This is a genomic window from Salipiger bermudensis HTCC2601 (genome assembly GCF_000153725.1).
Lineage (GTDB): Bacteria > Pseudomonadota > Alphaproteobacteria > Rhodobacterales > Rhodobacteraceae > Salipiger > Salipiger bermudensis.
Genome location: NZ_DS022276.1, coordinates 1,584,412 through 1,639,250 on the forward strand (window position 1 = coordinate 1,584,412; position 54,839 = coordinate 1,639,250).

Annotated in this window: 56 protein-coding genes (1 of these 56 running past the window's edge); 32 read left to right on the plus strand and 24 right to left on the minus strand. The window is 67.1% G+C overall.

Features of this window, described 5'->3' with window-relative positions; all coding sequences use genetic code 11:
* The 3 genes from R2601_RS07485 to R2601_RS07495 all read right to left on the minus strand — a co-directional run.
* Nucleotides 1-829, minus strand: an 829-nt coding sequence (locus tag R2601_RS07485) for an inositol monophosphatase family protein (protein WP_007795974.1), incomplete at its 3' end; no start/stop codon positions are given.
* Nucleotides 830-899: 70 nt separating this feature from the next.
* Nucleotides 900-3,425: an ABC transporter permease gene (locus R2601_RS07490; RefSeq protein WP_007795977.1), complete on the minus strand. Its 2,526-nt coding sequence runs from the start codon at nt 3,423-3,425 to the stop codon at nt 900-902.
* Nucleotides 3,422-4,114, minus strand: a complete 693-nt coding sequence (locus R2601_RS07495; RefSeq protein ID WP_040544480.1) for an ABC transporter ATP-binding protein — start codon at nt 4,112-4,114, stop codon at nt 3,422-3,424. The genes R2601_RS07490 and R2601_RS07495 overlap by 4 nt, the downstream gene beginning before the upstream one ends.
* A gap of 18 nt (nt 4,115-4,132) precedes the next feature.
* On the opposite strand from R2601_RS07495, the gene R2601_RS07500 reads away from it, so the two are divergent.
* Entirely contained in the window at nt 4,133-4,819 is a 687-nt protein-coding gene (locus R2601_RS07500) for an arylesterase (protein ID WP_007795984.1), read from the plus strand.
* 31 nt (nt 4,820-4,850) lie between these two features.
* Here R2601_RS07500 and R2601_RS07505 read toward each other — a convergent pair whose 3' ends face one another.
* On the minus strand, nt 4,851-5,054 hold the full coding sequence (locus R2601_RS07505) for a hypothetical protein (protein ID WP_110740003.1): 204 nt from the start codon (nt 5,052-5,054) through the stop codon (nt 4,851-4,853).
* Nucleotides 5,055-5,251: 197 nt separating this feature from the next.
* Complete coding sequence (locus tag R2601_RS07510; RefSeq protein WP_007795989.1) at nt 5,252-5,812, minus strand: L,D-transpeptidase; 561 nt, start codon at nt 5,810-5,812, stop codon at nt 5,252-5,254.
* Nucleotides 5,813-5,955: 143 nt separating this feature from the next.
* Between R2601_RS07510 and trxC the strand changes: the two genes are divergently transcribed.
* Entirely contained in the window at nt 5,956-6,381 is a 426-nt protein-coding gene (trxC, locus tag R2601_RS07515) for a thioredoxin TrxC (RefSeq protein WP_040545210.1), read from the plus strand.
* Between the two features lie 8 nt (nt 6,382-6,389).
* On the opposite strand, the gene R2601_RS07520 is transcribed toward trxC, so the two are convergent.
* The 3 genes from R2601_RS07520 to R2601_RS07530 are packed head-to-tail and all read right to left on the minus strand — an operon-like array spanning nt 6,390 to nt 7,966.
* Nucleotides 6,390-7,055 carry a MotE family protein gene (locus R2601_RS07520; protein ID WP_007795993.1) on the minus strand — a complete coding sequence of 222 codons (666 nt, stop codon included), beginning with the start codon at nt 7,053-7,055 and terminating at the stop codon, nt 6,390-6,392.
* Nucleotides 7,052-7,405, minus strand: a complete 354-nt coding sequence (locus tag R2601_RS07525) for a hypothetical protein (RefSeq protein WP_007795997.1) — start codon at nt 7,403-7,405, stop codon at nt 7,052-7,054. Before R2601_RS07525 ends, R2601_RS07520 begins: the two co-directional genes overlap by 4 nt.
* Before the next feature lie 12 nt (nt 7,406-7,417).
* Complete coding sequence (locus R2601_RS07530; protein ID WP_007796001.1) at nt 7,418-7,966, minus strand: flagellar basal body-associated FliL family protein; 549 nt, start codon at nt 7,964-7,966, stop codon at nt 7,418-7,420.
* 110 nt (nt 7,967-8,076) lie between these two features.
* Between R2601_RS07530 and fliF the strand changes: the two genes are divergently transcribed.
* The 4 genes from fliF to fliP are packed head-to-tail and all read left to right on the plus strand — an operon-like array spanning nt 8,077 to nt 11,328.
* On the plus strand, nt 8,077-9,717 hold the full coding sequence (fliF, locus tag R2601_RS07535; RefSeq protein ID WP_007796003.1) for a flagellar basal-body MS-ring/collar protein FliF: 1,641 nt from the start codon (nt 8,077-8,079) through the stop codon (nt 9,715-9,717).
* Nucleotides 9,714-10,319, plus strand: a complete 606-nt coding sequence (locus tag R2601_RS07540) for a FliH/SctL family protein (protein WP_007796005.1) — start codon at nt 9,714-9,716, stop codon at nt 10,317-10,319. Before fliF ends, R2601_RS07540 begins: the two co-directional genes overlap by 4 nt.
* Complete coding sequence (locus R2601_RS07545) at nt 10,312-10,599, plus strand: FliM/FliN family flagellar motor switch protein (RefSeq protein ID WP_007796007.1); 288 nt, start codon at nt 10,312-10,314, stop codon at nt 10,597-10,599. Before R2601_RS07540 ends, R2601_RS07545 begins: the two co-directional genes overlap by 8 nt.
* A 3-nt stretch (nt 10,600-10,602) precedes the next feature.
* Entirely contained in the window at nt 10,603-11,328 is a 726-nt protein-coding gene (fliP, locus tag R2601_RS07550; RefSeq protein WP_007796010.1) for a flagellar type III secretion system pore protein FliP, read from the plus strand.
* 10 nt (nt 11,329-11,338) lie between these two features.
* On the opposite strand, the gene trhO is transcribed toward fliP, so the two are convergent.
* Complete coding sequence (trhO, locus tag R2601_RS07555; RefSeq protein WP_007796014.1) at nt 11,339-12,268, minus strand: oxygen-dependent tRNA uridine(34) hydroxylase TrhO; 930 nt, start codon at nt 12,266-12,268, stop codon at nt 11,339-11,341.
* Between the two features lie 334 nt (nt 12,269-12,602).
* Between trhO and pncA the strand changes: the two genes are divergently transcribed.
* The 6 genes from pncA (at nt 12,603) to R2601_RS07585 (ending at nt 18,494) form a co-directional block, all read left to right on the plus strand.
* Nucleotides 12,603-13,196 carry a bifunctional nicotinamidase/pyrazinamidase gene (pncA, locus tag R2601_RS07560; protein ID WP_007796017.1) on the plus strand — a complete coding sequence of 198 codons (594 nt, stop codon included), beginning with the start codon at nt 12,603-12,605 and terminating at the stop codon, nt 13,194-13,196.
* Nucleotides 13,197-13,297: 101 nt separating this feature from the next.
* A complete protein-coding gene (gene pncB, locus R2601_RS07565) occupies nt 13,298-14,587 on the plus strand; it encodes a nicotinate phosphoribosyltransferase (protein ID WP_007796020.1) in 1,290 nt (429 codons plus the stop codon).
* A gap of 163 nt (nt 14,588-14,750) precedes the next feature.
* Nucleotides 14,751-15,836 (plus strand): histidinol-phosphate transaminase, encoded by a 1,086-nt coding sequence (gene hisC / locus R2601_RS07570; RefSeq protein ID WP_007796023.1) that lies wholly within the window; start codon nt 14,751-14,753, stop codon nt 15,834-15,836.
* Nucleotides 15,833-16,741: a prephenate/arogenate dehydrogenase family protein gene (locus tag R2601_RS07575; protein ID WP_007796026.1), complete on the plus strand. Its 909-nt coding sequence runs from the start codon at nt 15,833-15,835 to the stop codon at nt 16,739-16,741. The genes hisC and R2601_RS07575 overlap by 4 nt, the downstream gene beginning before the upstream one ends.
* A gap of 2 nt (nt 16,742-16,743) precedes the next feature.
* A complete protein-coding gene (locus R2601_RS07580) occupies nt 16,744-17,673 on the plus strand; it encodes an extensin-like domain-containing protein (RefSeq protein ID WP_007796029.1) in 930 nt (309 codons plus the stop codon).
* Between the two features lie 278 nt (nt 17,674-17,951).
* Nucleotides 17,952-18,494 carry a hypothetical protein gene (locus tag R2601_RS07585; protein WP_007796032.1) on the plus strand — a complete coding sequence of 181 codons (543 nt, stop codon included), beginning with the start codon at nt 17,952-17,954 and terminating at the stop codon, nt 18,492-18,494.
* A gap of 103 nt (nt 18,495-18,597) precedes the next feature.
* Here R2601_RS07585 and R2601_RS07590 read toward each other — a convergent pair whose 3' ends face one another.
* Nucleotides 18,598-19,158, minus strand: a complete 561-nt coding sequence (locus R2601_RS07590) for a TlpA family protein disulfide reductase (protein WP_007796036.1) — start codon at nt 19,156-19,158, stop codon at nt 18,598-18,600.
* 21 nt (nt 19,159-19,179) lie between these two features.
* Between R2601_RS07590 and argH the strand changes: the two genes are divergently transcribed.
* From argH to R2601_RS07630, 8 genes are all read left to right on the plus strand, one after another.
* Nucleotides 19,180-20,571, plus strand: a complete 1,392-nt coding sequence (gene argH, locus R2601_RS07595; protein WP_007796040.1) for an argininosuccinate lyase — start codon at nt 19,180-19,182, stop codon at nt 20,569-20,571.
* Complete coding sequence (locus R2601_RS07600) at nt 20,568-20,720, plus strand: hypothetical protein (RefSeq protein WP_007796044.1); 153 nt, start codon at nt 20,568-20,570, stop codon at nt 20,718-20,720. The genes argH and R2601_RS07600 overlap by 4 nt, the downstream gene beginning before the upstream one ends.
* Complete coding sequence (locus R2601_RS07605) at nt 20,717-21,034, plus strand: DUF2834 domain-containing protein (RefSeq protein ID WP_007796047.1); 318 nt, start codon at nt 20,717-20,719, stop codon at nt 21,032-21,034. Before R2601_RS07600 ends, R2601_RS07605 begins: the two co-directional genes overlap by 4 nt.
* A 255-nt stretch (nt 21,035-21,289) precedes the next feature.
* Complete coding sequence (gene lysA, locus R2601_RS07610; RefSeq protein ID WP_007796048.1) at nt 21,290-22,555, plus strand: diaminopimelate decarboxylase; 1,266 nt, start codon at nt 21,290-21,292, stop codon at nt 22,553-22,555.
* A 37-nt stretch (nt 22,556-22,592) separates the two neighbouring features.
* Nucleotides 22,593-25,196 carry a TIGR02302 family protein gene (locus R2601_RS07615; RefSeq protein WP_007796051.1) on the plus strand — a complete coding sequence of 868 codons (2,604 nt, stop codon included), beginning with the start codon at nt 22,593-22,595 and terminating at the stop codon, nt 25,194-25,196.
* A gap of 120 nt (nt 25,197-25,316) precedes the next feature.
* Complete coding sequence (locus R2601_RS07620) at nt 25,317-26,090, plus strand: potassium channel family protein (RefSeq protein ID WP_007796054.1); 774 nt, start codon at nt 25,317-25,319, stop codon at nt 26,088-26,090.
* Entirely contained in the window at nt 26,090-26,590 is a 501-nt protein-coding gene (locus tag R2601_RS07625) for a GNAT family N-acetyltransferase (RefSeq protein ID WP_007796057.1), read from the plus strand. Before R2601_RS07620 ends, R2601_RS07625 begins: the two co-directional genes overlap by 1 nt.
* Before the next feature lie 17 nt (nt 26,591-26,607).
* On the plus strand, nt 26,608-27,318 hold the full coding sequence (locus tag R2601_RS07630) for an NYN domain-containing protein (protein ID WP_007796061.1): 711 nt from the start codon (nt 26,608-26,610) through the stop codon (nt 27,316-27,318).
* Between the two features lie 67 nt (nt 27,319-27,385).
* Here R2601_RS07630 and R2601_RS07635 read toward each other — a convergent pair whose 3' ends face one another.
* Nucleotides 27,386-28,015 carry a TetR/AcrR family transcriptional regulator gene (locus tag R2601_RS07635; RefSeq protein ID WP_007796065.1) on the minus strand — a complete coding sequence of 210 codons (630 nt, stop codon included), beginning with the start codon at nt 28,013-28,015 and terminating at the stop codon, nt 27,386-27,388.
* A gap of 186 nt (nt 28,016-28,201) precedes the next feature.
* Here R2601_RS07635 and mbfA point away from each other — a divergent pair, with 186 nt between their 5' ends.
* Complete coding sequence (mbfA, locus tag R2601_RS07640; RefSeq protein WP_007796068.1) at nt 28,202-29,176, plus strand: iron exporter MbfA; 975 nt, start codon at nt 28,202-28,204, stop codon at nt 29,174-29,176.
* Nucleotides 29,177-29,497: 321 nt separating this feature from the next.
* Entirely contained in the window at nt 29,498-32,305 is a 2,808-nt protein-coding gene (gene polA, locus R2601_RS07645; protein ID WP_007796074.1) for a DNA polymerase I, read from the plus strand.
* A 19-nt stretch (nt 32,306-32,324) separates the two neighbouring features.
* Here the strand turns inward: polA and R2601_RS07650 are convergent, their stop codons facing one another.
* From R2601_RS07650 to nth, 3 genes are all read right to left on the minus strand, one after another.
* Nucleotides 32,325-33,551 (minus strand): S8 family peptidase, encoded by a 1,227-nt coding sequence (locus R2601_RS07650; protein WP_007796077.1) that lies wholly within the window; start codon nt 33,549-33,551, stop codon nt 32,325-32,327.
* A gap of 100 nt (nt 33,552-33,651) precedes the next feature.
* Nucleotides 33,652-34,665 (minus strand): adenosine kinase, encoded by a 1,014-nt coding sequence (locus R2601_RS07655; protein WP_007796080.1) that lies wholly within the window; start codon nt 34,663-34,665, stop codon nt 33,652-33,654.
* Nucleotides 34,662-35,306, minus strand: coding sequence for an endonuclease III (gene nth, locus R2601_RS07660; RefSeq protein ID WP_007796083.1), 645 nt, complete (start codon nt 35,304-35,306; stop codon nt 34,662-34,664). Before nth ends, R2601_RS07655 begins: the two co-directional genes overlap by 4 nt.
* A 240-nt stretch (nt 35,307-35,546) precedes the next feature.
* Here nth and R2601_RS07665 point away from each other — a divergent pair, with 240 nt between their 5' ends.
* From R2601_RS07665 to R2601_RS07675, 3 genes are all read left to right on the plus strand, one after another.
* Nucleotides 35,547-36,662: a heme-binding protein gene (locus R2601_RS07665; protein WP_007796087.1), complete on the plus strand. Its 1,116-nt coding sequence runs from the start codon at nt 35,547-35,549 to the stop codon at nt 36,660-36,662.
* Nucleotides 36,663-36,782: 120 nt separating this feature from the next.
* Complete coding sequence (locus tag R2601_RS07670) at nt 36,783-37,619, plus strand: methylated-DNA--[protein]-cysteine S-methyltransferase (protein WP_007796090.1); 837 nt, start codon at nt 36,783-36,785, stop codon at nt 37,617-37,619.
* Between the two features lie 152 nt (nt 37,620-37,771).
* Nucleotides 37,772-38,437, plus strand: a complete 666-nt coding sequence (locus R2601_RS07675; RefSeq protein ID WP_007796093.1) for a YiaD family glycine zipper/OmpA-like lipoprotein — start codon at nt 37,772-37,774, stop codon at nt 38,435-38,437.
* A gap of 60 nt (nt 38,438-38,497) precedes the next feature.
* Here the strand turns inward: R2601_RS07675 and R2601_RS07680 are convergent, their stop codons facing one another.
* On the minus strand, nt 38,498-38,896 hold the full coding sequence (locus R2601_RS07680) for a VOC family protein (RefSeq protein ID WP_007796095.1): 399 nt from the start codon (nt 38,894-38,896) through the stop codon (nt 38,498-38,500).
* Nucleotides 38,897-38,930: 34 nt separating this feature from the next.
* On the opposite strand from R2601_RS07680, the gene R2601_RS07685 reads away from it, so the two are divergent.
* Nucleotides 38,931-39,728 carry an HTD2 family dehydratase gene (locus tag R2601_RS07685; protein ID WP_007796098.1) on the plus strand — a complete coding sequence of 266 codons (798 nt, stop codon included), beginning with the start codon at nt 38,931-38,933 and terminating at the stop codon, nt 39,726-39,728.
* A gap of 63 nt (nt 39,729-39,791) precedes the next feature.
* On the opposite strand, the gene R2601_RS07690 is transcribed toward R2601_RS07685, so the two are convergent.
* Entirely contained in the window at nt 39,792-40,481 is a 690-nt protein-coding gene (locus R2601_RS07690) for a sugar transferase (protein WP_007796101.1), read from the minus strand.
* Between the two features lie 974 nt (nt 40,482-41,455).
* Between R2601_RS07690 and R2601_RS07695 the strand changes: the two genes are divergently transcribed.
* The 6 genes from R2601_RS07695 (at nt 41,456) to R2601_RS07720 (ending at nt 45,311) form a co-directional block, all read left to right on the plus strand.
* Nucleotides 41,456-42,070, plus strand: a complete 615-nt coding sequence (locus R2601_RS07695) for a ribonuclease D (RefSeq protein WP_007796105.1) — start codon at nt 41,456-41,458, stop codon at nt 42,068-42,070.
* 4 nt (nt 42,071-42,074) lie between these two features.
* Nucleotides 42,075-42,683 carry an LPS export ABC transporter periplasmic protein LptC gene (gene lptC / locus R2601_RS07700; RefSeq protein WP_007796108.1) on the plus strand — a complete coding sequence of 203 codons (609 nt, stop codon included), beginning with the start codon at nt 42,075-42,077 and terminating at the stop codon, nt 42,681-42,683.
* Between the two features lie 10 nt (nt 42,684-42,693).
* Nucleotides 42,694-43,191 (plus strand): LptA/OstA family protein, encoded by a 498-nt coding sequence (locus tag R2601_RS07705; protein WP_007796111.1) that lies wholly within the window; start codon nt 42,694-42,696, stop codon nt 43,189-43,191.
* 25 nt (nt 43,192-43,216) lie between these two features.
* On the plus strand, nt 43,217-43,975 hold the full coding sequence (lptB, locus tag R2601_RS07710; RefSeq protein WP_007796114.1) for an LPS export ABC transporter ATP-binding protein: 759 nt from the start codon (nt 43,217-43,219) through the stop codon (nt 43,973-43,975).
* Between the two features lie 251 nt (nt 43,976-44,226).
* The gene (gene hpf, locus R2601_RS07715) at nt 44,227-44,790 is read left to right on the plus strand and encodes a ribosome hibernation-promoting factor, HPF/YfiA family (RefSeq protein WP_007796116.1); all 564 of its coding nucleotides are present in this window, start codon (nt 44,227-44,229) and stop codon (nt 44,788-44,790) included.
* 56 nt (nt 44,791-44,846) lie between these two features.
* A complete protein-coding gene (locus R2601_RS07720; protein ID WP_007796119.1) occupies nt 44,847-45,311 on the plus strand; it encodes a PTS sugar transporter subunit IIA in 465 nt (154 codons plus the stop codon).
* A gap of 118 nt (nt 45,312-45,429) precedes the next feature.
* On the opposite strand, the gene R2601_RS07725 is transcribed toward R2601_RS07720, so the two are convergent.
* From R2601_RS07725 to cysQ, 8 genes are all read right to left on the minus strand, one after another.
* Nucleotides 45,430-46,857: a sulfotransferase family 2 domain-containing protein gene (locus R2601_RS07725; protein WP_007796121.1), complete on the minus strand. Its 1,428-nt coding sequence runs from the start codon at nt 46,855-46,857 to the stop codon at nt 45,430-45,432.
* A 7-nt stretch (nt 46,858-46,864) separates the two neighbouring features.
* On the minus strand, nt 46,865-48,565 hold the full coding sequence (locus tag R2601_RS07730) for a DUF5927 domain-containing protein (RefSeq protein ID WP_007796123.1): 1,701 nt from the start codon (nt 48,563-48,565) through the stop codon (nt 46,865-46,867).
* On the minus strand, nt 48,562-49,572 hold the full coding sequence (locus tag R2601_RS07735; RefSeq protein ID WP_040544483.1) for a glycosyltransferase family 2 protein: 1,011 nt from the start codon (nt 49,570-49,572) through the stop codon (nt 48,562-48,564). The genes R2601_RS07730 and R2601_RS07735 overlap by 4 nt, the downstream gene beginning before the upstream one ends.
* A gap of 49 nt (nt 49,573-49,621) precedes the next feature.
* On the minus strand, nt 49,622-50,824 hold the full coding sequence (locus R2601_RS07740) for a glycosyltransferase family 4 protein (RefSeq protein ID WP_007796133.1): 1,203 nt from the start codon (nt 50,822-50,824) through the stop codon (nt 49,622-49,624).
* Nucleotides 50,805-51,788: a UDP-glucose 4-epimerase GalE gene (gene galE, locus R2601_RS07745; RefSeq protein ID WP_007796136.1), complete on the minus strand. Its 984-nt coding sequence runs from the start codon at nt 51,786-51,788 to the stop codon at nt 50,805-50,807. Before galE ends, R2601_RS07740 begins: the two co-directional genes overlap by 20 nt.
* Nucleotides 51,789-51,806: 18 nt before the next feature.
* Nucleotides 51,807-52,700 carry a UTP--glucose-1-phosphate uridylyltransferase GalU gene (gene galU, locus R2601_RS07750; protein ID WP_007796139.1) on the minus strand — a complete coding sequence of 298 codons (894 nt, stop codon included), beginning with the start codon at nt 52,698-52,700 and terminating at the stop codon, nt 51,807-51,809.
* 139 nt (nt 52,701-52,839) lie between these two features.
* Nucleotides 52,840-54,081: a glycosyltransferase family 2 protein gene (locus tag R2601_RS07755; protein ID WP_007796142.1), complete on the minus strand. Its 1,242-nt coding sequence runs from the start codon at nt 54,079-54,081 to the stop codon at nt 52,840-52,842.
* Nucleotides 54,082-54,088: 7 nt separating this feature from the next.
* Nucleotides 54,089-54,839 carry the 3' portion of a 3'(2'),5'-bisphosphate nucleotidase CysQ gene (gene cysQ / locus R2601_RS07760; RefSeq protein WP_040544485.1) on the minus strand. Its footprint extends 47 nt past the window's final position, so only the last 751 of its 798 coding nucleotides appear in the window; the start codon falls outside the window, past its right edge; the stop codon is at nt 54,089-54,091.

Sequence of the window (54,839 nt, forward strand, 5' to 3'; positions counted from 1 at the left end):
CGCGATGCGCCCCAGTGGCGGGTCGAGCGCAGAGCAGTAGCCTCGCGCTTGGCGGCGTTGTACTCGGAGCCGTCGAGCATGGCGACATGACCGCCGGCGCATGGCAGAGCAGGGCGCCAGCGGCGTGATCCCAGGGCGTGAGCCCGGCGGAGAGCACGAAATCCACGTGGCCCTGTGCCAGCATGCGCATCTCGTGCGCCGAGCAGCGCAGCGACAGCACGCGCTCGAACCGGGGCAGCAGCGCGGCCATCTCGGCCTGCTTGTCGGCGGGCAGCATGTAGAGCGGCAGGTAGCCCTGCAGGTTCTCGACCGGGCCGCCGGCGGAGACCGAGAGCGTGCGGCGCTTGCGGCGTTTCGGCATGACCAGCTCGGCCGGGCCACCGGTCTCGCCCAGCACCACGTCGTCCATGACGGGATCGTAGATCAGGCCGAAGACCGGGGTGCCGAAGCGCAGCGCCGAGACGATGACGCCGAAGGTGGTGAGCCCGTGGGCGTAGTTCCACGTGCCGTCGACCGGGTCGATGGTGAAGGCAAGCTCGGCATCGGCGACCTTGTCGAGCACCTCGGGGTGGTCGGCCACGTTCTCTTCGCCGATGATCAGCGCGTTGGGGAACAATGCCAGCAGGCCGCGGGCGATCATCCGCTCGGCGGCGCGGTCGGCCTCGGTCACCAGGTCCTGGTGGCTTTTCTTCTGATCGATCTCGCCGCTCTCGAGATTGCGGAAGCGGGGCAGGATCTCGGCGCGGGCGGCGCGGCGCACGAGGTTTAGGATCGAGCTGCGCTGCGCCTTGCTCAGGGTCGAGACCGGCATCGGGAGGGTGTCGCTCATCGGTCGGGTCCTTTGTCAGCCAGAAGTTGCGCAAGGCTGTGCCAGCCGCGGCGCGGGGGTGCAAGGCGGCCTATTCGCGCGCCCGCAGAACCCGCGCCGGACGGGCGGAAAGTGACCGCCAGGCGAAGCCGAGCCCGGCCAGCAGCGTGGCGATGACGCCGCCGGCGATGATGCCGAGCGCCGAGGGCCACATCACGGTGAACTCGGTCTCCATGATGAAGCGGCTGATCGCCCAGCCGCCAAGGATGCCCGCGCCGAGCGCCACCACCCCGGCGCCCGCGCCGAGCAGCGCCGAGCGCAGGGCAAAGCTCTGAAGGATGCGGGCACGGCTGGCGCCCAGCGTCTTGAGCACCGCCGCCTCGTAGGTGCGCGCCCCCTCGCCCGCCGCCGCCGCGCCGATCAGCACCAGGAAGCCGGTGAGCAGGGTGGCCGCGGCGCCCCAGCGGATGGCGCTGCCGACGCCTTCGAGCAGCTCGGCCACCCGGTCGATGGCGTCCTTGACGCGGATCGCGGTGATGTTGGGATAGCTGGACGCAAGATCGCGCAGGATCTGGGCCTCGGCCTCGGGCTCGGCGTAGACGGTGGAGATGAAGGTGTGCGGCGCGCCCTGCAGGGCGGCAGGGTTGAGCGTCATCACGAAGCCGATGCCGGCGGTGGAGAAATCCACGTCGCGGAAGCTGGTGATGGTGGCGGTGATGTCACGGCCGAGCACGTTGAAGGTGATCTCGTCGCCCAGGGCGAGGCCGATCTCCTCGGCCTCCTCGCGGGCGAAGCTGATCTGCGGCGGACCGTCATAGTCCTCGGGCCACCATTCGCCTTCGGTGATGATGGTGCGCGCGTCCGGTTGCGCGGCATAGGTGATGCCACGATCGCCGCGCACCACCCAGTGATCGCCCGCCACCTGTTGCGCGTCGACGCCGTTGATCTCGGTGATCACGCCGCGCAGCATCGGGGCGGTGTCGACCCGGCTCACCGCCTCGTCGCCCTCGAGCCGTGCGAGATAGCCGTCGATCTGGCCGGGCTGGATGTCGACGAAGAAGTAGGACGGCGCGATCTCGGGCAGGTCGCGGTTGATCGCGGCGCGCAGGTTGCCGTCGATCTGGCCGATGGCGGCGAGCACCGACAGCCCCAGCCCCAGCGACAGCACCACCGAGGCCGCGGTCTCGCGCGGGCCGCCGATGGCGCCGAGCGCCCAGCGCCAGACCGGGCGGCCGCGGGCGGCACCGGTGGCACGGCGGGCAAGCGCGCGGATGCCGGTGGCGGCGACCGCGAGGATCAGCAGCGCGCCGAGGATGCCGCCGGCGGTCCAGAGCGTGATGCGGGGATCGCCGGAGAACAGCATCGCCACGCCGACGAGCAGCGCGATCAGCAGCGCGGTGGCGATCAGGTAGCGCGTGGCGGGCAGGGCGCGGGCGCTGTCGAGCGCGTCTCGAAAGAGGGCGGCGGCGCGCACCTCCTCGGTACGGGCGAGGGGCCAGAGCGTGAAGAGCAACGCTGTCAGCACGCCGTAGATCGCCGCCTCGGCCAAGGGGCCCGGGTAGAGCGTGAAGAGCACCGGGATCGGCAGCGACTGGGTGATGAGCGGGGCGAAGATCAGCGGCACCCCGGCGCCGAGGATCAGACCGAGCGCGATGCCAAGCAGGCTCAGCGCGCCGATCTGCAGGAAATAGGTCTGGAAGATCACGCTGCGGCTGGCACCGAGCGTGCGCAGGGTGGCGATCACCGGCGTCTTGCGCGCGAGGTAGGAGCGTACCGCCGCCGAGACGCCAATGCCACCCACCGCGAGGCCCGAGAGCCCGACCAGCACGAGAAAGCTGCCCAGCCGGTCGACGAACCGCGCCACGCCCGGCGCGCCATTGCGGGCGTCGCGCCAGCGGATGCCGGTGTCGCGGAAGCGCTCCTCGGCCTGCGCCTTGAGCGCGTCGAGATCGGCACCTTCGGGCAGCAGCATGCGGTACTCGGTCTCGTAGAGCGAGCCGGGAGCCAGCAGGCCGGAGCCGTCGAGGGCGGAGGTGCGCACCAGCGTGCGCGGACCGAGGCCGAAGCCGTCGCCGGCATCGTCGGGTTCGGTGACGATGGTGGCGCTGAGGGTGAAGTCCTGCGTGCCGAGGCGGAAGCTGTCACCGGGGGCGAGGCCCAGCCGATCGGCCAGCACCGGCGCCATCACTGCGCCCGGATGCTCGGCCCCGTCGAGCGCCTGCGCCAGCGGCATCGGCGGATCGAGCACCATCTCGCCCAGCAGGGGATAGGCGTCGTCGACGGATTTGATCTGCGTTAGCCCGCGTTCCGAGCCGGCCTCGGTGTCGACCACCGCCATGGAGCGGAAATCGGTGATCTCCGACAGCGCCGTCGAGATGCCCTCGAGCCAGGCCAGCTCTTCTTCCGAGGCGAAGCGGTAGGTGAATTCCGCCTGCGCGTCGCCGCCCAGCAGGATGGCACCCTGATCGGCCAGCCCGGCCTGGATCGCCGAGCGCACCGAGCCGACGCCGGCGATGGCGGCCACGCCAAGGGTCAGGCAGGCTAGGAAGATGCGGAAGCCGCGCAAGCCGCCGCGCAGCTCGCGGCGGGCGAAGCGGGCCGAGATGGCAAGGCTCATTCGGCGGCCCTCGCCACCTCGCCGGCGACAGTGCCGTCGGTCAGCCGCACCACCCGGTCGCAGCGCTGCGCGAGGGTGTTGGAGTGGGTGACGAGCACCAGCGTGGCGCCGTGGCGGTCGCGCAGACCAAAGAGCAGGTCCATGATCGCATCGCCGTTCTTGCCGTCGAGATTGCCGGTCGGCTCGTCGGCCAGCAGGATGTCGGGGCGCGGCGCAGAGGCGCGGGCCAGCGCCACGCGCTGCTGCTCGCCGCCCGACATCTGCGCCGGGTAATGGTCGGCGCGGTGGCCCAGCCCCACCGCCTCGAGCTCGGCCTCGGCCTTGGCAAAGGCCTCGCGGTCGCCGGCAAGCTCCAGAGGGGTTGCGACGTTTTCCAGCGCGGTCATGGTGGGGATCAGGTTGAAGCTCTGGAACACCACGCCCATGTGATCGCGGCGGAAGCGCGCCAAGCGGTCCTCGTCCATCGCGGTCAGGTCGCTGCCCAGAACCGAGACCGTGCCCGAGGTTGCGCTCTCGAGCCCGCCCATCACCATCAGCAGTGAGGACTTGCCGCTGCCCGACGGCCCGATCAGCGCCAGCGTCTCGCCCTTTTCCACCTCGAGCGTGATGCCATGGAGGATTTCCACCATTCCGGCATTGCCGCGCAGGCTGAGTGTGACATCTTTCAGGGCAATGACTCGATCAGGCATGAAGGGGCGTCCGGGAAAATGATGCGTTCGCTTACATATGGGCTGCGTGCATGGCGCAGCAAGACGCTGGCCGTCACGTTGATGCTATGCGCAATCGTGGCGCTGCCTGCGCGGGCTGAAACGGTGCATCTCCTGGCGCTCGGCGATAGCCTGACCCAGGGCTACGGTCTGATCGAGGATGAAGGCTTCGTGCCTCAGATGCGGGCGTGGCTGGCCGAGCGCGGCCATGATGTGCGGCTGGTCAACGGCGGCGTGTCGGGAGACACGACGGCGGGTGGTCTGTCTCGGGTGGAGTGGTCTCTGACCCCGGAGATTGAGGGCATGATCGTGGCGCTTGGCGGCAACGACCTGCTGCGCGGGCTGCCGCCCGAGACGTCGCGCGCCAATCTCGAGGGGATTCTCGAGGTTGCCGAGGCACAGGAGATCGAGGTCTTGCTGGTGGGGATGACGGCGCCGGGCAATTACGGCCCCGACTACAAGGCGGGGTTCGACGCGATCTATCCCGAGCTCGCCGAGGAATACGACACGCTGTATTTTCCGAATTTCTTCCGGGGCATTCTGCCCGAAGGCGGCACGCCGCAGAACGCGGCGGGGATGATGCAGGGGGACGGCATTCATCCGAATGCCGACGGGGTGGCTCTGATCGTCGAGGCGATGGGGCCCTCGGTCGAAGAGCTTATCTCGCGCATCCAGAGCGGCGACTGAGCGCCGCTGGCTGCGCGTGTCGGGCTGGGGCTTACTGCGCCGGCGTCGGAGCGAGTGCGCGGCTGTCATCATTGCCGCGCAGGGCGGCCGAGATCACCGGCAGCAGGCCGAAGCTGAGGGCGGTCGCAAAGTAGAGCAGGACGGCAGAGCCGAAGGAGACATCGAAGGCGAGCCAGCTGGTGAGAGCTCCGATCAGGCCAAGAACGCTGCCCATGAGAATTGCAATTACCGCCATCTGACACTCCTTAAAAGTCGGTCCTGATTACCTTGTCGTGGGGGTATGTAGCGCTCCGAATCCGGCGGGAATGTGGCCGGGCCACGGCCATAACAGACCAATTCCCGATGACTGCACAACCTTAAGGTGTTCCAACGTAAAGCGGCGCGCCAGATGGCGCGCCGCTTGAGGCAGGATCGTGACAGGATCTCAGGGCGTTAAAGAACCGTCACCGGTGTTCCGACGGGCACGCGGTTGTAGAGGTCGATCACGTGCTCGTTCAGCATGCGAATGCACCCGTTCGATACCGAGCGGCCGATCGATTCCGGCGCAGTCGTGCCGTGGATCCGGAAATACGTGTCACGCCCGTTCTGGAACAGGTAGAGCGCGCGGGCGCCCAGAGGGTTGCTCGGACCGCCGGGCTGGACATAGTCGTTGTCGATGAACTTGCTGTAGCTCTGCGGCTCGCGTTCGATCATCTCGTTGGTCGGGCGCCAGGTGGGCCATTCCTTCTTGACCTGGATGATCGCATCGCCAGTGAATTCGAGCCCGGCACGACCGACACCGACCCCGTAGCGGATCGCTTGGCCGGGCGCGGTGACGTAGTACAGGAAGTGCGCGCGCGGAAGGATCAGGATCTGTCCCGCGGACAGGGTGTTCTTGATGCCGACCTGCTGGGGCCGGAATTTCGGATCGACCTCGAAAGCGAGGGCGGGCGCTGCGGCGGCGAGAGCGGTGCCGGCCGCGGCGCTGGCGACGAATTTGCGACGGGTGATCATTGGCAATACTCGGATCTCATTTGGACAGCGGTCTCATTCTCATCACCTCCAACGTGAAAGCAATGATGTGTTTCCACGGGGGATTGTCACAATGGCGTGGGGATCACATATAGCACATGATGAATGTAATGTGGGAGCGAGCCATGGTCAAACTTGTGTGTTTCGAGTGCGGTCAGACAAACCGCGTTCCCGAAGACCGCCTTTCGGCTGGCCCGAAATGCGGCACTTGCGGTGCGGCGCTTGTCGAAGGCAAGGCCCGCGAGATCGATGCAGAGACGCTCTCCAAGGCGATTCGCAATGACGGCATGACCCTGGTGGTGGACTTCTGGGCGCCCTGGTGCGGCCCATGCCGGATGATGGCGCCCGAGTTTTCCAAGGCGGCGAAGGCGATGACAGGGCGCGCGCGGCTGGTGAAGGTCAACACCGAGGCCCATCCCGCGGCGGCAAGTGCCTTTGGCATAAGGGGAATTCCAACGCTGATCGCGTTCCGCTCGGGCCGCGAGGCAGCGCGCCAGTCCGGCGCTTTGCCGGCAGCGCAGATCGAGGCCTTTGCGATTGGCGCCGGCTGACGACCGGCTCATTCGCGTGGCGCCCCGGCGTTGCGGCCGGCGAGCATGACGCTGATCGTGTAGGCCTTCTGCGGGCTGAGCCCGGCCATGATCGCCGCCGCCGCATCGGGGCGCATCCGTCCGAGGAAGCCGGCGGCGAAATCCGGCTCCATTTCCTCGAACAGGGCCGCGGCCTGCTTGGGCTTCATCGTGGCATAGACCTGCGTCAGTTGCGCAACGTCATCCTCGGCGGCGGTCTTGGCAACGGCCAGCGTCTCGCGCAGGCGACGCTCGGCTTCTTCCATGGCGGTCATCCGGCGATCGATCTCGGCCTCTGCGACCGACAGGGCCTGCATGCGGGCCCGAAGATCCGATTCGCGCTTGCTGACCCGCTCTTCCCGGGTCTTCAGCGCGTCGAGGATGGGTCCGATATCCGAGGCAACCGGGCAGCCGGCAGACGCGGCCTCTGCGCTCTGCGCCGGAGCAGCTTGTCCGCCGGGCTCCTGCATCGCGGACTCGTTGGACGGGGCTTCGGTACGGGGCTCCGAATCGCTTGTTTCAAGCGCCAGCGCAGCGCCCGCCTGCATCCCGATGCGCGCCAGCGCCGAGGCGATCAGCAGCCCGCCGATCACCGCGAGCACGCCGATGCTGCGGCGGGTTCTGGGGGGGGTGGTTCTTTTCCGGGCGAACTTCATCGCGACCCTCCGGGATGGCGGACAAACCTCGGCTCGGCCTCCTCCCGCGAGGGCGGAGGCGGCTGTTCCGGCAGGTCATGCAACGAGGCGAGCATGAGTTCGAGCCGCTTGGCGGCATCCTCTGCGCGCGCGGTGAGCGTTTCGAGCCGGACGGTCGATTCGCCCGCCGTGCTCTGCGCCGCCCCGAGCGTGCGGGTGAGATCGTCGACCTGCGCAGACAGCACCGCGACGGCACCGCCGACGCCGTTCTCGAGATCGGTGAAGCGCGACAGGCGGCGCGACAAGACGAAGCAGTAGAAGCCGGCGCCGAGCGCCCCGGCGGCAAGCAGGATATCGGCGATCAAGTTCATTCCGGTCCCCCTTCAGTTCAGCACGAATTCCATCACCAGCAGGTCGCGAATGCGATCCTCGCCGGCGACCATCTGGATTCGCCGCAGCATCTGCGAGCGTAGGCGGATCAGTGCGCCCGGCGCCTCGATATCCGAGGGGCGCAAGGCCCGCAGATAGCTGTTGAGCACGTCGATCACCCGCGGTGTCAGGGTCTCGACCTCGGCCACGTATTGCGGCGGCACCTCGAGGCTGGCGCGGAACCGCAGGTGGTGAAGCTCGGCGATCGTTCCCATCGAGATGACCAGCGGCTCCAGCTCGACGAAGGCGACATTGGTGTCGGGCAGCGGCAGGGCGGGGTCGCCGCCATGACCGCCGGCTGCACCTTGACCGCCCTCGCCATGGGCCTCCTCTGCCGGGGCGTGGCCGCCACCGAACGGCAACAGCCCGGACCAGGCCGCGTAGAAGCCGCCGCCGCCGCCGGCGAGCGCCAGCACCAGCCCGATCAGCATCGGCAGCTTCGATCCCTTCTTTTTCGGCGTGCCCTCGTCCTCGGCGGGGGCGTCGGCCGTGGCATCGGTCATGGCGGACCTCTCGTTCAATCCGCCGTGGTTATAGCCGCACAGGAACTAACCGATTGTTAAGTCTGATGCCCCAAAGATGGGCGCACCGGGCAGAACGGTCGGAACGGAGGATGGTCTTGCAGCAGCTGGCGACAATCTGGGGGTCTCTTGGGGGGCGCCGGCGGGTGCTGGTGATCGCCGCGACGCTGGCGACGATCGCCGCGGTTCTGGCCATGGGACGCATGGCGTCTCAGCCGTCTATGGCATTGCTTTATGCTGGCCTCGAACAGGGCGCCGCCGGCGAGGTCGTCGCGGCGCTGGAGGCGCGCGGTATCCCCTATGAGGTGCGCGGCGGTGCGATCCTTGTGCCCGATATGCAGCGCGATTCGCTGCGCATGACCCTGGCGAGCGAGGGGCTGCCGGCCAATTCCAACCAAGGCTACGAACTGCTCGACGGGCTTTCGGGCTTCGGCACGACGTCGCAAATGTTCGATGCCGCCTACTGGCGCGCCAAGGAAGGGGAGCTTGCGCGCACCATCGTCGCCAGCCCCTACATTGCCACCGCGCGGGTCCATATCGCCAATTCTACCGCGAATCCCTTCCAGCGGGATGTCTCGCCCTCGGCCTCGATCTCGGTCACGACGAATGGTGACGTCCTGTCGCCGGTGCAGGCGCGGGCGCTGAAATACCTCGTGGCGTCCGCGGTACCGGGGCTGATGCCCGAGGATGTGGCAGTGATCGACGGCAAGGGCGGCCTCATCGGCGCCGAGGATGACAGCGGCGCCGGGCCGACGGCAGAGGATCGCGCCGCGCTGCTGCGCGACCGGGTGCAGCGCCTGGTCGAGGCACGGGTCGGGCTCGGCAACGCGGTGGTCGAGGTCAGCGTCGACACCGTCACCGAAAGCGAGACCATCCGCCAAAGACAGTTCGATCCCGAGGGCCGGGTGGTGATCTCGACCGATACCGAGGAAGAGAGCAGCAGTTCCCAGGACAGCGGTGGCGGCGACGTGAGTGTCGCCTCCAACCTGCCGGATGGCGAGGCCGGGGGCGGAGACAGCTCGCAAAGCCAGAGCAGCGAAACCCGCGAGCGGGTGAATTACGAGGTCTCCGAGACCATGCGCGAGGTCACCCGCATGCCCGGCGCCATCAAGCGGCTGACCGTGGCGGTGCTGGTGAACGGCACACTGGCCGCCGGCGCCGACGGGGCGGAGCAGTTCGTGCCGTTGCCCGAGGGAGAGCTTGCGGCGCTGCGCGATCTGGTTGCCTCGGCCGTGGGTTTCGAAGAGGCGCGCGGTGACGCGATCACCATTCGCTCGATGCCGTTCGAACGCCCCGAGGGGCTGGGCACCGGCCCGGTCGAGCCGGGGTGGTTCAGCATGCCGCTCGACCCGATGACGCTGATCCAGATCGGGGTGCTCGCGGTGGTGGCGCTGATCCTCGGGCTGTTCGTGGTGCGCCCGATCCTCACCGCTCCGGCACAGGCGGCGCTGCCCGGCGCAACCGACGGCGCGCTGGCGTTGCCCGGAGGTGGGGTCGAGCCGGGCGGGGCTGCACTCGACGGCGAGATCGACGATGGAGATTTCGGCGGCTTGCCAGCGCTGGGCGGTGGCGGCGATTTCGGCGGCATGGGCATGGTCGATTTCGACAGCCCGGCCGAGGAAGACCCGGTCGATCGCCTGCGCGGCCTGATCGAAGAGCGCAAGAGCGAGACGGTCGAGATCCTGCGCAGCTGGCTCGATGACGGCGAGGACCGGACGGAGGAGGTGCAATGACCGGCCTGGCGGCGTTTCTCGAAGATTTCGGGGCCGCGCGGGCCGGCGGCCGCCCGTCCGTCGCGGTGCCGGACGAAGGCGCGCTGGAGGCTGCCAAGCTCGAAGGCTTCGACGGCGGGTATCGTGCCGGCTGGGACGATGCGATCAAGGCGCAGAGCGACGACCAGTCGCGCATCTCGAGCGATTTCGCGCAGAACCTGCAGGATCTCTCCTTCACCTACCACGAGGCCTGCAACCAGGTTCTAAACGCCATCTCGCCGCTGCTGGAAGAGGTCGTCGTCAAGCTGCTGCCCGCCGCGCTGCACCAGACGCTCGGGCTGCATCTCGCAGAGCAGCTTCGCGCCATGGCGGCCGACATCGGCCGGCTCGACGTGGTCATCGCGGTGGCTCCGGGCGGGGGAGAGGCGGTGGCGCCGCTGATCGAAGCGGATTTCGGGTTCCCGCTGAGCCTCGTCGAGGATCCGACCCTCGCCGAGGGTCAGGCCGACATCCGCTTCGGCGAGAGCGAGACGCAGGTCGATCTCGGTGGCCTCGCCCGCGAAGTCGCCGAAGCCGTACAGGGATTCGTGCAGGACAATCGGAGGAAGGCCGCGCATGGCTGAGCAGAGCGAAACCGCACGCCCGGAGGGCGCAACGCCCTTCACCGCCGTGCCGATCGAAATCACCGTCTCGGTCGGACGGGCCAGACCGCTGGTGCGAGACCTTTTGAAGCTGGGGGCCGGTTCGGTGCTGACGCTGGACAAGCGGCTCGAGGATCCGGTCGAGCTCTATGTCGGCGACCGGCTGATCGGCATCGGCGCGCTCGAGGTGGTCGATGGTGGCGAGAACGGGCAGCTCGCGGTGCGGCTGACCGAGGTCGTGGATTTCCGGAGCCCGACCTGAAGGATGTGGCGCGCGGCCCTTTCGGCGCTGATCCTCATTGCCCTGTCCACGGCGGCCACGGCGCAGGAACTGCGGCTCGACCTCGGCGGAGGCGGCTCGCTCACCGCGACCTCGCTCCAGCTTATCGCGCTGATCACCCTGCTCAGCCTCGCGCCGGGCATCGCCATCATGGTGACCTGCTTTCCGTTCCTTGTCACCGTGCTCGCCATCCTGCGCCAAGCGGTGGGGCTGCAACAGTCGCCGCCCAACATGCTGATCGTCAGCCTGGCGCTGTTCCTCACCTATTTCGTCATGGAGCCGACCTTCACCGCAGCCTGGCAGGACGGGCTCAGGCCGCTCATCGACGAGGAGATCAGCGTCGAGGAGGGGGTGGAGCGTACGCTGGTGCCGTTCCGTGGCTTCATGGCCGGGCGCACCGACGCCAACACGTTCTCCAGCATGGCGGACCTGCGCCCCGATGCCTCGGGAGAGACGCTTCGGCCCGAGGCGCCGCTGTCGCTGCTGATCCCCAGCTTCATGCTGTCCGAGATCGCGCGGGCGTTCCAGGTCGGTTTCCTGATCTTCCTGCCCTTCCTGATCATCGACCTCGTGGTCGCCGCGATCCTGATGTCGATGGGCATGATGATGGTGCCGCCAGCGATCGTGTCGCTGCCGTTCAAGCTGGCCTTCTTCGTCATTGCCGACGGCTGGTCACTGCTCGCCGGTGCGCTAGTGCGAAGTTACTTCTAGCGTCGCAAACTCAGAGCTCGGGGGCGTCATCGGGCACGTCCGCGTGCAGGTGGCGCTCGCCGCGGGCGCGGGCCAGCGCGATCTGCTTCTGGCGCTCGCGGAAGCGGGCCTTGTCCTCGTCGGAGGTCTCGTCGATGCAGAGATGGCAGGAAACACCGTGCTCGTATTCGGGGCGGTCGCGATCCCCGGGCAGGATCGGACGGCGGCAGGCGTGGCACAGCAGGTGCGGCCCCTCGCGTAGCCCGTGCTCGACCGAGACGCGGCCGTCGAAGACAAAGCAGCTGCCCTGCCAGCTGCTGTCCTCCGCCGGCACCTCCTCGAGGTATTTCAGGATCCCGCCCTTGAGGTGATAGACCTCCTCGACCCCCTGGCTCATCAGCCAGTTGGTGGATTTCTCGCAGCGGATGCCGCCGGTGCAGAACATCGCGATGCGCTTGTTGTGGAAGCGCTCCTTGTTCTCCTCCCACCAGGCCGGGAAATCGCGGAAGCTCTCGGTCTGCGGGTCTACGGCGCCCTCAAAGGTGCCGATGGCGACCTCGTAATCGTTGCGCGTGTCGATCACCGCCACGTCGGGCGAGCGGATCAGTGCGTTCCAGTCGGCGGGCTCGACATAATGGCCGACCCTGGCGCGGGGATCGACATCGGGCTGGCCCATGGTGACGATCTCGCGCTTCAGCCGGACCTTCATCCGGGCGAAGGGCCGCTCCTGCGCCGTCGAGAGCTTCCATTCGAGCCCGTCGCAGCCGGGCAGGGCGCGGAGATGCGCCAGCACCGCGTCGATGCCGTCGCACGGCCCGGCGATGGTGCCGTTGATGCCTTCGCCGGCCAGCAGCAGCGTGCCGGTGACCTGCCGGGCGTGACAGAGCTCGAGCAGCGGCGCGCGCAGCGCGTCCGGATCGTCGAAGCGGGTGAAGTGATAGAGGGCGCAGACCGTAAACATGGGCGAGACATAGGCCCAAGCCCGCGCTGCGCGCAAGCGGACAGGATGGCGCGCCCCGGTCCGCGCGCGCGGGTCCGGACAAACGGCGGTTATTTGCGGGGAAAATCGAGGCGATCCAGGCAACTTTCACGTGCGAGGTGACGCGACTTCGCGCGCGACCCGGGCAGGCAGGGCCGGAGTGGGCGGCGCCAAGATCGCGTGGGGTGCGGTTGCAACGACCTTCGTTGGGCCAAGCGCGCCGTCGCCTACGGTGGCGGAGTGAGCGCATCGCCTCGCCTTGACCCTGCCTCCGGGCGGGGTCAGGGTCTGCTCGAAGACACAAGGAGGCTCCGCCATGCACGCGCTTGTCGTGATCGACGTCCAGAACGATTTCTGTCCCGGAGGCGCGCTCGCCGTGACCGGGGGAGACGAGATCGTCGCCCCGATCAACGCCATGATGGCAGAGTTCGACGCGGTGATCCTGACGCAGGACTGGCACCCGGCGGGGCATTCCTCCTTTGCCAGCCAGCACCCGGGAAAGGCGCCGCTCGAGATGACCGAGATGCCCTATGGGCCGCAGGTGCTCTGGCCCGATCATTGCGTGCAGGGCTCGCTGGGCGCGGCGTTCCATCCGCGGCTCGACACCGACCGCGCCGAGCTGATCATCCGCAAGGGCTTCCGCCCCGGGATCGACAGCTACTCGGCCTTCTTCGAGAATGACCACGAGACCCCGACCGGGCTTGAGGGGTATCTGCGCACGCGCGGCATCGACCGACTGACACTGGTCGGGCTTGCGACGGATTTCTGTGTCAATTTCTCGGCCGTGGATGCCGCGACGCTCGGCTTCGAGGTGACTGTACGCGAGGCGGCCTGCCGCGGCATTGACCTCGGTGGTTCGCTCGCGGTGGCACGGGCGGGGATGCAGGAGGCCGGCGTCACGCTGGCCTGATCCGACATCCGACGGCGGAAAATCCCGTCCGAGAAAGCGCTTGGACCCCTCGGCAAGGATGGCGTATCAGGGGCTTCGACGTTGCGAACGAGGAAACGCCCGTGGAAATCGCCACCCGAGTCTGGAACCACAAGTGGAAGATCGACCCGATCGTCCGCTCGTTGATCGACACCGATTTCTACAAGCTGCTGATGTGTCAGTCGGTGTTCCACAACCGCCCCGACGTGCAGGTGACCTTCAGCCTGATCAACCGCTCGCACCACGTGCCGCTCGCCAAGCTGATCGACGAGGGAGAACTGCGCGAGCAGCTCGACCACATCCGCTCGCTGTCGCTGACCCGCGGCGAGAGCACCTGGCTCCGGGGCAACACGTTCTATGGCAAGCGCCAGATGTTCCGCCCCGACTTCATGGAGTGGTTCGAGAACCTGCGCCTGCCGCCCTATTTCCTCGAGCGCGTCGGCGATCAGTACGAGCTGACCTTCGAAGGCTCCTGGCCCGAGGTCATGCTGTGGGAGATCCCGGCGCTGGCGGTGCTGATGGAACTGCGCAGCCGCGCCGTACTCGACGACATGAAGAAGTTCGAGCTTCAGGTGCTTTACGCCCGCGCCACCGCCAAGCTCTGGGAGAAGATCGAGCGGCTGCGCGACCAGCCGGGCCTGAAGATCGCCGATTTCGGCACCCGCCGGCGGCACAGCTTCCTCTGGCAGGACTGGTGCGTGCAGGCGATGAGCGAGGGGCTGGGCGATCGCTTCACCGGCACCTCGAACTGCCTGATCGCCAAGAACCGCGATCTCGAGGCCATCGGGACCAACGCGCATGAGCTGCCGATGGTCTATGCCGCGTTGGCCGAAGACGACGCGGCGCTGGCCCGTGCGCCCTATGACGTGCTGGCCGACTGGCACGAGGAACACGAGGGCAACCTGCGCATCATCCTGCCCGACACCTACGGCACCGAGGGGTTCCTCGAGCGCGCGCCGGACTGGCTGGCGGGGTGGACCGGCATCCGCATCGACAGTGGCGACCCCGAGCGTGGCGCGGAAACGGCGATCGACTGGTGGAAGACGCGCGGCGAGGATCCGACCCAGAAGCTGGTGATCTTTTCCGACGGGCTCGACGAGGAGAAGATCCTCGAGCTCTCCCGCAAGTTCGCTGGCCGGGTCCGGGTCTCCTTCGGTTGGGGGACGCTGCTGACCAACGATTTTCGCGGCCTCACGCCCGATGACCGGCTGGCGCCGTTCAGCCTCGTGTGCAAGGCGGTGAGCGCCAATGGCAGGCCGACGGTGAAACTGTCGGACAATCCCAACAAGGCGATGGGCCCCGAGAGCGAGATCGCGCGCTACAAGCGGGTCTTCGAGGTCGGCGAGCAGGAGCGGCGCGACGTCGTGGTCTGATCCCCGCGCGCAAGAATTTTCGTACGAAAATTCTTCGAGCCCATCGGTGAATTCAAAATCTTTAGCTAAAGATTTTGCCGCACCGCACCGCAGCCATGGTCTAGGCTGGCCATGGCGCAAGGTGCGGGCTAGAAGGGCGCGGCAGTATCTGTAAGGTGGCATCATGGCTGGTATCGAACCGCAGCCCGGGATCATGGAAATCGCGCTCTACGAGGGCGGGAAATCCAGCGTCGCGGGCGTGTCGAACGTCGTCAAGCTGAGCTCGAACGAGAACCCGTTCGGCCCGTCTCCCGCCGCACAGGAGGCGGTGAAGCGGGTCGTCCACGAGATGCATCGCTACCCCTCCACCGATCATGCCGAGCTGCGCGCCGCCATCGCCGAGGTGCACGGGCTCGATGCCGCGCGCATCATCTGCGGCGTGGGCTCCGACGAGGTGTTGCAGTTCCTGTGCCACGCCTATGCCGGCGAGGGCGACGAGGTGATCCACACCGAGCACGGCTTTGCGATGTACAAGATCCTCGCCCACGCGGTCGGTGCGACGCCGATCGAGGTGGCCGAGACCGAGCGCGTGGTCTCGGTCGACAACATCCTCGCTGCCTGCAACGACCGCACCAAGCTGGTGTTCATCGCCAACCCCAACAACCCGACCGGCACGATGATCGGGTTGGCCGAGATCGAGCGGCTGGCCGAGAACCTGCCGCCGCAGGCAATCCTCGTGCTCGACGGCGCCTATGCCGAATATGTCGAAGGCTACGACGGCGGCGCGCAGCTGGTCGAATCGCGCGGCAACGTGGTGATGACCCGCACCTTCTCCAAGCTCTACGGGCTGGGCGGCATGCGTGTCGGCTGGGGCTACGGCCCGAAAGAGATCATCGACGTGCTGGCCCGCATCCGCCAGCCTTTCAACCTGTCGAACGTGGCCCTTGTGGCCGCCGAGGCGGCGATCCGCGACACGGCGCATGTGGAAAAGAGCCGCGAGGACAACTCCCGCCTGCGCGCATGGCTCGCCGAGGCGCTGGCCGAGCATGGCGTGCCCTCCGATGCCTCGACCGCGAATTTCGTGCTGGCGCGCTTCACCAGCCCCGACGAAGCATGGGCCTGCGACACCTACCTGCAGAGCCAGGGCATCATCGTGCGCCGGGTCACCGGCTACAAGCTGCCGGCGGCGCTACGCATCACCGTGGGTGACGAGGCCTCGTGCCGCCGCGTGGCGCATTGCATCGGACTGTTCAAGGCAGGCGCCCGATGAGCTACGACAAGGTCGCCCTGATCGGTCTCGGCCTGATCGCGTCCTCTATGTACTGGGCGATGAAGCGGGCCGGCATGGCGGCGCATGTGTCCGGCTACGCCCGCAGCAGCGAGACCCGCGAGACCGCACGCCGCATCGGTCTGTGCGACACGGTCTGCGACAGCGCCGAAGAGGCGGTGAAGGATGCCGACCTGATCGTTCTGGCGGTGCCGGTGGGTGCCATGGGCCGCGTCGCCGAGGCCATCGCGCCGCATCTCAAGCCCGGTGCCACCGTGACCGACGTGGGCTCGGTCAAGAAGGCGGTGATCGACGAGGTCGGCCCGCACATCCCCGAGGGCGTGAACTTCGTTCCCGCCCACCCGATGGCGGGCACCGAGCATTCCGGCCCCGAGTCGGGCTTTGCCTCGCTCTACGACAACCGCTGGTGCCTGATCGTGCCGCATGGCGCTTCGGAAGAGGCGACCGCGGCGCTCGAGACCTACTGGCAGGCGCTGGGCGCCAACACCCAGCGCATGGAGCCCGCGCACCATGATCTGGTCTGCGCCGTGGTGAGCCACGTGCCGCACCTCATCGCCTACACGATGGTGGGCGTGGCCGACGATCTGCGCCGGGTGTCGGATCAGGAGGTGATCAAGTTCTCCGCCGCAGGCTTTCGGGATTTCACCCGCATCGCGGCGTCGGACCCGACAATGTGGCGCGATGTCTTCCTGACCAACAAGGAAGCCTCGCTCGAGATCCTCGGTCGCTTCACCGAGGAGCTTTTCGCCCTGCAACGGGCGATCCGCACCGGCGACGGTGACACGCTGTTCGACTACTTCACCCACACGCGCGAGATCCGGCGCGGCATCCTGCAGGCCGGGCAGGACACCGACGCGCCGGACTTCGGCCGGATCCGGAAGGAATGAGCATGCGGGGGCTCTGGGCGCTGATCTGTCTTCTGACACTTGCGTCGCAGGCCCCTGCCTCCGCTCCCGACCGCTCGCTGCGCCCGCTGGCACGGGAGGCCGTCGCTCAGGCGGTCCCGGCGCCACAGCCCGCCGTCATCGTCAGTGCTGCTCCCGACGGTACGCTGTCGCGCCGCCGGCCCGAGGCGCGCCCCTCCGGGATGGCCGACGTGTTCCGCGATGCGTTGGCGCAGGATCTGCGCGCCGCGGGTGTGCCGGGTTTCGTGCCCGAGGAGGCCGCTGCCGGAATCGCCCGGGCCAAGGCCTTTGCCGCGCGCTCGCCGCAGGCCATCGCGCTGTCGCTGCGGCCGCTGCTGCGACCGAAGGCGATGGTCGAGAAGGCCATGGCACGGCGCCAGCAGCGCGCCCGCGGCGCGGTCTGCGGCGACCTTGCGATCCAGGGGCAGCAGGTGGGATTCGTGCCGGGCCGCATTTCTGCCTGCGGCATCGAGAACGCGGTGAAGCTGCGCTCGGTGGCCGGGGTCACGTTGAGCCAGCAGGCGCTGATGGACTGCACCACCGCCAAGACCCTGAAACGCTGGATCGAGCAGGGTCTGAAGCCCGCCGTCGGCAGCCAGGGCGGCGGCGTCGCGGGGCTCCGGGTGGCCGCGCATTACGCCTGCCGGACCCGCAACAATCGCCCCGGCGGCAAGATCAGCGAGCACGGCAAGGGCCGCGCCATCGACATCTCGGGCGTGATGTTGCGTGATGGATCCGAGATCAGCGTGCTGCGCGACTGGGGCGGTGGCGCCAAGGGGCGCGCGCTGCGGCAGATGCATCGCACCGCCTGCGGGCCCTTCGGCACGGTGCTCGGGCCGGGCTCGGACGGTTATCACCGCGACCACCTGCATTTCGACACCGCGCGCCACCGCAGCGGCTCCTACTGCCGCTGACGCGGCTTGGCCGTCCCTCAAGTCCGGGCGCAGGCCGGACCCGAACGGTATGATCGTCGAGCTGCACGAGATGGCGAACCGGTCCGTCGCAGGCCCTCCGGGCTCCCTCATCGCGAGAGATTTCCGGCGGCTCAGAAACGATGCTGCGGGCGGGGCGGGGATTGTTCCGGCAAGTTGATAATTTGAGGCGAAAAAGTGGCGTTCACTTGCCAAGAGACTGATTTTCGTCAAATTCTCGGAGCTGCGGTGGGGGCCGCTGAACCGGAGTCGTACGGCCAATGCGAGCCTTCGTCCTGTCCATCGCGGTCGTTCTGGCCGCCACACCGCTGTCGGGGGATATCGCCTGGCAGACCGGGCGCATGGCGCCGGGGTCGGTGATGGTGATGGCAGAGCAGGGTGGGCCGGTCCTGTCCCATGTGGCGCAGGGCCGGGATGGCGGGCTGTTCCGGTTCGATACCTACGAGGGCAAGGGCACCGCGCCGGTCTACCATGGCAGCTACTACACCAATGACCGGGGCGAGGTGGTGCGCAGCGTGACCGCCGAAGGGCAGGTCACCGAGTACGAACCGCACCGCTGTGCCCGCACGCTGGGGACATGCAGCTTCGTGATCCTCCATTCCGACGGCTTTCGGGAAACCCGCAGACGGGTGACCCGCGAGACGGTTCTGGGCCTGGCCTGGACGGAATGGGGGCTCGACGGGCTGGTCTCCAGCGGCGCGCTCGAGCTCGATGGGCTCGGCGTCGCCAGGACGGGATGGCAGAGGGATCACCGGAGCGGCCGCAGCACGTTGTCGCGACGGATCCTGATGACGCTGCGCTAGACGCGTGGCGCCGTGACAGTCCGGACGTCCCCGCTAGGGGGCGTCCAGGTATCGAGAGGTGCGGGGCGGGCAAGGGCCTGCCCCGCAACGTCCGGGTGGGTGATCAGCTTTCAGGGCCGATCAGCGCGCCGATCACGGCACGGGCGCTCTCGGAATCCCATTCCGCGTCGCCGCGCAACCGCGCGACCTCTTCGCCCTCGGGGTTCAGGATCACCGTGATCGGCAGGCCGAGCACGCCCATCTCGCGCGCCAGCACCGAACCGGGATCGCGGTGCAGCGGCAGGCTGTCGACGCCGATCTCCTCGAAGAACTCCTGCATGGCCGGCGGCGGGTTGCGCCCGGTGGCAATGGTGACGACCTCGAAACTGTCGCCGCCGAGCGCGTCCTGCAGCGCCGCCAGCGCCGGCATTTCCTTGCGGCAGGGCGCGCACCAGGTGGCCCAGAAGTTCACCAGCACCCATTTGCCCTGCCAGTCCGAGAGCGCCAGCGGCTCGCCCTCGAAGGTCTCGAAGGCTGCGGTCCCGGCGGGCTTGGCCTCGGAATGGAAGTTCAGCTTCTTCATGTCGCCGTCGCGCAGCGCCTCGGCGGCGCCGGTATCGGCGAGCGCCGGATTTGCAAGCGCCGCGGTGGCGGTATAGAGGAGCGCAAGCGCCAGTTTTCTCATGATCCCTCCCGGAGTGATGCCATGTCCGACAAGTCCTCGAACCAGATGTGGGGCGGCCGCTTTGCCGCTGGTCCAGACGCGATCATGGAGGCGATCAACGCCTCGATCGGGTTCGACAAGCGGCTCGCGGCTCAGGATATCGCCGGATCTCGTGCCCATGCCGCCATGCTTGCCGCCACGGGCATCATCAGTGATAGCGATGCCGAGACCATTCGGGAAGGTCTGCTCACGGTACTGTCAGAGATCGAGGAGGGCCGGTTCGAATTCTCCACCGCGCTCGAGGACATCCACATGAACGTGGAAGCCCGTCTCAAGGAGATCGTCGGCGAGCCGGCGGGCCGCCTGCACACCGCGCGCTCGCGCAACGACCAGGTCGCGACCGATTTCAAACTCTGGACCCGCGACCAGTTCGACGCCTTCGAGCAGGGCCTGCTGGCGCTGATCCGGGCGCTGGTCGACCAGGCCGAGGCGGGCGCCGCGTGGGTGATGCCGGGCTTCACCCACCTGCAAACCGCGCAGCCGGTGACCTGGGGCCACCACATGCTGGCCTATGTCGAGATGTTCGCCCGCGACCTGAGCCGGGTCCGCGACGCGCGCAAGCGGATGAACGAATGCCCGCTGGGCTCGGCGGCGCTGGCCGGCACCGGCTTTGCCATCGACCGCCACATGACCGCAGAGGCGCTGGGCTTCGACCGCCCGACCGCGAACTCGCTCGATGCAGTCTCGGACCGCGATTTCGCGCTCGAGTTCCTGAGCACGGCCAGCATCTGCGCCATGCACCTGTCGCGCTTCGCCGAGGAACTGGTGATCTGGTCCTCGGCCCAGTTCCGCTTCGTGGCGCTGTCGGACCGGTTCTCCACCGGCTCCTCGATCATGCCGCAGAAGAAGAATCCCGATGCCGCCGAGCTGATCCGCGCCAAGATCGGCCGCATCTTCGGCGCCAACGTGGCGCTGATGACGGTGATGAAGGGGCTGCCGCTGGCCTATTCCAAGGACATGCAGGAAGACAAGGAACAGGTCTTCGACGCCGCCGACAACCTGATGCTGGCGCTGGCCGCCATGGAAGGCATGGTCAAGGACATGTCGGCCAATGTCGACAACCTCGAGGCCGCGGCCTCGGCCGGCTTTTCGACCGCGACCGACCTCGCCGACTGGCTGGTGCGCGAGACCGGCCTGCCGTTCCGCGACGCGCATCACGTCACCGGATCGCTGGTGGCGATGGCCGAGGGCAAGGGCTGCGACCTGCCGGACCTGTCGCTCGAGGAGATGCAATCGGTGAGCGGTGCGATCACCGAGGGTATCTATGATGTGCTGGGTGTGCATAACTCGGTGGCGAGCCGCCTGAGTCACGGCGGCACCGCGCCTGCCCGCGTGCGCGAGCAGGTGGCCCGCTGGAAGGAGATCCTCGCATGATCCGTGTCGTCCTGAGCCTCGGTCTGGTCGCCCTGCTTGCCGCCTGCGGCGCCGAAGGCGCGCCGGTCGCGCCCGAGCCCGAACCGGAGACCCCGCCGCCGGGCCTGTCGATCTCGGGCACGGCGTCGGTCGGCATTTCCAGCCGGTGAGCCTGCGGCTGCGCCATCTCTGGCTGGCGCTGGCGCTCTGGGGCGCGGTGCACCCGATGGTGTATTTCGTGGGCTGGCTGGCGCGGAACGGCTGGTCCCCTGGCAGCTTGATCGACGCCTGGTTCGCCAACGCCGCCACCACCGGTCTGACCTGGGACCTGATGATCAGCGCCGTGGTGCTGACGCTCTGGGTGCTGGCCGAGGTCGCGGTGCGGCGCAACTGGGAGGCGCTGTGGGCTGTTCCCGCAACGTTCCTGATCGGCGTGAGCTGCGGATTGCCGCTCTATCTCTGGCTCCGCTCCCGGCCCGTCTGACGAAGCGGAGCGCGCCCTGCGGGGCGCGCGCTGGTCGTCTTGCCGGCGACCTTCGGCCACCGGCGCGGAGGCCGTGGTCGGCGTGACGCCTCTGCCTTGGGCGGGGCCTCGTGGTGGCGGCGGGATTTGGAGTATTTGGAACGTAGAGAAGCCAGGGGCGCGGCGCGGGGCCGGAGACCGCGCGCGAGGGTTGGCTGGGGCTGGTGAAAGCGGTCGGGCTGCGCTATGGCGGCGCCTGTAGCGCAGGAGGCCGGTATGGACCATTTTCTCTATCGTGACGGGCAGCTTTGTGCCGAGGACGTGCCGGTGGCCGAGATCGCCGCCGCGGTCGGCACGCCGGTCTATGTCTATTCCACCGCCACGCTGTTGCGGCATTTCCGGCTCTTCGACGAGGCGCTGGCCTGGGGGCCGCACCTTGTCTGCTATGCCATGAAGGCGGCCTCGAACCAGGCCATCCTGAAGACGCTGGCCGAGGCCGGTGCCGGGATGGACGTGGTCTCGGGCGGCGAGTACGCCCGGGCCCGGGCCGCCGGCGTGCCCGGCGATCGCATCGTGTTCTCCGGCGTCGGCAAGACCCGCGCGGAGATCCGCACCGCGCTCGAGGGTGGCATCCGCCAGTTCAACATCGAGAGCGAGCCCGAGATGCGGGCGATCTCGGAGGTGGCCTCGGAGCTGGGTGTGGTGGCGCCGGTCACCGTGCGGGTCAACCCGGACGTGGACGCCAAGACCCATGCCAAGATCGCCACCGGCAAGAGCGAGAACAAGTTCGGCATCCCGATCGCCAAGGCCCGCGAGGTCTATGCCGAGGCGGCGGCGCTGCCGGGGCTCAAGGTCGTGGGCATCGACGTGCATATCGGCTCGCAGCTCACCGAACTCGAGCCCTTCGCCATGGCCTATCGCAAGGTCGCGGAGCTGACCGAGGCGCTGCGCGGCGACGGGCACGAGATCACCCGGCTCGACCTTGGCGGCGGGCTGGGCATTCCCTACACCCGCAGCAACGAGGCACCGCCCCTGCCGGTGGAATACGGTGCCATGATCGAGCGCGAGCTCGGCCATCTGGGCTGCGAGATCGAGATCGAGCCGGGCCGGCTGATCGCCGGCAATGCCGGCATCCTGGTCTCGGAGGTGATTTACCTCAAGGAGGGCGAGGGGCGGAACTTCCTGATTCTCGACGCCGCGATGAACGACCTGATCCGCCCCGCCATGTACGAGGCGCATCACGACATCGTGCCGGTCATCGAACCGGAAGCGGGACTCGAGCAGAGCCCGTTCGACATCGTGGGGCCGGTCTGCGAATCCGGCGACACCTTTGCCAAGGGCCGGATGATGCCGGCGCTGGGGGCGGGCGATCTCGTCGCCTTCCGCTCCGCCGGCGCTTACGGCGCGGTGATGTCTTCCGAGTACAATACGCGGGCACTGATCCCAGAAGTTCTGGTGAAGGGCGATCAATTCGCTGTCATCCGCCGGAGACCGAGCTTTGAGGAAATCATAAACCGCGATAGCCTTCCGGAGTGGCTGTAGGGCATTCCTCCTGCGGCCGGGACCGCAGGAGACCTTCATGCCCGAGACGGGAACACCGCCGCCGGACATCCTGAAACCCATCAAGTGGCCGCTGCGTCTGACCCTCTGGGGCATGACCGCGGAGCGCATCACGCGTGCCTTCTGGCCGCTCTGGTCGCTGCTGATCGCGGCGTTGGGGCTGTTGATGCTGGGCGTGCAGGACCTCGTGTCGGTGGAATGGGTCTGGATCGCGGGCGCGGTCTTCGTGGCGGCGCTGGGCTGGGCGATCTGGCGCGGGGCGCGGATGCTGGTCTGGCCGACGCGCATCGAGGCAATGGCACGGCTCGACGGCACGTTGCGCGGCAACCCGATCCAGGCGGCGCTTGACGACCAGGCGATCGGGGCGGCGGACATGGGCTCGCAGGCGGTCTGGCAGGCGCACCAGGCGCGGATGCGCGCACGGCTGGCCGAGGCCAAGGCGGTGGAGCCCGACCTGCGGGTCGCCAAGGCCGACCCCTTCGCACTGCGCTACGTGGCGCTTCTGGCCTTCGCCGCGGCGCTGGTCTTCGGCTCCTTCCTGCGGGTGTCGTCGGTGACGGCGATGGGGCCGAGCGGCGTCGATCTCGCCGCCGGGCCCGCGTGGGAGGGGTGGATGGAGCCGCCGGGCTACACCCGTCTGCCCTCGGTCTATCTCAACGACATCACTGCGCCGGGGCTCAGCGTGCCCGAGGGCGCGCAGATCACCCTGCGCATGTATGGCGAGGTGGGCGCGCTGTCGGTCGATGAAAGCGTCTCTGGCCGTGCCGTGTCGCCCGAGGCAGCGCAGGAGACCGCACAGGATTTCGCGGTGCTGCAATCGGGCCGGCTGGCCATCGACGGCCCCGGGGGCCGGGCCTGGGACGTGAGCGTCACCGCCGACGCCGCCCCCAGCGTGCGCCGCGAGGGCGAGATCTCCTCGAGCTACGAGGGCGATGCACAGATCCCCTTCGCCGCCAGCGATGACTATGGAGTGGTGGCGGGCAGCGCCCGCATCGAGCTGGCGCTGGACGCGGTCGAGCGCGACTACCTGCTCGCCGCCGAGCCTGAATCGCGCCCTGCCATCGAGGTGCCTCTGCCGATGCCCATCGCCGGCGACCGGGCCGAGTTCACCGAGACGCTGGTCGAGAACTTCTCGGAGCATCCCTGGGCCAACCTGCCGGTCAGCCTGACGATCAGCGTCGAGGACGAGGCCGGCCAGACCGGGCAGGCCGAGGTCGAGACCATTACCCTGCCGGGCCGGCGCTTCTTCGACCCGATGGCCGCGACGGTGATCGAACAACGCCGGGCGCTGCTCTGGACCCGCGACAACATCCCCGAGATCAGTCGCATCATCCGTGCCGTCAGCCACCTGCCCGACGACGTCTTCCGCTCGGCGGTGCCCTTCCTGCGGCTGCGCACCATCCTGCGCCAGCTCGAGGCCGCGGGGCCGTCGATGGGCGACGAGCAGCAGGCCGAGATCGCCAAGGCCATGTGGGATCTCGCGATCATCCTCGAAGAGGGCGATCTGGCCTCGGCTCTGGAGCGACTTCAGCGCGCGCAGGAGCGGCTCTCGGAGGCGATGAAGAACGGTGCCTCGGAGCAGGAGATCGCCGAGCTGATGCAGGAGCTGCGCGAGGCGACGGACGATTATCTCCGGCAGCTGTCGCGGCAGGCCCAGCAGCAGGCCGAGCAGAATCCCGAGATGGCGCAGTCCCAGGACAGCATGGAGATGAGCAAGAACGACCTGCAGCGCATGATGGACCGGATCCAGGAGCTGATGGAAGAGGGCCGCATGGCCGAGGCGCAGGAAGCGCTGCGTCAGCTTCAGGAGCTGATGGAGAACATGCAGGTGACGCAGGGCCAGCAGGGCCAGTCGCCGGGCGAGCAGGCGATGGAAGGTCTGGGCGAGACGTTGCGCGAACAGCAGGGCCTGTCGGACGAGGCGTTCCGCGAGCTTCAGGAGCAGTTCAACCCCGGTCAGCAGGGGCCTGAAGGGCAGCGTGGCCAGCAGGGTCAACAGGGCCAGCAGCAGGGCCAGCAGGGTCAGGGGCGCCAGGGCGAGGAAGGCCGTGACGGTCAGGGCCAGATGCAAGGCCAGGGCCAGGGCTCTCAGCAAGGTCAGCAGGGGCAGGGCGGCGAGCAGTCGCTCGAGGACAGCCTCGCCAACCGCCAGCAGCAGCTGCGCGACGAGCTGAACCGCCAGCGCCAGAACCTGCCCGGTGCCGGAACCGAGCCGGGCGAGGCCGCACGCGATGCGCTGCGCCGGGCCGAGGAGGCCATGGACGGGGCCGAAGAGGCGTTGCGCGGAGATGATCTTGCCGGGGCCATCGACCAGCAGAGCCAGGCGATGGAGGCGCTGCGCGAGGGCATGCGCAGCCTTGGCGAGGCGATGGCGCAGCAACAGCAGCAGAACCCGGGCCAGCAGGGCCAGCAGCAGGGCGGAGAGCCCGGCCAGCAGCGCGACCCGCTGGGCCGCAATGCCGGGGCCAACGGCAATATCGGCACCGACGAGAACATGGTGCAGGACGAAGATGTCTACCGCCGCGCCCGCGAGCTGCTCGACGAGATTCGCCGCCGCTCCGGCGAGGGCGAGCGCCCGCAGGAAGAGCTCGACTACCTCGAGCGCCTGCTCGAACGGTTCTGACCGCCCGACAGACATGCCGCCCGCGCGTGATGCGCGCGGGTCGCGATCTCCCATCACGCGCCTTGCCCCGCGCCTGCTCGCATGGGTATAGCGAAGAAAGGCGGTAGGGATCTGAACGGCATGGCCAAGGCGGCGCTCGACACATTGCGAGAGCTCTACGAGGGCAACAGCGACCGGGCGCACCGCTTTCGCTACGGGCTTCTGGCGTTCGATGTCGGCACGATCCTCTACGTGGTCGCAACGTCCTTCAGCAATCATGGTCGCGTGGTCGAGATGCTCGACATGCTCTTCGGCGTGGTCTTTCTCGCGGATTTCCTCGCGAGGCTCTCGATCGAGCCGCAGAAGCTGCGCTTCCTGATCCGCCCGGTCACGCTGGCCGACATCGTGTCGATTGTCTCGTTCCTCGCGCCGCTTGCCGGCGAGGGCCTGGGTTTCCTGCGCGTGGTGCGGACGCTGCGCTTCCTGCACACCTACCAGTTGTTCCGGCGGCTGCGCGAGGATTTCCCGTTCTTCCGTCGCTATCAGGACGTGTTCAGCGCGACGCTGAACCTGCTGGTGTTCATCTTCGTGATGACCGGGCTGGTCTATGCCACCCAGTACCGCACCAACCCGCAGATCGAGAACTATGCCGACGCGCTCTATTTCACCGTGACCGCGCTGACCACCACCGGCTTCGGGGACATCACCCTGACCGGGTCGCTGGGGCGGATGATCTCGGTGGTGGTGATGATCTGCGGCGTGACCCTGTTCCTGCGGCTGGCGCAGGTGCTGTTCCGGCCCGTCAAGGTGCGCGAGACCTGCCGCAAATGCGGCCTGTCGCTGCACGATGCCGACGCGGTGCATTGCAAGCATTGCGGCGCGACCATCCATATCGAGACCGAAGGCGACTACTGATGACCGACGTGGCGATCCGCCCGCATCTCCCCGGGGACGACGCGGCGCTTTGGCGCATTCTCGAGCCGGTGTTCCGGGCCGGCGAGACCTATGCCATCGACCGCGACATTTCGCGAGACGACGCGCTGGCCTACTGGTGCGGCCCCGAGCGCCGGGTGTTCTCGGCGCTGGTCGATGGCGTGGTGGCGGGCAGCTACTACATCGTGCGCAACCAGAAGGGCGGCGGCAGCCATGTCTGTAACTGCGGCTTCGCCACCGACCCAGGCCAGACCGGCAAGGGCGTGGCCCGGGCCATGCTGGCCCATGCGCTCGACACCGCCCGCAGCCTCGGCTTCCGTGCCATGCAGTTCAACTTCGTGGTGTCCTCCAACACCCGCGCGGTGGCGATCTGGGAGCGCGCTGGGTTCGATATCGTCGGTCGGCTGCCCGATGCCTTCCGTCACCCCGAAAAGGGTTATGTCGACGCGCTGGTCATGTATAAGGCCCTCGAAACGGACTGATTTCAGGAGCAATTCCCGTGGCCGAAGACACCCGCCTCCTCGCCGTCCTGATCGACGCCGACAACACCTCTCCGAAATACGCCAAGGCGATCTTTGACGAGATCGCCTCGCTGGGCGAGGCCAGCGTGCGGCGCGTCTACGGCGATTTCGCCAGCCAGCAGATCTCGGGCTGGTCGAAGATCTCGGCCGAGTTCGGTCTGGTCCCGCACCACTCGCCGGCCAACACCGTGGGCAAGAACTCCTCCGACATCTCGCTGGTGATCGACGCCATGGACCTGATGCACACCGGTCGCTTCGACGGCTTCGTGGTGGTCAGCTCCGACAGCGATTTCACCCGGCTCGCCAGCCGCATCCGCGAGCAGGGGCTCGACGTCTACGGCATGGGCATGCAGAAGACGCCGGATGCCTTCCGCAAGGCGTGCAAGCGGTTCATCTTCCTCGAGAACCTCGACGGCGCACCGGAGCAGAAGACCGGCGACCGCGCGCCGCGCGCCACCGGCAAGCTCGAGGAGGCGCGCAACCTCATCTTCACCGCGATGGACGCCATCGAGCAGGAGGATGACTGGTACACGCTGGGCCAGCTCGGCCAGTTCATCACCGCGGCGAACCCGGATTTCGACACCCGCAGCTATGGCAAGCGCAAGCTTTCTGATCTCGTTTCCGAACTGAAGGTCTTCGAAACCAAACGCGGTCCGGGCAACCAGCTTCTGGTGCGCCGGCTCGACTGATCCCGCATTTGCGGCGCTGCTCCGGATCGTCGCGACAGTTCGCGGAATGGGCCGGCCTCAGGGCCGTTCAGGCTGAGGAGGATGGCCCGAACCGCGCCATGAAGGTCTCGACCGCGGCGTCGATCACGCGGGTGATCTCGCCTTCGGAGAAGACGTCGTGGATGCCGAACAGCCGCTTGATCCACAGGTCGGCCTTGCAGAGCTCGATGAACTGGTCGGCGGCAAGGCCGAGATTGTCGATCTCGACGTCGCCCCGGGCCATCGCGGCGGCGAGATAGGATTGCAGTTCGCTGCGGACGAGCACGGGGCCGCACTCGTAGAACTGCGCGCCGAGCTCCGGGAAGCGGTCGGCTTCGGCGACGCAGATGCGGAACACCCTCTGGCCCATGTCCGACAGCAGGAAGTCGAGAACGCTGCGGCCGATATAGGGCAGCACGACCCGCGGCGGCTTGCTCTTGTCGAGGGCGACCAGAACCTCGTCTGCTTGCGCCTGGCACTGTGCGGTCGCCATCTCCAAGAACAGCAGGCGCTTGTCGGGAAAGTAGCTGTAGAGCGTGGCCTTCGACACCCCGGCGGTTCTGGCGATTTCGTCGACGCTGGCCCCCTCGAAACCGTCGCGCAGGAAGATCTCGCGCGCGCCCTTCAGGACCTGGTCGTATTTCCGCCCGCGCCGGACGCTTGCCGTATTGCCCGGCATTCACTGTCTCCTCTGGTGATCTGGATCATAGACCGGGTGGTTCAGTTCCGGCAAGCGTGGCGCGATCTGCCGCGGGCCCGCCTGTCGCGACGCTGCGGCAATTGGCGCGGCGGCGGGCAGGCCGAAGGGCGTTGCATCCGGCCTCCTTTGCAGTAGTTTAGAATGATTCCAAAGTGAGGCTTCCCCATGCGTTTCTTTACCCAGCGCCGCCAGTTCAAGGATCTCAGCGAGCAGGAAGTGCTCGCGCTGGCAATTTCCTCGGAAGAGGACGACGCGCGGATCTACCGCAGCTATGCCGAGATGCTGCGCGCCGATTACCCTGACACCGCGCAGGTGTTCGACGGCATGGCCCTCGAGGAGGACGGCCACCGTCAGGCGCTGATCTCGGCGCACCGGATGCGCTTTGGCGAGGTGATCCCGCTGATCCGGCGCGAGCACGTGGCGGGGTTCTACGCGCGCCGCCCGGTCTGGCTGATGCAGAACCTCGGTCTCGAGCGCATCCGCGAGGAGGCCGAGATCATGGAGCGTGACGCGGGCCGGTTCTATCTCGAGGCCGCGAAGCGCAGCACCGATGCCGGGACGCGCAAGCTGCTGGGCGATCTCGCCGCTGCCGAGGCGGGCCACGAGACCCGCGCCGCAGAGCTGACGGCAGAGCATCTCGATCCCGACAGCCGCAGCGACGAGGACCGGCTGGCGCATCGGCAATTCGTGCTGACCTGGGTGCAGCCGGGGCTGGCCGGGCTGATGGATGGCTCGGTCTCGACGCTTGCGCCGATCTTCGCGACCGCCTTTGCCACGCAGGACACCTGGACAACGTTTCTCGTCGGGCTCGCGGCCTCGGTGGGGGCGGGGATCTCGATGGGGTTCACCGAGGCGGCGTCGGACGATGGCGAGCTGTCCGGGCGCGGCTCGCCGATGAAACGTGGCATCGCATCGGGCGTGATGACCACGGTGGGCGGGCTTGGCCACGCGCTGCCCTACCTGATCCCGCATTTCTGGACCGCCACGAGCATCGCCTGGATCATCGTCTTCATCGAACTCTGGGCGATCGCTTGGATCCAGAACAGGTATATGGATACGCCGTTTCTGCGCGCCTCGATGCAGGTGGTCCTCGGCGGCGCGCTGGTGCTGGCGGCCGGCGTGCTGATTGGCAGCGGCTGACGCTGGTGCCGCGCTCTTGCCCCAGGGAGCGCTGGCGGATCGTGTCGGCCTGCCTCCGGCGGGAGTATTTTTGACGAAGAGAAGCCGGGGGCGCGGCACTCCTGGCTTCTTTGGTTCAAAAATACCTCGGGGGTGAATTGGCGCACAGCGCCAAGAGGGGGCTGGCCCCCTCCCGCTCTCCGGACAGTGCATCTCAGATGAGACAGGGAGCTGCGCCGTCATCCCCTCGCCCCTCACCCCCTCGCCAAGCCGCATAATCGCTGGAAGCCGGGCCGCGCCCGTGGCAAACCAAGCGGGCGCACGGCCAAGGGAGACGCGACCATGACCCAGTTCGGCAAGGGCTGCCACCTGCATCTGATCGATGGATCGGCTTTCATCTTCCGGGCCTATCACGCCCTGCCGCCGCTCACGCGCAAGTCCGACGGGCTGCCCATCGGCGCGGTCTCGGGCTTCTGCAACATGCTGCAGAAATATGTCGAGGACAACGCCGGCCCCGACGCGCCGACCCATGTTGCGGTGATCTTCGACAAGGGCAGCCACACCTTCCGCAACGATCTCTACGATCTCTACAAGGCCAACCGCGAGGCGATGCCCGAGGATCTGCGGCCGCAGATCCCGCTGACCCGCCGGGCCACCGAGGCGTTCAACATCGCCTGCAAGGAGCTCGAGGGCTATGAGGCCGACGACATCATCGCCACGCTGGCGCGGCAGGCGCGCGAGGCCGGCGGGCGGGTGACGATCATCAGCTCCGACAAGGACCTGATGCAGCTGGTGGGCGACGGGGTCGAGATGCTCGACGCCATGAAAAACCGTCGCATCGATCGCGACGGCGTGTTCGAGAAGTTCGGCGTCTTTCCCGACCGCGTGGTCGACGTGCAGGCGCTGGCCGGCGACTCGGTCGACAACGTGCCGGGCGCCCCGGGCATCGGCATCAAGACTGCCGCGCTGCTGATCAACGAGTACGGCTCGCTCGAGGATCTGCTCGACCGGGCCGAGGAGATCAAGCAGCCCAAGCGCCGCCAGACCCTGATCGAGAAGCGCGAGCAGATCGAACTCTCGAAGCGGCTGGTGCAGCTCGACGAGGAGACGCCGCTGGAGTTCGGCCTCGACGATCTCGAGGTCAGGGATCCCGATCCCGAGGTGCTGCTGGGCTTCCTCGCCGAGATGGAGTTCCGCAGCCTGACCAAGCGCATTGCCGATCAGCTCGATGCCGAGGCGCCGGTGATCCCCGACACCACCCCCGAAGGGGCCAACCCTGCGGAAGAGGGCACGCCCGAGATGCCGGCGATCGAGCCGGACACGTACATCTGGGTGAAGACCGCCGAGGATCTCGCACCGTTCATCGACGCCGCCCACCAGCGCGGCTGGGTCGCGGTCGATACCGAGACCACCGGGCTCAACGAGATGGCCTGCGACCTCGTCGGGATCTCGCTCTGCACCGAGCCGGGCGAGGCCTGCTACATCCCGCTGGCGCACCGCGCCGACAGCGATGGCGGCCTGTTCGGGGACGGCGATCTGGCCGAGGGCCAGATGCCGATGCAGGCGGCGCTCGACCTGCTCAAACCGCTGCTCGAGGACCCGGCGGTGATGAAGATCGGGCAAAACATGAAATACGACGCCAAGATCTTTGCCCGCTACGGCGTGCGGATCGCGCCGATCGATGATACCATGCTGATGTCCTACGCGATGAATGCCGGTCTGCATGGCCATGGCATGGACGCATTGTCCGAGCGCTACCTGTCGCACACGCCGATCCCGATCAAGGAGCTGCTGGGCTCCGGCAAGAAGATGAAGACCTTCGACCAGGTGCCGATCGAAGACGCGGTGAAATACGCCGCCGAGGATGCCGACATCACCCTGCGGCTCTGGACCCTGCTGAAGCCGCAGTTGCACCGCAACCATGTCACCCGGGTCTACGAGACCATGGAGCGCCCGCTGGTGCCGGTGCTGGCCGAGATGGAGATGGCCGGCGTGCAGGTCGATCGCGACACGCTCTCGCGCATGTCGAACGCCTTCAGCCAGAAGATGGCGGCGCTCGAGGCCGAGATCCACGAGCTGGCGGGCGAGAGCTTCAACGTGGGCTCGCCCAAGCAGCTTGGCGAGATCCTGTTCGACAAGATGGGGCTCGAGGGCGGCAAGAAGGGCAAGACCGGCGCCTACGCCACGGGCGCCGACGTGCTCGAGGATCTCGCGACCGAGCACGAGTTGCCGGCGCGGGTGCTCGACTGGCGCCAGCTCTCGAAGCTCAAGTCGACCTATACCGACGCGCTGCAGGAGCACATCAACAAGGACACCGGCCGGGTTCACACCTCCTACGTGATCTCCGGGGCCAACACCGGGCGTCTGTCCTCGACCGATCCGAACCTGCAGAACATCCCGGTGCGCTCGGAAGAGGGGCGGCGCATCCGCGAGGCCTTCGTCGCGCCCGAGGGCAAGACCATCGTGGCGCTCGACTATTCGCAGATCGAGCTGCGCATCCTCGCCCACATGGCCGAGATCGACGCGCTCAAGCAGGCCTTCCGCGACGGGCAGGATATCCACGCCATGACCGCGTCCGAGATGTTCAACGTGCCGATGGACGAGATGACCTCCGAGATCCGCCGGCAGGCCAAGGCGATCAACTTCGGTGTGATCTACGGCATCTCGGGCTTCGGCCTCGCCCGCAACCTGCGCATCCCGCGCAGCGAGGCGCAGGGCTTCATCGACCGCTATTTCGAGCGCTTCCCGGGCATCCGCACCTACATGGACGATACGGTGGCCTTCGCCAAGGAACACAAGCGCGTCGAGACGCTGTTTGGCCGGGTGATCCACACACCCGAGATCGCCGCCAAGGGGCCGCGCGCGGGCTTTGCCAAGCGCGCCGCGATCAACGCACCGATCCAGGGCACCGCGGCCGATATCATTCGGCGCGCGATGATCCGCATGCCCGACGCCATCGAGAAACTGCCGGCCACCATGCTTCTGCAGGTGCATGACGAACTGATCTTCGAGGTCGAGCAGGGCGCCGAGGAGGCTCTCATCTCTGCTGCCCGCACGGTCATGGAGGGCGCCGCCGAGCCGGTGGTGAAGCTCGACGTGCCGTTGGTGGTCGATGCCGGTCAGGGCAAAAGCTGGGCCGAGGCGCACTGAGGCGCCGGCGGTCCCGCTCTTAGCCGATGGCCATGGCGGGGGCCTGCACCAGCCCCTGTCCGCGATCCAGCGCGTCGGTCGCCGGGTCGATCGGCGCGCTGGTGCAGGTGGCCATCAGCCGCGCCTGCACCGCACCGGCGAAGGCGGGGCTGCCAGAGGCGCGCTGCGCCTCCCACCAGAGCGCCGCGATGCCCGCCACGTGCGGGCAGGCCATCGAGGTGCCGTTGAGCGGCCGCAGCCCCCCGCCGGTTGCCGCCGAGATCACGTTGACCCCGGGGCCCGACACGGTCGGGTTGGTGTTCGAGAACGAGGCGATGTTGAGCCCGCCCGGCCCCTGTCCCAGCGCCCCCACCGAGACCACGCCGAAGGCGGCAGCCGGCAGCGACGCCGAGACCTCGAATGTCGGGTCGATGTTGCGGCGGCTCTCGTTGCCGGCGGCGGCGCAGACCACCGTCCCGCCCGAGAACGCTGCCTGCGCGCGCAGCATGTCCATCAGCGCGTCGAACATGCGCAGGTTCTGGCGATAGGCCTCGAGCGCGGCGGAGCCCGCCAGCAGCGTCGGCCAGCCCTGATCGACGAGGCTCTCGACGAGGCCCGGAAAGTCGAAGCCGAGCGACATGGAGATCACCTGCGCCTGTTCGTCGGAGGCCCACTTGATCGCCCGGAACAGCATGTCCGACGAACCGCTGCCATCGTCGCCCAGCACCTTGCCGATCAGCGCGTCGGTGACGCCACGCGCCACGCCGATGCGGTTGCCGTCGACATCGCGCCCGAACACCGTGCCCGCGCAATGGGTGCCGTGGCCATTGGCATCCTCGATGCCCGAGCCGGCAAAGTCGCGGGTGTTGAGCGCGACACCTGCAAAGGCCGGGTGATTGGTGTCGATGCCTGTGTCGAGCACCGCCACGCGCACCCCGGCGCCGGTGAAGGCGGAGGTGTCGGCGCCAACCGCCGCGATACCCCATGCAGGCTCGGCATCCTCTGTGCGCACCTCGTCGAGCGGCTGCGGCTCGATCAGCCGGGTCGGCATCTCGCGCGCCACCGCGGTCACCGCCGGGTCGCGGGTCACGTCGCGGAGGTCCTTGGCGCTCAGCTCGGCGGATTCGAGCTTGGGTGCCGGAGGGATCGGGTTCGCCATCGGCGCATCGAAGCTGCCGGTCCCGAAGCCGGGCGCGCCCGGCGGTGCCGCGGGGCGCGGGGCACGGTTGCGAAGCGGGGCGTTCTCGTCGCGCAGAATTACGAACATGGCAAATCTCGCTCTAAAGGGTTTTTCCAATAGCGCGATGATACACCCAGAGGTTGATTCAGCGAAGGGTCTCAGCGTGAACCCGTCGTGAAATCGCTCCTCAGATCAGATTGTTCTTGCGAAACAGGGTCTTGAGATCGGCCTCCGGGCGCGGTCCCATGTGGCTGATGACCTCGGAGGCGGCCACGGTGCCCATGCGGCCGGCGGTTTCCATGTCGGCGCCGGTGGCGAGACCGTAGAGGAAACCGGCGGCGAACTGGTCGCCCGCGCCGGTGGCGTCGACCGGGACCACCTTTGTCACCGGGACGTCGGTACGCACGCCATCCTTGATGATGCTCACTCCGTCGCCCGAGCGGGTACAGACCACCAGCGGGCAGACCTCTGCGACCCGCGCCAGATCCTTGTCGAGATGGTCGTCCTGGTAGAGCGAGCGGATCTCGGCCTCGTTGCCGATGACGTAATCCATCTCGTTGGCGATCAGGCGCAGGAAGTCGTCGCGGTGGCGTTCGACGCAGAACGGGTCCGAGATCGCGATCCCGGCAAGGCCGCCGGCCTTGCGGCAGGTGCGGGCGGCTCGCAGGAAAGCCTCCTTGCCCTTCGGCTTGTCGTAAAGATAGCCCTCGAGGAAGATGATGTCGGCCTGTCCGGCGATCTCCTCGGCCACGTCCTCGGGGCCAAGCTCGGCCGAGATGCCGAGATAGGTGTTCATCGAGCGCTCGCCGTCCGGCGAGACGAAGATCATCGAGCGCGAGGTCGGCAGCTCACCGCCCGTGACCGGCGGGTTGACGAAATCGGTGCCGCCCTTCTCCATCGCATCCGCGTAGAACCGGCCCAGAGCATCGTCGCGCACGCGCCCGAAAAAGCCCGTGCGCAGTCCGAGATTGCCAAGCCCCGCCAGCGTGTTGGCCACCGAGCCGCCGGCCGCCTGAACGCGGTTCTCCATGGCGCCGTAGAGCTGCTCGGCGCGCTCGCGCTCAACCAGCTGCATGATGCCCTTCTCGATCCCCATCATCTCGAGGAAGCTGTCATCGGAGCGGGTCAGCACGTCGACGATGGCGTTGCCGATGCCAAGAACCTGGTACTTCTTGGTCGGATGCTGCGTGGTCAGGGTCATACGGTCTTGTCCTCGAACTGGCAGAGGTCGCGGATCAGGCAGGCCTGGCACTTGGGCTTGCGCGCGACACAGGTGTAACGCCCGTGCAGGATCAGCCAGTGATGCGCGTGCTGCTGGAAATCCACGGGAATGTTGTCTTCGATGGCACGCTCGGTGGCGACCACGTCCTTGCCGGGGCAGATGCCCGAGCGGTTGCCGACGCGGAAGATGTGGGTGTCCACCGCCTGCGCCGGGTAATGCCACCACATGTTCAACACCACGTTGGCGGTCTTGCGCCCGACGCCGGGCAGGCTCTCGAGAGCAGCCCGCGAGCACGGCACTTCGCCGCCATACTGCTCGTGCAGGATCTTCGACAGCTTGATTACGTTCTTGGCCTTGTTGCGGTAGAGGCCAATGGTCTTGATGTGCTCGATCACGCCCTCTTCGCCGAGCGCGAGCATCTTCTCGGGCGTGTCTGCGATCCTGAACAGCTCGCGCGTTGCCTTGTTGACGCCGGCATCGGTGGCCTGCGCCGAGAGCGCGACGGCCACCACCAGCGTATAGGCGTTGACGTGGTCGAGCTCGCCCTTGGGCTCGGGCTCGGCCTCGTGGAAGCGAGTGAAGATCTCGCGCAGGGTATGATAGTCGAGCTGCTTGGCCATGCCCCCGGATATGAAACGCTTTTCCCGCTGCGGCAACCCGTTTGCGCTCTCGGACGCTGCGATAGGGATGGCCTGCGCGACGGGGTTCGACGCGAAGAGGGCGGCCTGACACACTTCAGGGTTTAGCGGTATCTATCTAGAATTGTATTTTTGTGATACGAACATGCATGGCGGCGGTGCCGGTTTTCTCTCCGCCTGCCGCTTATTTCCGACGTTGCAATTCATTTGAGGATCGAAGCCATGTTGAACGCAGAGGCCGTGAGCCGTGCCAAGACTCGCCATATCGAGATCGCCAAGCCCTTTGACGATGAACTCGGACCACTGAAACTCTTGCCGGGGATCTGGAAGAACACCAATGCCGATGTTCCGTTCGGCTGGAACTGCATCGCCCTTCCCTTTGTCACCGATCCGCCGCCCGCCGGGTTCAACTACCGGCTGATGGTAAACCACTACCGGGAGACGCTGCAGTTCTTCACCGCTGACAAGGGGGCGCCCAACCGTGGCATCGAGCGTGGCGCCGGCGGTCCGAGCGATCTCGACCAGTTCGTCGTGGCGCTGGACTACCAGCAGCTTGTGGAGCAGGTGGCGGTCGACGAGTTTCCCAAGAGCGGCCCGGACCTCGCCACGGATAAGCTGGCCGATCCCGGCGCGGCGATTCACCACGAGCCCGGTCTTTTCCTGTTCATGACCAACCACACCACCGACGGCATCAACATCGCCCGGCTCGGGACCGTGCCGCATGGCGACTCGCTGCTGGCGATGGGGCGTTTCGACGCCGCGGCCGACATCTTCGACGGTCCGCCCGATATTCCTGCCGTGAATGGCTTTCCCGAGGGGGTCTTCGTCCCGCGCGACGATACCGCCGGAGGGCCTGACGACCTGCTGAAGCCGCTCGAGAGCCTTTACATGGGGCCCTACAAGCATTTCCACGACAACCCGTTCTTTGGCACCGTTCCCGCAGGGACGCCGGGCTTTCCCGGCTTCAACCCGGTGCACCCCGAGGAGCTGCTGCGCGGTGCGCAGCCGGCGCCAGAGAAGGTGAAGAAGACCACCCGGCTCGACATGACGACCAGCGCCACGGAGGCGGCGGGGATCCTGAACATCCCGTTCATCGTCAAGCATGCCAACGCCACCTCGATGAAGTCGACCTTCTGGATCATGGAGCTCGATGAGCCGGGCGTCGGCGACGAGCCGAAGCTGGTGATGCAGTATCTTCAGGTGGTGATGCTCGACTTCTTCCCGCGCCGCGACGGCATCCCCGGCCTGATTGGCTGGCCGCATGTCTCGATCAATACGCTCGAGAAGGTGGCCAATGTCGGCGATGACGCCGAGGTGCTGACCTCCGACGAGTACTGACACGCGCGCAGACCGGGGCCATCCGGCCCGGTCGCGGCCCGGTGCCCTGAAAGCGCAGGAACCGGGTCGCACGCGCTCGTCGCGCCGCATAGTCTGGGCCGGAAACACGGGAGCCGGACCATGTCTGAGACGTCGCAAGGGTATCACTACGAGGTCATGCGCCGCGCCATCGAGATGGTCGACGCCGCCGGGCCGCAGGCCACGCTCGAAGAGTTGGCCGCGGGCATGGGCATGAGCCCGGCGCATTTCCAGCGCCTGTTCTCGCGTTGGGCCGGGGTGTCTCCGAAGCGCTTCCAGCAATACCTGACGCTCGGCCACGCCAAGGCGCTGCTCTCCGAGCGTTTCACCACGCTTGAGACCGCGCATGCCACCGGGCTCTCGGGCGGCGGGCGGCTGCACGACCTGTTCCTGCGCTGGGAGGCGATGAGCCCCGGCGCTTACGGGCGCGGCGGCGAGGGGCTGACGATCCGCTGGGGCTGGTTCGACAGCCCCTTCGGACGCGCGCTGGTGATGGGGACCGAGACCGGGATCTGCGGCATCGGGTTCGCCTCCGAGGCCGGCGACGATGCCACCATGGCGGACCTGCGCAGCCGCTGGCCCGGGGCCGAGTATGTCGAGGACCGGGAGGCGCTGGAAGGCTGGGCGCAGGCGGCATTCGGGCAGGCGGGCGGCGAGGTGCCGCTGCTGCTGATCGGTGCACCGTTCCAGATCAAGGTCTGGGAGGCGCTGATGCGGGTGCCCTCGGGCCATGTCACCACCTATTCCGAGATCGCGCAGGCGGTGGGCAGTCCCAAGGCGGTGCGTGCGGTGGGAACGGCGGTCGGGCGCAACCCGATCTCGCTGCTGATCCCCTGTCACCGGGCGCTGCGCAAGTCTGGGGGGCTCGGCGGGTATCACTGGGGCCTGCCGGTCAAGCGCGCCATCCTCGCCTGGGAGGCGGCGCGTCTCGAGGCATGAGTGCCGGTTGCATCACCGTGAAGTGAGGCGCGGAATGGGCAAAGACCCGCCGACCCCCCCGTGACAGCGCTGTTGGTCCGTTGCATGGTCGATCTATAATTCAGGAGGAGCGCCCCCGCGACGCGGGGGCCATAACGATCAAGAGGCACACCATGATCCGGGCCAAGACGTCCATTCTTCTTTCCCTTGCCGCAGTGATGGGGCTGAGCGCCTGTTCCGACGGCCAGATGTTCGACGAGAACAACCCCAACCGGAACACCAACCAGGGCGTCATTCTCGGCGCGCTTGGCGGCGCTGCGGCAGGTCGCCTGATCGGTGGCAACAACGACGATGCCGTCAAGAACACCCTCGCCGGTGCCGCAGCGGGCGCCATCGCCGGCGGCGTGATCGGCAACCAGCTCGACAAGCAGGAAGCGGAACTGCGCCAGCAGCTCGGCAACGATGTCGGCATTCGCAACACCGGCGATCGGCTGATCGTGACCATGCCGCAGGACATCCTGTTCGGCTTCGACAGCGACACGCTGCGCAACGACCTGCAGGCCGACATCCGCACCGTGGGCAGTTCGCTGCTCCAGTACCCGAACACCAGCGTTCAGGTCGTCGGCCACACCGACAGCGACGGCGATGCCGGCTACAACCAGGGCCTGTCGCAGCGTCGCGCGCAGTCCGTCGCGAACGTGCTGGTCTCGAGCGGTGTGCCCTCGAGCCGCATTTCGGTCATCGGTCGGGGCGAAGCGGCTCCCGTCGCGTCGAACCTGACGCCCGAGGGCAAGGCGCAGAACCGCCGGGTGGAAATCGTCATCCTGCCGAACGCCTGATCCGGCACGCTTTGGCTGACATCGGCGCGTCGCGGGGGCTCCCGCGGCGCGTTTTTCGTTTCAGAGCCGGTTCGAGAGCTCGATCAGGGTGCCGTCCGGGTCGCGGAGATAGAGCGACAGGATCGGCCCCTCGGCGCCGCTGCGTCGCACCGGGCCTTCCTCGGGGCTGATCTTCAATGCATCGAGGTGCGCTTGCCAGTCGGCCAAGGGCGTGTCGCTGAGAAAGCAGAGATCGGCCGAGCCTGTCGTCGGGCGTGCGGCCTTGGGCAGGAACTCGGCCCCGGCTTGGTGGAGGTTGATCTTCTGGCTGCCGAAGCGCAGCGCCCAGCGTTGCGAGCCGTCAGCCGGGGTGAAGCGCTCGGCCCGCATGCCGAGCACCTCGGTGTAGAACGCCAGCGTGACGTTGAGATCGGCGACAGTGAGGACCAGATGGTCGAGAGACTGGACGGTGGGCGTCATGGGTGGTCTAGATCCTTTCCGCAGGGAGGTGCTTATGACTGACCTTACAGCCGAGACACGGCAGACCGACAGGCTCGATCCGGCCCGGGCCAACGCGCTTCTGGCCGCGCTGGGCCGCCCCGAACGGCTTGCCGAAGGCGATGCGCTGCCGCCGTTCTTCCACCAGATCCATTTCTGGGAGGCGCAGCCCCCCGAGGCGCTGGGCCGGGACGGCCACCCGCGCACCGGCGGTCTGATCCCCGATCTCGGCCTGCCGCGCCGGATGTGGGCCGGTGGCGCGCTGCGCTTCCTTGCGCCGCTGAGGGTCGGGCAGGAGGCCGAGAAGCGCACGATCCGCGAAACGGTCGCGCAGAAGACCGGCCGCACCGGGCCGTTGGCCTTCGTCACCCTGCGCCACGAGATCCGGCAGGACGGGGCGCTGTGCGTCGAGGAACGGCAGGATCTCGTCTATCGCGAAGATCCCACGCCCGACGCGCCGCGCCCGGGGCCGCCGGAGGCGCGCCGCGATGAGACCGAGGCGCGGGTCGCTTGCTTCGACAGCACGCTGTTGTTCCGGTACTCGGCGCTGACCTTCAACGGACACCGCATCCACTACGATGCCGACTATGCCCGCGAGGTCGAGGGTTATGCCGATCTTGTGGTCCACGGACCGCTGCTGGCGCAGCTTCTGATCCTGATGGCCGAGGAGCAGGCGCCGCTGAAGGACTTCCGCTTCCGCGCCACCGCGCCGGTGACGCTGGGCGAGGAGGTCACGCTTTGTCGCGACACTGAAAGCGCCTGGGTGAGGGGTGCGGACGGGCGACAGTGCATGGCCGCCAAGCTTGGCTTCTGAGCCCGGAACGAAAAAGCCCCCGCCGATGGCGAGGGCCTTTTCGAAAAGCGTTTTGCTCCGGGCTCAGCAGCCGGTGCCGTTCAGAACGACGCGCACGGTGCGGGCGAGGATCTTGAGATCGGTGCCGAAGGACAGCTGGCGCAGGTAGTCGGTGTCGAACCCGGCCCGCTCGGCGAAGCTCGACTCGTTGCGCACCGAGGTCTGCCAGAAGCCGGTGATGCCCGGGCGCAGCGCGTAATAGGCGGTGCCGGGATAGAGGTCCTGCTGTTCGACCATCATCGGGCGCGGACCCACCAGCGACATGTCCCCGCGCAGCACGTTGAGCAGCTGCGGCAGCTCGTCGAGCGAGGTCTTGCGGATCAGCCGGCCGACCGCAGTGATGCGCGGATCGCGGCGCAGCTTCTGGGCGTGGTTCCACTCGGCGCGGGCCTCGGGATTGCTGGCGAGATAGGCCTCGAGGCGGGAGTCGGCATCGACCACCATCGAGCGCAGCTTGTACATGTAGAAGACGCGGCCATTCCGGCCAACGCGCTTCTGGAGATAGAAGGGCGACTTGCCGTCCAGCGCGATGATCGCGGCGAGGACCATCGTCACGAGCAGCACCGGCAGCGCGCCCAGCAGGACGATGGTGATGTCCAGAATGCGCTTGGCAAGGCGGTCGTAGGAGGCGCCGGTCGGTGCCGCAAAGAGGGCATCGTCGATCAGGGTTTCTATACCGGGGCTCGGCAGCGGCTGGCGAATGTGAATAGTCAATTTGACCTCCTCGAGGCATGTATTGACGGAAACGCAGGCAAGGATGTGCTTTCGGCCGGTCGCAAGTCGCAGCGATCCGGTCCTTCGCGATCATGCGAAGGCTGGGAACGCTCGAGGCGCATCAGGCTTTCAGAAGATTTTCTGGTCCTAACAAGACCGAAGCAAACTCACCATAACTCCCAAGTGGAAGCACCAACCCCCAAGTGCCGTAGTGTGACGAAACTATGTTCTTACTCTCGACACAAATGGTTATGCATTGCGCCTTAAGTGCGGTCAACTCCATGTTTTTGCCACAATTAAAAGTTGAGCCAACCTTTAGATGACCTGCTCTCGGACCGGCGCATTGGCCACAAATTCGGGCGTCCGGCAGACCGGAGAATGCCGGTGGCGGCGCCGCTATCCGAGCTTTGGCAGTGGCCGTGCAAGGGAGGAGAGGGAGCAGCTGCGGCAACAGCACCCTCGGAAACAGTTCAATCCCCGTTTTCGGCGATCCAGTTTCGAAAATGTAAACAAATGCTCGAAAATGAATGCATCGTCGCGCGAAACTCGATGCGAAGGGTTGGGGCAATTCGCACCCTGTCTCTACGGCTGTCTTCTGGGTCGCATTCGGAAACAATGATTGTGGGAGGGTGCAGCGGGTTTTCGTCTCTCGATCGCCACTGCGGCGCCGGGTTTGCGACGCGGGGCTCACTCGCTTGCCGGCGCGGGGAGGTTTTTCGAGGAAGGCAGGGAGCAACACGCTAAGGGGGAGTGTTGATATTCACGGAATGTTACAAATGCCGCTTTTCAGGTGAGCGGGAGCCCGAATCGCGGCGGTTTACGGCCCTCAAATCGTCAAACTTGGTCCGAATCGCGCCACATTCTCAGCCGAGTTCGGCGAAATGAGGCGGGCGCGACCCTCAAGCTTCAGTTGCAAGCCAAGGGGCGCAGGCCTATTTCGGGCCGGTCGGTATCTGTATCGGAAAGGGCCCGTCATGGCGAACCACCTCTACAAAGGCGATCTCCCCGACGGGCTCGATCTTGGCCCGGTCGTGGCGATCGACTGCGAGACCATGGGGCTCGAGCCGCATCGCGACCGGCTCTGCGTGGTGCAGCTCTCGGGCGGGGACGGCAACGCCCATCTCGTGCAGGTGGCGAAGGGCCAGACCGAGGCGCCGAACCTCTGCCGCCTGCTGCGCGACGAGTGCGTGCTCAAGCTGTTCCACTATGGCCGCTTCGACATCGCCGCCATGTACAATGCCTTCGGGGCGCTGGCGGCGCCGGTCTATTGCACCAAGATCGCCAGCCGCATGGTGCGCACCTACACCGACCGGCACGGGCTCAAGACGCTGACTCAAGAGTTGCTGTCGGTCGATATCTCGAAGCAGCAGCAATCGAGCGACTGGGGGGCCGAGACCCTGACCGAGGCGCAGCGCGACTATGCCGCCTCGGACGTCCTGCACCTGCACAAGCTGCGCGAGGCGCTCGACGGCATGCTCGCCCGCGAGGGCCGCAGCGCGCTGGCGCAGAGCTGCTTCGACTTCCTGCCGACCCGGGCGCTCCTCGATCTCGAGGGCTGGCCGGGCACCGATATCTTCGCGCATTCCTGATCCGATGGCGCGTCGGGGGGACACCTATTCCTATGTGATCGGCTGGCTGAAGATCCTGCTGCCGCTGGTGGCGCTTGCGCTGCTCTCGACCCTCTTCCTCGTCGGGCGTAGCAGCGAGCCGACTGTGAACATTCCCTTCGCCGATCCCGACGGCTCGGACGGACCTGCGCGGCAGCAGATCGTGGCGCCGCGCTATGCCGGGCTGACCGCACGCGGCGATCAGCTGATCCTCACCGCTGACAGTGCCGAGCCTTTGGCCGACGGCATGGACGAGGTTCTTGCGCATCAGCTTGATGCCAGCATCGACATGTCCGACGGCAGCCGCATCACCCTGCGCTCCGACCGCGCGGTGGTCAGCGAAGGCGAGCAGAGCGCCGATCTCGAGGGGGCGGTGCGGATCGAGAGCAGCACGGGCTACCGGATCGACACCGAGCGTCTGCGCGCGGCGATGGACCGGATCGAGGCCGAAACCCTCGCACCGGTCTCGGGCGAGGGGCCGGCGGGCAGTTTCACCGCGGGAAAGCTGACCATCGCGCCGACCGAAACCGGCGAGGACGTGCAACTGCTTTTCACGCAAGGCGTAAACCTGATATATGATCCGAAAGATCCATAGGGGTTCCAGTATGTTCCGATTTCTGACCATTGCCGCCATGCTCTTCGCCCTCTCGGGGCCGGCTCTGGCACAGGGCGCTCAGGTCGCCTTCGGGGGCATGCAGCAGGATACCAGTGCGCCGGTCGAGGTCAGCGCCGACCAGCTTCAGGTCAACCAGTCGGACGGCACCGCGCTCTACACCGGCAACGTGGTGATCGGGCAGGGCGAGATGCGGCTCGCGGCGCCGCGGGTCCTCGTGGTGTTCGACGAGGCCGGCAACCGCATCGCGCGGCTCGAGGCGACCGGCGGGGTCACGCTGGTCAGCGGCGAGGAAGCCGCCGAGTCCGAGCGCGCCGATTACGATATCGACGAAGGCACCGTCGTGATGACGGGCAATGTGCTGCTCACGCAGGGGCCGAACGCCCTGACCTCGGAGCGCATGGTCGTGAATCTTGAGGGCGGCACCGCGCAGATGACGGGGCGCGTGCGCACGGTGATCTCGCAGGGCGCGGACGAGCAACAACAGTAATTTCCAGAAGAGTAACGACATTTCGATGGCCCGTCCTGATCTGACCGTGACCGAAGGCGACAGCGGCCTTCGCGTGCGGAACCTGCGCAAGAGCTACAAGAAGCGTGTCGTGATCCGCGACGTCACCCTCGATCTCGACCGGGGCGAGGTGGTGGCGCTGCTTGGGCCCAACGGCTCGGGCAAGACCACGACCTTCTACGCGGTGGCCGGTCTGGTGAACCCCGAGGGCGGCAAGGTCACCATCGACGGGCGCGATGCCACGTGGATGCCGATGTATCGCCGCGCGCGTCTCGGCATCGGCTACCTGCCGCAGGAGATGTCGATCTTCCGTGGCCTCTCGGTCGAGGACAACATCACCGCCGTGCTCGATATCGCCGAGAGCGACCGGCACCGCCGCCGCGAGCGGCTCGAGGAGTTGCTGGGCGAGTTCTCGATCGAACACCTTCGCCGCGCCCCGGCTTTGGCGCTTTCGGGCGGCGAGCGGCGGCGCGTCGAGATCGCCCGCTGCCTTGCGGCCAGCCCCAAGTACCTGCTGCTCGACGAGCCATTCGCCGGGGTCGACCCGATCAGCGTCAACGACATCCGCATGCTGGTCTCGGACCTCAAGACGCGCGGCATCGGCGTGCTGATCACCGACCACAACGTGCGCGAGACGCTGGAGATCGTCGACCGGGCCTATATCCTGCATGATGGCAAGGTGCTGATGTCCGGGACGCCCGCCGAGGTGGTGCAGAACGAGAATGTCCGCCGGGTCTATCTCGGTGAGAACTTCCGGATCGGATAAATCGGATTGTTCCCAGATGGCTGCGCGATTTGACGAGGGTTTGCGACAGATCATTGACAGAACGACCCCGTTTCACGTCAAATATACCCATGACGCAGCGCAGTTTTGCATGCCTGAACGAAGCGCCCCGAGGAGAGGGAAGAAGGGGTCTTTGCTGCAGTTGCCTTGCGTCTCCCATGATCCGACACCAGATCTAACCTGCCAGTAAGGCGGGAACTGTAGTCGGGTCCAAAGAAGAGAAGGAAACAGACATGCGCTATCAGATCACGGGAAAGCAGATCGATATCGGCGAAGCCCTTCAGACTCACGTCAAGAACGAGTTGGGCACCGTCCTGGAGAAATACGCCTTCCGGCCCACGGACGCGACCATCACCTTTTCCAAGAGCGCACATGAGTATATCTGCGAAGTCACGGTACACCTGTCCACCGGCCTGACCTCTTCGGCCAAGGACAAGGCAACCGAGATCTACGCAGCCTTCGACGGTGTATCCGAGAAGGTGGACAAGCAGCTGCGTCGCTACAAGCGCCGCCTGAAAGACCACCACAAGGATCGTGCCGAGCCCGTTGAACTCTTCGGAGCAGCCTCGTATATCCTCGCCGGCGAAGCCGAGTCGCATGACGACGAACCGGACTCGCTGCAGCCGATCATTGTCGCTGAGATGGAGACCCAGATTCCATCGCTGACGGTTGGCGAAGCCGTTATGCAGATGGAGCTGGCCGGGGCCCCCGTCCTGGTCTTCCGCAATGAGAAAAAGGATGGGGTGAACGTCGTGTATCGCCGCGACGACGGCAACATCGGCTGGATCGATCCGTAAGAGATCGTCCATGTCGCGGCCTGAAACGCCCCAGAGCAGACAGTGAAAGGCGGTCTATGACCTTCTTGGAACTTCTGAAACCGCAAGCGGTGAAGGTCGTTGCTGCGGCTAGCAGCAAGAAGCGCCTGATGCATGACATCGCGGATCTGGCCGAAAGCGCTTACGCGCTCTCGGCCCCCTCCGTCGTCGAGGCGCTGATGGAACGCGAAAGCCTTGGCCCCACCGGTGTGGGCCATGGCGTCGCCCTTCCCCACGCTCGCCTGCACGGGCTCGATGAAGTGAAGGGCGTCTTCATTCTTCTCGAGAAACCGGTGGAGTTCGAATCCGTCGATCGTCAGCCGGTCGACGTGGTGCTGTCGCTTTTCGCCCCCGCCGATGCCGGGGTCGAGCATCTCAAGGCGCTGGCGCTGGTCTCGCGCACGCTGCGCGACGCGGCGCTGTGCAACAAGCTGCGCGCCAACCCCGACGCCGCCACCCTGCACGCCATCCTCACCGAGGATCGCTCGTCGCAAGCGGCCTGAGCACCGGTCATCGACCGGGTGCGCCCGGTCAGTATGACCTCCTCTTCGACATCGTCAGCCCTGCGCGCGGCACGACCCGGGGTCGCCGCGCCTTTGGTGCTGTCGGTGCCCGGAGCGTTCAGCCCCAGTCGCCGAAGCCGAACATAAGGTAGTCGCGCTGATAGGCCTCGCGCGCCGCGCTTTCGAGCTGGTCGTCGTAGATCTGCGCCAGCGCGTAGGGTGCCTGCGTCGGCACGGCGACCGGATCCGGCGGCGCGGCATGGCCGACCTGCATGGCCAGCGCCGGCAGGTAGCTTGTCATTTCGTCCTCGCGTACCAGCATGTCGGGTAGGGTCAGCTCGGCCATACCCTGGAGCGCCTGCGTCTGGCTGGCCCAGTGGCCGTCGATCCGCACCGCGGTCTGCCCGGCGAGGTTGGCCTTGAGGAAGTGCAGGAAGGCGGTGAAGGCCTCGCGATGTGCCTCGAGCGTGTAGTCGCTGCCGGGCTCGCCTTCGGGGATCGGCAGATTGTGGGCACGGCGCAGGGTCTTGCGAATGCCCTTGTAGCTGCCCTTGCCGGTGCTCAGGATCTTCGAGCAGAAGGCATCATGCGCGCGCGCCAGCGGGTGGCGCAGCACGGTGAAGCTGCGGTGGGCCGGGCGCTCGCGTTTCCATTGCCGCAGGCTCTGCTGGTTGAAGTCGCGCACCAGAGCCTCCTCCGGGACCCCGTCGAGCGCGCACATCCAGTTGAGCACCGTCGCCTCGGGGCCGGACTTGAGCGGCATGTAGAGCAGCGGCGTCCGTGCCCCGCCCACGTAGCCCGGCACCGCCGGCCCGCGCCGGGGCTCGAAGTTCGGGGTCCGCGTCAGGTTGAACCGGTCGAGCCGCGCCAGAGCCTGCTCCATCTCGGCAAAGTTCTCGACCTTCTGCGAGATCGGCTCGGGGTTCTGCCGCTTCAGGGCGGTGTTGAGGCTGTCGAGCCGCGAGGTCGCGCCCAGCCAGCGGGCCAGCCCGTTCATCACCGCGACGTCCTGCAGGTCTTCGTAGGCGACGTAGAATGCCGTTTGCCCCGTGGTCTGAAGCGCGTTCATCAGCGTGACCTGAAACGCCTGCAACGCTTCGAGATGAGCCTCGAACTCGGCGGCGTCGAACTGCGCCTTGGCATCCTTGCGCTTCTTGACGTTGGTCAGCTTCCACTGCCCCGTGGCCTGCGCGATCTTCCAGCTGACATAACTGTCGACAGGGTTGCGGGTGAGGATGATCTTGGCGCAGCGCTCGTCCTCGAGGATCGCGGGCAGGATGCGCGGGTCGTGATCGTGGAAGAAGCGGAACCCGGCGAGCCCGTCTTCGTGTCTGCGGATCTCTTTCAGGAGCCCCGCGGGGTCGCGGTCGCGTTCGGCCTGGGTGATGCCGAGCACATCCTGGGAATTCGGGTAGCCGATGAAATGCGGATTGAAGACCTCGCCAAGGCAGCTCAACCCGTCGAAGGCATTGAGGTTGGCTTCGAGGAAATTCGAGCCGGTCCGCATCTCGGCGAAGACCACGAAACTATCGAAACGGTCGGACATGGCGGGCCTATTTCTTCACGAGATACGGTTTGCGCGCGGCGCGGCGCGGATTGCGCGGGGCGTGTTCCACCGGGAAATCGCCCATCAGGTAGGGGTGCATCCCCTGGTTTTTGAGGTTCTGCAGGAACCGGCCGAAGCCGCTGAGATCCTCCATCACCGGCGCCTCGGCAAGGCGGCGATGCGGCTTCTGTCCGATCTCGTCGATGACGATCTGCAGCGGCTCCATCGGGGCCTCGATGAACTCGGCCATGGTCCAGATCCGGATCCGCGCCTTGGCCTCGGGCGAGCGCAACTGGTCGAGCATCTTGTGCTCGACCTTCTGCAGCAGCGCGGCCTCGGCGCGCAGGTTGGCGAAATTGGCGTTCGACTTGAACAGCGGCACCGCCCAGGCGCCCGAGATCACGTTGATCTGGGCATTGGGATCGCGGGCCATGTCCCAGATGATCTTGGGGTTGTCATGCGGCCCGTATTGAAAGCACTGCCGCTCGCCGCGCGTGTTCCACAGCAGGTTGGTGAGAAACGCCTTGGGGTTGGCGTCTCGCAGCGCGGCATTGTCCGACAGCGCGCCGTTCAGAACGCATTGTCCGCCGGCGAACTCGGCCCGCTGGGGGCCGAAGAGATGGCCGTGGACCTGCGCGCCGGTGGCGCGGGCGAGCCAGCTTTCGAACTCCTTGAACAGGTCCGAGAAGCCCTGAAAGACGGAATACTTGCCTGCGGTCAGCCCGTTCTCCCAGCCGTAATTGGGAAAGCGCGACTGCATGTAGAGCCCGGTGCGGCCCCGGGTGCGGCGGTCCACGGCCTTGGCGAAGATGCGGTCGATCTTGCCGGGGTTGGGCTCCTGCCGGTTCTGCGCCGCTTCGGGGTGGTCCAGGAACGCGTCGTAGAGCCGCTCTGCATGGGGCCAGATCTTGCGCGCCACGAAGCAGTCCGAGCGGCGGAGCAGCTGCAGGTGATCGTCGTAGAAGATGTGCGGCTTGCCCTGGAAGTCGAACTTCGACAGCGTCAGAGAGCGGCTCTCGATGTTGGTGGAGTAGAGCCGCGCGAGGGTCTGGAAATAGCTCTCGTCCGGGATCCAGACGCGCTTGAAGTAGCGGTCGAACTTGCGCCGCTCAGGGTCCTGCAGGATCGCCGAGAGGGTCTGCCGGGTGAGGCACCACCACTGGCTGCCCATATGCGGCACGACGCCCTTGGGAATGCGGCGGCGAAAGCCGATCCGGCGCTGCAGCTCGACATAGCGGTCGAAAAGATAGCGGTTCTTGCGCCACGAGAACGGGAAGAACAGGGTGAAGCGCTCGTGGTCGAGCCCGCCGACCGTCCAGGGGACATCGGCGGTGGTGGCGCTTTCGATGAAATCGGTGCGCGGGCGCTCATCGAGATACTCGATCAGCTCCTCGATCGGGCGCAGCGGCAGGCAGGAGCCGGAGGTCAGGTAGACATGGCGCACGCCCGGATAGCTCTCGAGCATCAGCTCCGAGGCATCCTGGCTCGCCGCCACCAGCCCCCAGGTGCCCCATTCGCAGCGGTGACGCTTGGAGAACCGCACGTTGGGCTCATCGGCGAGGCTGCGCACGAAGCCGTCATAGACCCTCCGGGGCACCATGCTGTCGACATGGATCACCACCGGGCAGCCGGCACGGGTCCAGTGCCGGGCGACCTGTTCGGCGCGGCCGAGCGCGGTGTGCACCAGCATCACGATGCCGACGCTCATGCCCAGTTCCCCTTGGACATCAGGCCGAGGATCTCGAGCTGGCGCCAGTTGATGTATTTCTCGGACCACTTGCACCAGAGCTCGGGGTTGTCGCGGATGCCGGCGGCATAGGCGAGATACTCGGTCGAGCCGGCGTAATGCTCGCGCCGGTTCAGCTCTTCCTCGGCCTTGGCGCCGAACGTGTCGAGGAACTTGGTGTGCAGCAGCAGGCCGCTGGCCTTCTCGCCGCCCCACTCGTCATAGACGGCGTTGAGCCCGCGCGGCAGCAGCATGTGGGTCGAGCTGACATAGGTGTAGCGTCGGTCCCATTTCACCAGCGGGATCTTGTTCAGCGCCGGCGCCCGCTCTGGGCGGTCGGGAAAGAACACCCGCGCCCGGGGCCCGCCCTGGATCCACAGATTGCCGAAGCGCTTGTTGCGGCTGATCGTGTAGTTGCCGGCATCGAACCATGACGCGATCTCGAGCGGGTTCTGGCCGCGCTCGTAGGGCTGCGCGTCGATCCGGCCCTTGGGATACATGTCGAGCAACATGGCCGAGAAGCTCTTGATCGACGAGGCATCGAGCCAGTCGGTCAGGGCGCGCAGGGGCCGGGTGTCGCAGAACGGATAGAGAAAGAACTCGTCGGGATCGACGGTCAGCGCCCAGTGGCCATGGGCATACCTGCGCAGCAGGAAGTTGATCCAGTCCATGCCGAAGCGCGAGCGCTTGTAGCTGCCCCGACTGCTCCAGACCGAGACATCCTCCTGCCGGGAGAGGTAGTCGAGCGAGCCGTCGGTGCTGTCATTGTCGACGAAGAAGAAGTGGTTCACCCCCATGTCCCGGTAATATTCCAGGAAATAGGGCAGGCGGATGCCCTCGTTGCGCTGGGTGCAGAACACCAGCAGGTCGCTCGAGCGGAGCTTGTCGGTCCGGTTGGTGACCGGCATGAGTTCGCGGCTCTTGCGCAGGGCGCGAATGCGCCAGCGCTTGCGCTGAAGCCTCAGCCGGTATGACTGCCATGCACCCACTGTGCGCCCTCGTCAGGCCGGACGGTCCGGCCCCGTTCCCCCGCGGCTATCAGATCAGGGTTAAGACGGTCTTGAAGTGCGCATCCCAGCTTGGCGGGGCGAATGCCGCCGCAGCGTTTGGTGCCACGCCCCGTCCTGCCCGGTGATCCTCGGCCATCGTTCTTATCAACTGGGTCCAAAGATACCGCTCCGTCACAGGAGCGTAAACGGGAATATCCCCAAGCCCTTCGCGCAGCACCGAAAGGTTGCTCGCAAGCACCGGCACCCCCAGCCCTGCGGTCTCCAGCGGGGGCAGACCGTAGCCTTCGGCGAGGCTCGGGAACAGCAGCCCGGCGCTGCCCTTCAGCAGCGCCGCGACCTGCCCGTCATCGAGGCCCGGCAGTTCGTGCACGCCGGCGATGCCGGCATCGAGCCGGGTGAAGATGGCGTCGTTGTTCCAGCCGCGGCTGCCGCAGATCAGCAGATCGGCGGCCGGTTGCTCCTGCTCCCAGATGTCGAGCAGAAGCGCGTGGTTCTTGCGCGGCTCGATGGTGCCGAGCGCGACGAAATAGGGCCGGCCGGTCCACGGCCCGTCGGGGGGGCTGGTCGGCACGGGCAGGTCGACGCCGAGATGCGCGACGACGCTTTGTGCCGCGCTGTCGGGCAGGTGCCGGCGCAGGTCGCGCTCGGTCTGCTTCGAGTTGCAGATCACCAGATCCGCATGGCGCCCGACCCGCGAGAGGAAGCCCGCGAAACGCTCGGGAATGCCGGGGCGCTGGTGCTCGGGCACGTCCAGCGGCAGCGTGTCGTGCAGCAGGACGGCGATGCGGCTGCCGGGCACGCCGCGCAGCGCCGCAATGGTGCGGTCGGTCAGGTTGGTGTGGCCGGTGTTGAGGTACCGGGTGTCGGCGGGCAGGTGCGTGCGGAGCATCGCGCCGAGGCCGCGCGGCGGGCAGCGGCCCACGGCCACCGAGCGCAGCGCGCGTTCGGCCCCGGCACGCCCGGGATCGAGCTTGCGCAGCCGTGCCAGAAGATCGGGGGCGGGCCAGTCGCCGCCATCGATGCGGCGCTTCAGCTCGGCGCAGCCACGCTGGTCCAGCAGCAGGTAGCCCAGAGAACTGCGCACCAGCCCAAAGAGCGGGCCGGTGCGCAGCAGTTGCCTCAGATAGGCGTATTCAACCCGGTCAATCCCCGTGAAGGGTCGCCCGGCGCGCGAGACGAGGCGCGTCAGATCCAGAAGGCGCGGGGGCGGATCAGCCCTCGTAATGTCCATTCTGGTGCCAGCGCCATGCGTCGGCGATCATCTGCGGCATGGTCGAGCGATCCGGCGTCCAGCCGAGCTCGGCGGCGGCGCGGGTCGAGCCCGAGACCAGCTTGGTGGCGTCACCGGCTCGGCGCGGGCCCTCGGAGTAGGGCACCTCGCGGTTGGTCACCGCGCCCGAGGCGTCGATCACCTCGCGCACCGAGAAGCCCTTGCCGGTGCCAAGGTTGAACACACGGCTCTCCTTGCCGTCCTGCAGCCACTTCAGGCCCAGCACATGCGCATCGACGAGGTCCATCACGTGGACGTAGTCGCGGATGCAGGTGCCGTCGGGCGTGTCGTAATCGGTGCCGTTGATGGTCAGTGCGGGGCGCTTGCCGTCGATCGCCTCGAGCATCACCGGGATCAGGTGGGTCTCGGGGCGGTGATGCTCGCCCACCTCGCCCTCGGGATCGGCACCGGCCACGTTGAAGTAGCGGAAGATCACCGATTTCAGGCCGTAGGCGGCACCGAAATCGCGCAGGATGTCTTCGACCGCACGCTTGGAGGCGCCATAGGCATTGAGCGGCTCCTGCGGCGTGCCCTCGTCGAGCACCACGTTGTCATGCTCGCCATAGGTGGCGCAGGTCGAGGAGAATACGAAGTTCAGGCAGCCCGCCGCGGTGGCGGCCTCGATCAGCGTCAGCGAGCCCTCGACGTTGTTGCGCCAGTAGCGGCCCGGCTCCGACATCGCCTCGCCGACCTGGCTGAGGGCGGCGAAATGCATCACCGCCACGGGTTGGTACTGCGCGAACACCGCGTCGAGGCGGGACCGGTCCGACAGCTCGCCCTGCTCGAACGGGCCGAACTTGACGGAGTCCTTCCAGCCGGTGACGAGGTTGTCATAGGTCACCGGCGTGAAGCCGGCGGCCTTCAGCGCCTTGCAGGCGTGCGAGCCGATATAGCCCGCACCCCCGGTTACCAGTACATTGGACATGTTTCGGTCTTTGCCCGCTTATTGCGCGGCCTTGCGGGCCGAAACCACCTCGTGGAGGTAGGCTTCGAGATCGTCGCGCAGATCGTCGCGCGACAGGCCGAAGGCGACGGTGGCTTGCAGGAAGCCCGCCTTGGAGCCGCAATCGTAGCGCTGGCCGTTGAAGCGGTAGCCATAGACGCCTTCGTCGCCATTGATCTCCTTGGCGATGGCATCGGTGAGTTGGATCTCGCCGCCGGCGCCGGTGGTCTTGGCGTCGAGGTTCTCGAGGATCTTCGGCGACAGGATGTAGCGGCCGATCACCGCGAGGTTCGACGGTGCCTCGCCTGCCTTGGGCTTCTCGACCATGCCCTTGACCGAGACCATCGAGCCCATGTCTTCCTGCACGTCGAGGATGCCGTAGGCCGAGGCCTTGTCGGCAGGCACTTCCATCGCAGCGACCATGTTGCCGCCGGTTTCCTGATAGGCTTCGACCATCTGCTGAAGGCAGGGCTTGTCGGCTGCGATGACGTCATCGGGCAGCATCACCGCGAAGGGCTCGTCGCCGATCAGGCGGCGGGCGCACCACACCGCGTGGCCGAGACCCAGTGCCTTGTGCTGGCGGATATAGGCGATCTCGCCCGAGTCCATGTAGGTGTCCTTGAGAACGCCAAGCAGCTTGTCCTTGCCCTTGGCTTCAAGCTCCTGCTCGAGCTGCGGTGCGTGGTCGAAATAGTCCTCGAGCGCGCTTTTTCCGCGCGAGGTGACAAAGATGAATTCCTTGATACCCGCGGCGCGGGCCTCGTCGATGGCGTATTGCACCAGCGGTCGGTCGACGAGGGTCATGATCTCCTTCGGGACCGACTTCGTGGCCGGAAGAAAACGTGTTCCGAGACCCGCCACCGGGAAGATCGCCTTGGTGACCTTGTTGCTCATAATGTCCTGCTCCTAAAATCGTGACGCGACGTTGACACGCGCGCGCTGGTCTTCGTCTGATTCTGTACCATGTAAGGCCTAGAGCGCAAACTAGGCAAATTCGCGACAACTCCCTCGTAGATTGAGTGATTGCGGTGCCTTATATTCGGTCTTTGTTGTTGCGAACGGGTGCAACACGGGCAGCTTCCGACCGCAGACGATCCTCGAAACTGTGCAGTTGGATCACTGGACCGACGCGCTCGCTGCGGCCCCAGAGCCCGCCGATCTGCTCCCAATATCCGTCCGCATGAAACCTGAGCGTGTGAAAGAGGGCCGTGTGAGAGAACCGGTAGGCGCTGACGATCTCACCATCCGCGGCGTAGCGGGCGGCGTCTCGGCGCATGGCCACACGGTTCCAGACCCGTCCGGAGAGCACGCGGCGAGGCGCGCCGGCGCGGCCGGGATAGGCGAGAAACGGCAGGCGCGCCTCGGGGATCGGCGGCAGGTTGCCGAACGGCCTTGCGAGCCCTTCGATCCAGCCACGGTCGAGGCTGCGCATCAGGCGCACGACGTCGTCCGGGCCGAGCGGGCCACGCTGCAGAAAGCGCAGCAACCGGTGGCGCTGTGCATCGCGCAGGGCCAGCCACGCCATGCGACGCTCGACTTCGGGGCAGTGCTTGGCGAGGAAGACGGCGAGCGAGGCACCGATCTCGGTGAGGTCGCGCGGGCTGCGGTCCGCGGCGCGGCGCGGGCTCTCGGCATAGCCGTGATGCACCTCGGCCAGCGGCACCACGGCCACGGCATGACCCGCGGCGGCGTGGCGCATGTCGAGATCTGTCTCGTCTAGGAAGAAGCGGAAGGCCGGGTCGAAGCCGCCCATCTCGGCCAGCACGCTGCGCCGATGCGCCATGTTGGTGCCCTGCAGCTTTATCGCGACACTGGGGCGGCCATGCAGGATGCGCGGTTCCGTGCCTTCGATGGGCAGGTCGCGCTCCTGCGCGCGGGCCGTGACGCCCTGCGCCCGCCACTGGTACTCAATGCCGTTGCGCCCACGCACATAGCCGCCCGCCGCCGCCACCTGTGGATCGGCGAAGGGGGCGCAGAGATGCGCGAGCCATGTCGGCTCGGGCACCGCGTCGTCGTCGAGGAAGGCGATCACCTCGCCGGCGGCCTCGGCGATGCCGAGATTGCGCGCCGCCGAGATGTTGGGCGCGTCGAAGGCGACAAGCCTGATCCGGTCCGCATCGGGGCGGGCGGCAACCGTGGCAACGCCCTCGGGGCAGGCCACCACGATCACCTCGTAGGCCGGATAATCGAGCTGGGCCACGCCGGTCAGGCAAAGCGACAATGCGCCGGGGCGGCCCCGGCTCACGATCACAACGCTGACCGGGAGCGCGCCCACCGACGCGTCAGCCTTCCTTCAGCTCCACGCCCGGGGCGTAGGCGATGAAGAACGGGTTGGCGAATTCCGGCTTGCCGTAGGCCAGCGGGGTGTGGTCGTCGAAGCGCACGACCCGGCCGCCGGCACCGCTGAGCACGGCGTGGCCTGCGGCGGTGTCCCACTCCATGGTGCGGCCGAGGCGCGGGTAGAGATCCGCCTCGCCGGTGGCCACGAGGCAGAACTTCAGCGACGAGCCGGCGCTCTTGGAATCGCTGACCTGGTACTTGTTGATGTAGTCGTCGGTGGCCTCGTCGCGATGCGACTTGGAGGCCACCACCATCAGCGCGCTGTTGTCCGCGTCCGAGACCTTCATCGGCGTGGTCTCGCCCACCGTCTCCTTGTCGAAGGCACCGGTCTCTTCGACCGAGGTGCCGGTGGCGGTGGTGTAGAACATGCGGCCCTTTGCGGGGGCATAGACCACGCCGCGTGTCGGCACGCCGTCCTCGACATACGCGATGTTCACGGTGAAATCGCCACGGCGCTTCACGAACTCCTTGGTGCCGTCGAGCGGGTCGACGATCAGGAAGGTCATCACGTCCTGGGTGTGGCTGTCAGCCTGCTCTTCGGTGACCAGCGCGACATCGGGAAAGGCGTCGCGCAGGCCGGCGGAGATCAGCGCGTCGGCGGCCTCGTCGGCCTCCGTGACCGGGCTGGCGTCGGATTTCGACTTCACCTCGAAATCGTCGCTTTCGTAAATCTCCATGATCTTGTCGCCGGCT

What these genes read in the sequence shown, in the direction of transcription:
- R2601_RS07490 (WP_007795977.1), bottom strand. Translation starts at nt 3,425, where the DNA reads ATGAGCCTTGCCATCTCGGCCCGCTTCGCCCGCCGCGAGCTGCGCGGC.
- R2601_RS07495 (WP_040544480.1), bottom strand. Translation starts at nt 4,114, where the DNA reads ATGCCTGATCGAGTCATTGCCCTGAAAGATGTCACACTCAGCCTGCGC.
- R2601_RS07500 (WP_007795984.1), top strand. Translation starts at nt 4,133, where the DNA reads ATGATGCGTTCGCTTACATATGGGCTGCGTGCATGGCGCAGCAAGACG.
- R2601_RS07505 (WP_110740003.1), bottom strand. Translation starts at nt 5,054, where the DNA reads ATGGCGGTAATTGCAATTCTCATGGGCAGCGTTCTTGGCCTGATCGGA.
- R2601_RS07510 (WP_007795989.1), bottom strand. Translation starts at nt 5,812, where the DNA reads ATGATCACCCGTCGCAAATTCGTCGCCAGCGCCGCGGCCGGCACCGCT.
- trxC (WP_040545210.1), top strand. Translation starts at nt 5,956, where the DNA reads ATGGTCAAACTTGTGTGTTTCGAGTGCGGTCAGACAAACCGCGTTCCC.
- R2601_RS07520 (WP_007795993.1), bottom strand. Translation starts at nt 7,055, where the DNA reads ATGAAGTTCGCCCGGAAAAGAACCACCCCCCCCAGAACCCGCCGCAGC.
- R2601_RS07525 (WP_007795997.1), bottom strand. Translation starts at nt 7,405, where the DNA reads ATGAACTTGATCGCCGATATCCTGCTTGCCGCCGGGGCGCTCGGCGCC.
- R2601_RS07530 (WP_007796001.1), bottom strand. Translation starts at nt 7,966, where the DNA reads ATGACCGATGCCACGGCCGACGCCCCCGCCGAGGACGAGGGCACGCCG.
- fliF (WP_007796003.1), top strand. Translation starts at nt 8,077, where the DNA reads ATGGTCTTGCAGCAGCTGGCGACAATCTGGGGGTCTCTTGGGGGGCGC.
- R2601_RS07540 (WP_007796005.1), top strand. Translation starts at nt 9,714, where the DNA reads ATGACCGGCCTGGCGGCGTTTCTCGAAGATTTCGGGGCCGCGCGGGCC.
- R2601_RS07545 (WP_007796007.1), top strand. Translation starts at nt 10,312, where the DNA reads ATGGCTGAGCAGAGCGAAACCGCACGCCCGGAGGGCGCAACGCCCTTC.
- fliP (WP_007796010.1), top strand. Translation starts at nt 10,603, where the DNA reads ATGTGGCGCGCGGCCCTTTCGGCGCTGATCCTCATTGCCCTGTCCACG.
- trhO (WP_007796014.1), bottom strand. Translation starts at nt 12,268, where the DNA reads ATGTTTACGGTCTGCGCCCTCTATCACTTCACCCGCTTCGACGATCCG.
- pncA (WP_007796017.1), top strand. Translation starts at nt 12,603, where the DNA reads ATGCACGCGCTTGTCGTGATCGACGTCCAGAACGATTTCTGTCCCGGA.
- hisC (WP_007796023.1), top strand. Translation starts at nt 14,751, where the DNA reads ATGGCTGGTATCGAACCGCAGCCCGGGATCATGGAAATCGCGCTCTAC.
- R2601_RS07575 (WP_007796026.1), top strand. Translation starts at nt 15,833, where the DNA reads ATGAGCTACGACAAGGTCGCCCTGATCGGTCTCGGCCTGATCGCGTCC.
- R2601_RS07580 (WP_007796029.1), top strand. Translation starts at nt 16,744, where the DNA reads ATGCGGGGGCTCTGGGCGCTGATCTGTCTTCTGACACTTGCGTCGCAG.
- R2601_RS07585 (WP_007796032.1), top strand. Translation starts at nt 17,952, where the DNA reads ATGCGAGCCTTCGTCCTGTCCATCGCGGTCGTTCTGGCCGCCACACCG.
- R2601_RS07590 (WP_007796036.1), bottom strand. Translation starts at nt 19,158, where the DNA reads ATGAGAAAACTGGCGCTTGCGCTCCTCTATACCGCCACCGCGGCGCTT.
- argH (WP_007796040.1), top strand. Translation starts at nt 19,180, where the DNA reads ATGTCCGACAAGTCCTCGAACCAGATGTGGGGCGGCCGCTTTGCCGCT.
- R2601_RS07600 (WP_007796044.1), top strand. Translation starts at nt 20,568, where the DNA reads ATGATCCGTGTCGTCCTGAGCCTCGGTCTGGTCGCCCTGCTTGCCGCC.
- lysA (WP_007796048.1), top strand. Translation starts at nt 21,290, where the DNA reads ATGGACCATTTTCTCTATCGTGACGGGCAGCTTTGTGCCGAGGACGTG.
- R2601_RS07615 (WP_007796051.1), top strand. Translation starts at nt 22,593, where the DNA reads ATGCCCGAGACGGGAACACCGCCGCCGGACATCCTGAAACCCATCAAG.
- R2601_RS07620 (WP_007796054.1), top strand. Translation starts at nt 25,317, where the DNA reads ATGGCCAAGGCGGCGCTCGACACATTGCGAGAGCTCTACGAGGGCAAC.
- R2601_RS07625 (WP_007796057.1), top strand. Translation starts at nt 26,090, where the DNA reads ATGACCGACGTGGCGATCCGCCCGCATCTCCCCGGGGACGACGCGGCG.
- R2601_RS07635 (WP_007796065.1), bottom strand. Translation starts at nt 28,015, where the DNA reads ATGCCGGGCAATACGGCAAGCGTCCGGCGCGGGCGGAAATACGACCAG.
- mbfA (WP_007796068.1), top strand. Translation starts at nt 28,202, where the DNA reads ATGCGTTTCTTTACCCAGCGCCGCCAGTTCAAGGATCTCAGCGAGCAG.
- polA (WP_007796074.1), top strand. Translation starts at nt 29,498, where the DNA reads ATGACCCAGTTCGGCAAGGGCTGCCACCTGCATCTGATCGATGGATCG.
- R2601_RS07650 (WP_007796077.1), bottom strand. Translation starts at nt 33,551, where the DNA reads ATGTTCGTAATTCTGCGCGACGAGAACGCCCCGCTTCGCAACCGTGCC.
- R2601_RS07655 (WP_007796080.1), bottom strand. Translation starts at nt 34,665, where the DNA reads ATGACCCTGACCACGCAGCATCCGACCAAGAAGTACCAGGTTCTTGGC.
- nth (WP_007796083.1), bottom strand. Translation starts at nt 35,306, where the DNA reads ATGGCCAAGCAGCTCGACTATCATACCCTGCGCGAGATCTTCACTCGC.
- R2601_RS07665 (WP_007796087.1), top strand. Translation starts at nt 35,547, where the DNA reads ATGTTGAACGCAGAGGCCGTGAGCCGTGCCAAGACTCGCCATATCGAG.
- R2601_RS07670 (WP_007796090.1), top strand. Translation starts at nt 36,783, where the DNA reads ATGTCTGAGACGTCGCAAGGGTATCACTACGAGGTCATGCGCCGCGCC.
- R2601_RS07675 (WP_007796093.1), top strand. Translation starts at nt 37,772, where the DNA reads ATGATCCGGGCCAAGACGTCCATTCTTCTTTCCCTTGCCGCAGTGATG.
- R2601_RS07680 (WP_007796095.1), bottom strand. Translation starts at nt 38,896, where the DNA reads ATGACGCCCACCGTCCAGTCTCTCGACCATCTGGTCCTCACTGTCGCC.
- R2601_RS07685 (WP_007796098.1), top strand. Translation starts at nt 38,931, where the DNA reads ATGACTGACCTTACAGCCGAGACACGGCAGACCGACAGGCTCGATCCG.
- R2601_RS07695 (WP_007796105.1), top strand. Translation starts at nt 41,456, where the DNA reads ATGGCGAACCACCTCTACAAAGGCGATCTCCCCGACGGGCTCGATCTT.
- lptC (WP_007796108.1), top strand. Translation starts at nt 42,075, where the DNA reads ATGGCGCGTCGGGGGGACACCTATTCCTATGTGATCGGCTGGCTGAAG.
- R2601_RS07705 (WP_007796111.1), top strand. Translation starts at nt 42,694, where the DNA reads ATGTTCCGATTTCTGACCATTGCCGCCATGCTCTTCGCCCTCTCGGGG.
- lptB (WP_007796114.1), top strand. Translation starts at nt 43,217, where the DNA reads ATGGCCCGTCCTGATCTGACCGTGACCGAAGGCGACAGCGGCCTTCGC.
- hpf (WP_007796116.1), top strand. Translation starts at nt 44,227, where the DNA reads ATGCGCTATCAGATCACGGGAAAGCAGATCGATATCGGCGAAGCCCTT.
- R2601_RS07720 (WP_007796119.1), top strand. Translation starts at nt 44,847, where the DNA reads ATGACCTTCTTGGAACTTCTGAAACCGCAAGCGGTGAAGGTCGTTGCT.
- R2601_RS07725 (WP_007796121.1), bottom strand. Translation starts at nt 46,857, where the DNA reads ATGTCCGACCGTTTCGATAGTTTCGTGGTCTTCGCCGAGATGCGGACC.
- R2601_RS07730 (WP_007796123.1), bottom strand. Translation starts at nt 48,565, where the DNA reads ATGAGCGTCGGCATCGTGATGCTGGTGCACACCGCGCTCGGCCGCGCC.
- R2601_RS07740 (WP_007796133.1), bottom strand. Translation starts at nt 50,824, where the DNA reads ATGGACATTACGAGGGCTGATCCGCCCCCGCGCCTTCTGGATCTGACG.
- galE (WP_007796136.1), bottom strand. Translation starts at nt 51,788, where the DNA reads ATGTCCAATGTACTGGTAACCGGGGGTGCGGGCTATATCGGCTCGCAC.
- galU (WP_007796139.1), bottom strand. Translation starts at nt 52,700, where the DNA reads ATGAGCAACAAGGTCACCAAGGCGATCTTCCCGGTGGCGGGTCTCGGA.